Origin of the sequence: Sphingomonas sp. MA1305, from assembly GCF_016107325.1 — a bacterium.
Classification (GTDB): domain Bacteria; phylum Pseudomonadota; class Alphaproteobacteria; order Sphingomonadales; family Sphingomonadaceae; genus Sphingomonas.
This window is the reverse complement of sequence record NZ_RCVT01000001.1, coordinates 1121011-1176782: the sequence shown is the minus strand read 5'-3', so window position 1 is coordinate 1176782 and position 55772 is coordinate 1121011. Positions and strand designations below refer to the sequence as shown.

Sequence of the window (55772 nt, the reverse complement as noted above, 5' to 3'; positions counted from 1 at the left end):
CATGTGCGGGCGCGCCTATGGCCCACGCTTCCTGTTCACCTGGCCCAACAGCCGGATCAGCGTGATGGGCGGCGAACAGGCGGCGAGCGTGCTCGCCACCGTCCATCGTGACGCGGAGCGATGGACCCCGGAAGAGGCCGATGCCTTCAAGGCGCCGATCCGCGCCCGCTACGAGGATGAAGGCAACCCCTGGCATGCCACCGCGCGACTGTGGGACGATGGCATCATCGATCCGGTCCAGACCCGCGACGTGCTCGGCCTCGCGCTCGACGCCTGTCTCGCTGCTCCCATAGCCGAAGCGCCGCGCTTCGGCGTGTTCCGGATGTGACCCCGATGATCCTCGCTCTCCTGCTCGCGCTTCAGGTCCAGGCGTCGGACAAGCTGCCGCCCGCCAATCCGCTGCCCTATGCCGACGCCGATGCGGCGAACGTGATGGCGCCGATCGACGCCATGTTCCGCGGCCTCGCCGCGCGCGACGGCGCGGCGATCCTGGCACAGGTCCGTCCCGACGGCGGTGCCACCGTCGTCGCCGAGCGGCCCGACGGCCGCCGCGAGGTCCGCCGCACCAGCTGGCCGGAATTCGCCGCCGGCGTGAAACCCGGTCCGGAACGCTATCAGGAACGGCTGACCGATCCCGCGGTCGAGGTCGACGGCGACATCGCCATGGTGTGGAGCCCCTACGTCTTCACCATCGACGGCAAGGTGCATCATTGCGGCACCGACCATTTCGACCTGGTCCGCGAGGACGGGCGCTGGCGCGTCCTCAACGTCACCTGGACGCAGCGCACCACCGGATGCCCGGCATGATCGAATCGTTGCTGATCGCCAACCGCGGCGAGATCGCCTGCCGGATCATCCGCACCGCGCGGCGGCTCGGCATCCGCACCGTTGCCGTCTATTCCGATGCCGATGCCGACGCGCTGCACGTCCGTGAGGCGGACGAGGCGGTGCATATCGGCCCCGCCGCGGCGCGCGAGAGCTATCTCGTCGGCGAGCGGATCATCGCCGCGGCCCGCGACAGCGGCGCACAGGCGATCCACCCCGGCTACGGCTTCCTCAGCGAAAATGCCGATTTCGCCGAGGCGGTGATCACCGCCGGCCTCGTCTGGGTCGGGGCGCCCCCCGCCAGCATCCGCGCGATGGGGCTGAAGGACGCAGCCAAGACGCGGATGATCGCCGCCGGCGTGCCCGTCACCCCCGGCTATCAGGGCGAGGACCAGCGTCCCGACCATCTGCAGGCGCAGGCCGATGCGATCGGATATCCCGTACTGATCAAGGCGGTGGCGGGCGGCGGCGGCAAGGGCATGCGCCGCGTCGACGATGCCGCCGACTTCGCCGACGCGCTCGCCAGCTGCCGCCGCGAGGCGGCCTCCTCATTCGGCGACGATCGCGTACTGATCGAGAAATACATCCTGTCGCCCCGGCATATCGAGGTGCAGGTGTTCGGCGACACGCGTGGTGACGTCGTCCATCTGTTCGAGCGCGACTGTTCGCTGCAGCGCCGCCACCAGAAGGTGATCGAAGAGGCGCCTGCGCCGGGTATGGACGCTGCGACCCGCGCCGCGGTCTGCGATGCGGCGGTGCGCGCGGCGCAGGCGGTCGACTATGTCGGCGCCGGCACGATCGAATTCATCGCCGATGCCAGCGATGGCCTGCACGCCGACCGGATCTGGTTCATGGAGATGAACACGCGGCTCCAGGTAGAGCATCCCGTCACCGAGGCGATCACCGGCCAGGATCTGGTCGAGTGGCAGCTGCGCGTCGCGAGCGGCGAGCCGCTGCCGCTGCGCCAGGATCAGCTCGCCATCCACGGCCACGCGATCGAGGCGCGGCTATATGCGGAAGACCCGGCCAAGGGCTTCCTGCCGTCGATCGGCCGGCTCGATGCCTTCGACCTGGGCGATCCGGACGAGACGGGTGTGCGAGTCGACACCGGGGTGGAGCAGGGGGCGACGATCACGCCTTTTTACGACCCGATGATCGCCAAGCTGATCGCGCACGGCGAGACACGCGACGAGGCGCGCGAGACGCTGGCCGATGCGCTGGACGAGGCGGTGATCTGGCCGCTGCGCACCAACGCCGGTTTCCTGGTCGAGGCGCTCGACCATCCTGATTTCGTATCCGGCTGTGTCGACACCGGGTTGATCGCCCGCGAGGGCGACGCCCTGCTGCCGCCGGCGCTGCCGAGCGAGGAAGCGTTGGTCGATGCCGCCGCCGCGCTTGCCGGCGATGCGGCCGGGTCCATTGGCGGCTTCCGGCTCAATGCCCCGTCGCGTCGGATCGCCCGCCTCGATGTCGGCGGCGAGCCGGTCGAGGTCGACTTCGCCGGCGCGACCGTCACCGGTACGCCCGGCCTGTCGCGCCTGCTGATCACCAAAGGCGGCCAGACCTGGCAGGTCATGCCGTGGCGCGCGACGGCGGCCGCGGGCGGCGGTGCGGCGGACGGTGCGATCCTCGCGCCGATGCCGGGCCGCATCATTGCGGTCGATGTCACCGAGGGCGCCCGGGTCACCGCCGGCCAGAAACTGGTGACGCTGGAGGCGATGAAGATGGAACACAGCCTGACTGCGCCCTTCGACGGCACGGTCGCTGCACTGGCCGCAACGGCAGGCGGGCAGGTGACCGAGGGGACCATGCTCGTCCGCATCGAAAGGGGTTCGTGATGGCGGGTCGCTGTTATGACGAATGGACGGTCGGCGACCGGGTCGTGCACGACATTCGTCGGACCGTGACCGAGACGGACAATCTGCTTTTTTCGACGATGACGCATAATCCGCAGCCGCTGCACCTCGATGCGGAAGCGGCGCGTGCCTCGGAATTCGGCCAGATCCTGGTCAACGGCACCTTCACCTTTGCGCTGATGGTCGGCCTGTCGGTGACGGATACGACGCTAGGCACGCTGGTCGCCAATCTCGGCTATGACAAATTGGTGATGCCAAAGCCGGTCTTCCTCGGCGACACGTTGCGCGCCGAGACGGAGGTGGTCGAACTGCGCGACAGCAAGAGCCGCCCGGATGCCGGTCTGGTCACGTTCCGTCACGTCATGCTCAACCAGCGCGACGAGACCGTCTGCCAATGCCTGCGGACCTCCTTGCTGAAACGACGCGGCTGATCAGCGGGGCTTGGCCGCGTCCCAGGCACGCTCCAGCGCCGCGGCGTCGCCCCCGGTCTGGCGCAGGCGGAATCCTTCCAGTGTCAGCGCCCGTCCGAACAACCGGCGGCCGTGGGTCCGCCAGACGATGTCGTACAAGCCGCGCGCGCTGCGCGTCGCATCGCCATCCCAATAGCGGGTCGTGATCAGCACCGGCAGCCTGCCCGTGCGCGCATCGGGGCCGCCGTCGGTGATCTTGAGCAGTGCTCGGTTGAACATCGACGCGTCGACCTCCGGCTCGACCGGCGCCTGCTTGCCGACGCCCAGCGCCTTGGGGAACAGGATCGTCGTGTCGGTGATGTCGTGGCGCGGATCCTTGAGGGTGATGGTGTCGCCATCGACGGTGCCGGTCAGCTCGACGCGCGCCTGGACCGCCGCGTCCTTCTGCGCCGTGGCGGCGCGTTCCGCCTGGTCGGCGCGCCGGTCCGAGACGTTGAGATACAGCGTCAGCGCCGCGATCACGACGCCCGCGACCGCGACGACCTCGGCCAGCGTGATCCAGCGCCGGCGGGTGCGGGCCTGATCCGCCGTCTCCGTCATCGCCCGCCGGCCTCCAGCAACGCGGCCGGCGCGCTCAATTCCCAGCTGCGCGCGATCCGATCCTCGACCAGCGTCCAGTCCGCTTCCGCCGACAGATCGATGGCGACCCAATGTTCGGTGCCGAGATTGGACGGCGTGGCATAGGTGTCCGGCGCCGCCGCAATCAGCTTCGCCTGCTCGTCTGGTCCACTCGTCCGCACGCACACGGCGGTGCGGCCGTCGCCGTGATGGTCGTCACGGAATTGCGAGAAGGGCTTGCCCGCGACGAAGAAGGTGGGTTGGCCATGGCTTTCCCGCTCTTCGCTGTCGGGCAGGACGAGCGCGATCGCGCGGATACGGTCGAGGGGACTGGTCATCGGCTGGCGAACTCCTTCAGCACCTGCGGGTACAGGCGGTGCTCGGCGTCCAGCACCCGCGCAGCGAGCGCGTCGGGCGTGTCACCGGGCAGCACCGGCACCTCCGCCTGTCCAAGCACTTCGCCGGCATCCAGTTCCTCGGTGACGACATGGACCGAACAGCCGGCGACCGCATCGCCCGCCGCAATTGCCCGCGCGTGCGTGTCCAAGCCCTTGTATTTGGGCAGCAACGACGGGTGGATGTTGATGATCCGGCCGCGCCACCTGGCGACGAAATCGTTCGACAGCAGACGCATGTAGCCGGCCAGCGCGATCACCTCGACGCCCGCCTCGCGGAGCGCGGCGTCGATCGCCGCCTCATAGGCCGGTTTGCCGATGCCCTTGGGCGACAGGGCGAAGGTGGCGAGGCCACGTTCCCGCGCCCAGGCCAGGCCGGCCGCGTCCGGTTTGTCGGAGGCGACCAGCGCGACGTCGATCCCCGCCTCGACCAGCGCCATCATGTTCGATCCCCGCCCGGAGATCAGGATGCCGACGCGTTTCATCGCCGCTCAGCCGTGGTTGTGCGTCGCGGTCCAGTCGGCTCGCGCCGACCAGCTCTCCGCCGGACCGCGGACCGTGCACCCGCGCGGCCCCGCCTCGATCCGGCCGATCCTATGGACCGTCTCCCCCGCCGCGCGCAGCGCCGCGGCGACGTCGTCGGCCGCTTCGGCGGCGACGACCACCGCCATGCCGATCCCGCAATTGAAGGTGCGCGCCATCTCCTCCGGCTCGATGCCGCCCTGCGCCTGCAGAAAGGCCATCAGCCGCGGCTGTTCCCAGGCACCGGCGTCGATCACCGCATGCGCACCCTCGGGCAGCACGCGCGGGATGTTCTCGAGCAGACCGCCGCCGGTGATATGCGCCAGACCCTTGATCCGTCCTTCGCGCACCAGCGGCAGCAGGCTGGCGACATAGATACGCGTAGGCGCCATCAGCGTGTCGATCAGCAACCGGTCTGAATCGAACAGCGCCGGTCGGTCGAGCTTCCACCCCTTGTCCGCGGCGAGTCGGCGAACCAGTGAATAGCCGTTGGAATGGACGCCGCTCGATGCGAGGCCGAGTACGACGTCGCCGGCGGCGATGGTCCGGCCGGTCAGCACCCGGTCGCGCTCGACCGCGCCGACGCAGAAACCGGCGAGGTCATAGTCGCCATCGGCATACATGCCCGGCATCTCGGCCGTCTCGCCGCCGATCAGCGCGCAGCCGGCCTGGCGGCAGCCCTCCGCGATCGACGCGACGACCCGCTCGGCGATGCCGTTGTCGAGCTTGCCGGTCGCGTAATAATCCAGGAAGAACAACGGCTCGGCGCCTTGGACGATCAGATCGTTGCCGCACATGGCGACCAGGTCGATGCCGACACCCTCGTGCCGACCCGATTCGATCGCCAGCTTCAGCTTGGTGCCGACCCCGTCGTTGGCGGCAACCAGCAGGGGGTCGGTGAAGCCCGCCGCCTTGAGGTCGAAGAAGCCGCCGAAGCCGCCCAGGTCGGCATCGGCGCCCGGCCGCCGCGTCGATCGGGCGAGGGGGCCGATGGCGCGGACCAGCGCATTGCCCGCGGCGATCGACACTCCGGCATCGGCATAGGTATAGGGCGCGTTCGGTTCGGCTTCGGTGCTCATGGCGGCGACCTAGCCACATCGCGCTTGGATTTCCACGCCTGCTTCGCCAAAAGGCTGCCACGATGCGTCCGCGGTCCCTGTTCTCCCTTCTCGCCGGTGCGGCGCTGCTCGCCGGCGCCGGCGCGCTCGCCCAGATCGAGGGCAGCCGCGGCGTCGCGCCGATCGACACCTCGGGCAGCTATGAGGTCTCCGGCGTCACGGTCGACGTCGCCGCCAAGACCGCCGATCAGGCGCGGCTCGGCGGCTGGCGGCTCGCCCAGCGTAAGGCCTGGGTGCAATTGTCGCGGCGACTCGGCGGTGGCGGCGGCCTAGTCAGCGACGGCACGCTCGACGGCATGGTCTCGGGCATCGTCGTCGAGAACGAACAGATCGGCCCCAACCGCTATATCGGCCGTCTCGGCGTGCTGTTCGACCGGACCCGCGCCGCCGGACTGCTCGGCATCAGCGCCTATGCCGATCGGTCGCGGCCGATGCTGGTGATGCCGCTGCTCGTCTCCGCCGGCACGGAGCTGATGTTCGAACAGCCCAGCCCGTGGCAGGCGGCCTGGGCGCGGCTGCGCACCGGCAACAGTACGATCGATTATATCCGTCCGTCGGGCAGCGGCGCCGACGCCTTGCTGCTCAACGCCGGCCAGATCGGCCGGCCAGGACGCGGCTGGTGGCGCAATGTGCTCGACCAATATGGCGCGTCGGACGTGCTGATCCCGGTGGTGCGCCTCTATCGCAGCTATCCGGGCGGGCCGATCATCGGCGTCTTCCAGGCGCGCCACGGTCCCGACAATCAGCTCGTCGGCAGTTTCACGCTGCGCGTCGGCAATGCCGCGGGCCTTCCGCAATTGCTCGACACCGGCGTCCAGCGGATGGACGCGCTCTATCAGCAGGCGCTGCGTGGCGGCGCACTCAACGTCGATGCCACTTTGTCGCCGCCGCCCGCGCCCGAACCGGTAGCCGAGCCGACGGCCGACGACGAGGCGAGCGGCGAGACGCTGGCGGAGATCGTCGGCGACACCGGCAGCACTGCCAGCGCCGGCATTCCTATCGTCGTCCAGGCGGATACCCCCAGCGCCACATCGGTTGCCAATATCGAGGGGCTGCTGCGCGGCATTCCCGGGGTCCGGGCCGCGACCACCACCAGCCTGGCGTTGGGCGGCGTCTCGCTGCTCCGCGTCAGCTATGACGGCGATCCCGCCTCGCTGCGCGCCGCCCTCGAGGTACGCGGCTATCAGGTCAGTGGATCGGGGCAGACGCTGCGCATCCGCCGCGCACCGCGGCTCGCGCCGCCCGAGGTACCGGCCGACACCCAGCCGGCCGGATGAGCCAGCTCGCGCTGCCGCTTGGCTGGCCGGCGGATCCCCGCGACGATGCCTTCCTTGTCACCCCGTCCAATGCGGGAGCGGCGCGCACGCTGGAGCATTGGGCGTCCTGGCCGGTGATGGCCGCGGTGCTGACCGGCCCGCGCAAGTCGGGGCGCAGCCTGCTCGCCCGCATCTTCGCGGCGAAGAGCGGCGGCACGATCATCGACGATGCGGAAAGCCTGCCGGAGACCCAGCTGTTCCACGCCTGGAACCGGGCGCAGGCGGAACGGCGGCCGCTGGTCATCGTCGCGGACGCGCTGCCGCCGGCCTGGGCGGTGCGGCTGCCCGATCTGCGATCGCGCCTCGCCGCCAGCCCGCATGCCGCGATCGACATGCCCGACGACGCGCTCGTCCGCGAGCTGCTGGCGCACCTGTTCCACCGTCGCGGCCTCGACGCCCGGCCGGAGCTGATCGACTGGCTGGCGACGCGGATCGAACGCAGTCACGTCGCGATCCAGCGCACCGTCGACGCGCTCGATCAGGCGGCGTTGGAGACGCGCCGGCGGCTGTCGATCCCACTCGCCCGCAACGTGCTGTTTGCGGCGGGGATCGTCACGCAACCGCAATCGTTGGTCTCTAGCGACGAACCATGACCAGGCCTGCCCATCTCTCCCATCTGACCGACGCTGACGACGACCCCTTCGTGCCGGAGGTCAATGATCGCTATTTCAACCGCGAGCTGTCGTGGCTGGCGTTCAACCGTCGCGTCCTGGACGAAGCGTGCAATCCGGCGCATCCCCTGCTCGAGCGGCTGCGCTTCCTGTCGATCTCCGGCTCGAACCTCGACGAATTCTTCATGGTCCGCGTCGCCGGGCTGAAGGGCCAGCAGCTCAAGGACGTCGATCGCCGCTCCACCGACGGGCTGACGCCGGGGCAGCAGCTCGCCGCGATCACCGAAGAGGCGGACGCGCTGATGGCCGATCAGCAGCAGGTGTGGGGCGACCTGCGCACCCTGCTCGACGAAGCCAATCTGCACGTCCTGCGTCGCGACGAGGTCGACGCCGAAGCCGCCGCCTGGCTTGAGACGCATTTCCGCGAGCAGATCTTCCCGATCCTCACGCCGCAGGCGCTGGATCCCGCGCACCCGTTCCCCTTCATCCCCAACAAGGGGTTGTCGGTGATGTTCGACCTGGTCCGCCAGTCGGACGGCGAGCCGGTCCGCGAGCTGGTGATGATCCCCGCCTCCGCGCGCCGCTTCGTCCGCCTCCCCGGCGAGCCCGCCCGCTACGTCTCGATCGAGGCGATCCTCAAGCGGTTCGCGCCGCTCGTCTTCCCCGGCTATGCCGTGCACGGTGCCGCCGCCTTCCGGGTGCTGCGCGACAGCGACATCGAGATCGACGAAGAGGCGGAGGATCTGGTCCGCTACTTCGCCAATGCCATCAAGCGCCGCCGTCGCGGCCGCGTCATCCGGCTGGAGCTGGAGACGGGCATGCCCGACACGCTCGCCGCGGTGCTGCGCGCCGAATTGGGCGGCGACGCGATCGTCACCGAAAGTGGCAATCTGCTCGGCATCGGCGATCTCGACGCGGTGGTCGACGAGGATCGTCCCGACCTCAAGTTCCTGCCCTTCGTTCCACGTTTTCCCGAACGCATCCGCGAATTCGGCGGCGACTGTTTTGCCGCGATCCGCGCGAAGGACATCATCGTCCATCATCCCTATGAGACGTTCGACGTCGTGCTCGCCTTCCTCAAGCAGGCGGCGCAGGACCCCGACGTCATCGCGATCAAGCAGACGCTGTATCGCGCCGGCAAGCAATCGGCGGTAATCAACGCGCTGATCGCGGCGGCGGAGGCCGGCAAGTCGGTCACCGCCGTGGTCGAATTGCGCGCGCGCTTCGACGAGGAACAGAATATCCTGTGGGCCAGCGCGCTCGAACGCGCCGGGGTCCAGGTCGTCTACGGCTTCCTGGAATGGAAGACGCACGCCAAGGTGTCGATGATCGTCCGGCGCGAGAACGGCCAGTTCCGCACCTATTGCCACTTCGGCACCGGCAATTATCACCCCGTTACAGCGCGCATCTACACCGACCTCAGCTTCTTCACCGCCGATCCACGGATCGGTCGCGATGCGGCACAAATGTTCAACTACGTCACCGGCTATGTCGAACCGACCGACATCGCCAAGCTCAGCCTCAGCCCGCGTGACCTGCGGAAGGACCTGCTCGCGCTGATCGACGAGGAGATCGCGCATGCCCGTGCCGGCGGCTGCGGCATGGTGTGGGCGAAGATGAACAGCCTGGTCGACCCGGCGATCATCGAAAAGCTGTACGAGGCGAGCAATGCCGGCGTCGAGATCGAGTTGATCCTGCGCGGCATCTGCTGCCTGCGTCCCGGCGTGGCCGGCATGTCGGAAAACATCCGGGTGAAGTCGGTGGTCGGCCGCTTCCTCGAACACAGCCGCATCTTCTGCTTCGGTAATGGCGCGGCTTTGCCCAACGACAATGCGAAGGTGTTCATCTCGTCCGCCGACTGGATGCCGCGCAACCTCGACCGACGCGTCGAATATATGCTGCCGATCGAAAACCCGACCGTCCACGACCAGGTGCTCGACCAGGTCATGGTCGCCAACCTGCTCGACACCGAACAGAGCTGGGAGCTACAGCCCGACGGCCGCTATATCCGCGACGAGCCGGGGGAAAAGCCGTTCAACCTGCACCGCTACTTCATGACCAATCCATCGCTGTCCGGCCGCGGCCAGGCGCTGGCGGAAAGCGACGCGGTGCCGACCCTGTCGCTGCGGCGGCGGCAACCGTCCTGATCGGTGCGGCGCGCGCCCGCAATTGCGGTGGTCGGGTCATGGGTGGCTCCGTGAGCGCCGCGCATCCCTCCGTCATCGATAACCGGATGGCAGCGTGATGGCGGTCTCCTACCCCCGCACCGCGATCATCGACATCGGCTCGAATTCGGTGCGCCTCGTCGTCTATCAAGGTCACCCACGCGTTCCCGCCGCCCTGTTCAACGAAAAGGTCATGGCCGGCCTCGGCCGCAGCCTGTCGGCGACCGGCGCGATCGATGCGGAATCGATGGCATTGGCGATCGGTGCCTTGGCGCGCTTCGCGGCCGTCGCGCGCGAGATGAAGGCGGAAGTACGCACCGTCGCCACCGCCGCGGTTCGCGACGCCAGCAACGGGCGTGACTTCATCGCCGCCGCCGCCCATTTCGGTCTGTCGGTGGAACTGCTCAGCGGCGAGCAGGAGGCGACCGCCGCCGGCATGGGCGTGCTGTCCGCCATTCCCGACGCGGACGGCATCGTCGGCGATCTCGGCGGCGGCAGCCTCGAACTGGTCCGCGTTGTCGCCAATACGGTGACCGACCGAATTTCCTTTCCGCTCGGCGTGCTGCGCATCGCCGCGCTGCGCGCACAGCGCAGCGGCGCGTTCGACCGCCAGGTGTCGCGTATGATCCGCGATGCCCGCTGGACCGGGCGGGGCAGGGGTCTGCCGCTCTACATGGTCGGCGGCTCGTGGCGCGCGCTCGCCCGGCTTGACATGAGCCTGACGCACTATCCGCTGCCGATCATCCACGGCTATGCGCTCGCGCCGCAAACCGTCGCTCGGCTTGGCCGCAGCATCGCCCATCTGCCGCGCCAGCGGTTGCGCGCGGTGCCGGGCATGTCGTCCGCCCGCGCCGCCGCGCTCGGCGATGCCACCGCCCTGCTCGGCATCGTCATGCGCGAACTCGGCAGCAGTGCCGGCGTCGCCTCAACCTTCGGCCTGCGTGAAGGCCTGCTCTATGCCGCGCTTGACCCGGCGACCCGTGCTCTCGATCCGCTGATCGTCGGCGCGCGAGAGGAAGGACGGTTGCTCGGCCGATTTCCGGAACATGGCGACCTGCTCGACGGCTGGATCGCGCCCCTATTCGCCGACGAGCCCGCGGCCTACGCCCGGATCCGCCACGCCGCCTGTCTGCTCGCCGACGTCGGCTGGCATGCCAATCCTGAATTCCGGGACGAGCGCGGCTTCGAGATCGCGCTGCACGGCAATTGGGTCGGGATCGACGCCGCGGAACGCGCGATGCTCGCGCAGGCGCTGCACTCCAGCCTCGGCGGTGTCACGACGCCGCACCCGCTGCTCGCCGCGCTTGCCAGTCCGGGACAGCTCGACGCCGCCATCCGCTGGGGTCTGGCGATCCGTCTCGGCCAGCGTTTCAGCGCGGGTCTCGCCGGACCGCTGCACCGCACCGCCCTGTCGATGACGGCCAAGGATGTGACGCTGGCGCTGAAGGCGGCGGATCGGCAACTATATGCGGAGACGGTCGAGCGCCGGCATGCCGCGCTCGCCTTGCTGCTCAAGCGCCGGCCGGTCGTCAGCTCCATCGGCTGACCCGTCCGGCGGCAGCGGCGGACGATCAGCCGCAGCGCAGTCCGTCGATCCGGCCGTCATCGCCCAGGTGGATGTTCAGCCGCTCGGTCCGGAAATCCATCGTCCCGCCCGCATCGGCGCGCAGGATTCGCGACACCGGCGCGTTGGCGTCCCGCTCCAGCCCGCGCCGCATCCGCTCGCGATACTTCATCCCGGCGTAGCGGATATGCATCTGCTGCGTCACCTTGCAGGGCCCCGTCGGCACCGGTTCCGGTACCGTCGCGCAGCCCTGGATCAGCAGAGCCCCCGCGATCGCCGCCACCGTCAGCTTGGTCATGCCGCCTCCTCGCCGCGCGTCATTTTAAGCTTGCCGCCCTGCACGGCGAAGCCGAGTCGCCCCTCGACCAGATCGAGCGCGTCGCGACCGAATTGATCATAGCGCCAACCCTGCAGCATGGGGAGGCCCGTGCGCACGCCGGCAGCGAGCATCTCCAGCTCGTCCGAACGCGCGAGCAGGCGCGAGGCCACGTCGATGTCGCGGGCGCGGATCTTCAGCAACAGCTTGAGCAGGTCGGCGACCAGTGCGCCGTCCTTACCCAGGCCGGGCTTGCGGTCGTCGCGCGGCGGCATCTCGTCCGCCGGCAGCGGCTCTGCCGCGTCGAGCGCCGCCATCAGCCGGCCGCCGATGTCGTTCGCTGCCCAGGTCGCCGACAGTCCGCGCACCTTGGCGAGGTCGGCCTGCCGCCGCGGCGGGTGGCCGGCAAGGTCGCCGAGCGTCTCGTCCTTGACGATCCGGCCGCGCGGCAAATCCTTGGCCTGCGCCTCCAGCTCGCGCCAGCGGGCCAGCGCCTTGAGGCGGCCGAGCACGTCCGCCTTGCGGCTCGACACGCGGACGCGCTTCCACGCGCCATCCGGGTCGTTGGCGTAATTGGCGGGATCGGCAAGCCGCTCCATTTCCTGATCCAGCCAGGCGCCGCGCCCCGTCTTGCGCAGCCGCTCCAGCATCTTGGGAAAGATGCGGGCGAGATGGGTGACGTCGCCAATCGCATATTCGATCTGCCGCGCATCGAGCGGGCGCCGCGCCCAGTCGGTGAAGCGCGCGCCCTTGTCGACCTGGATGCCCAGCCAGCTGTCGACCAGATTGGAATAGCCGATCTGCTCGCCCTGGCCGAGCGCCATCGCCGCGACCTGCGTGTCGAACAGCGGGTGCGGCGTCTTGCCGGTCAGATTGTAGATGATCTCGATATCCTGGCCGCCGGCATGGAAGACCTTGAGCACGTCCTCATTGTCGGTCAGCAACTGCAGCAGCGGCGTCAGGTCGAGCCCCGGCGCCATCGGATCGATCGCCGCTGCCTCGTTCACATCGGCGATCTGGATCAGGCAGAGTTCCGGATAATAGGTGCTCTCGCGCATGAACTCGGTGTCGACGGTGACGAAGTCGGCATCGGCGAGGCGGGTGCAGAGATTGGCGAGAGTCGCGCTGTCGGTAATCAACGGGTGGATGTGCATCCGACCGTCCATAGCCCGCGCGTGCGGGTTGACAAAGAGGGGATGGAAAGGGGAGGGCGCGGCCATCGATCAACCGTCGGGCCAGCTTGCCGGGCGGCGACGGACATTGTTGGAATTCTTTTATGCACGCCTATCGCACCCACACCTGCGCCGCGCTCAGTGCCTCGGCCGTCGGCGAGACCGTCCGCCTGTCGGGCTGGGTCCATCGCAAGCGGGACCATGGCGGCGTGCTGTTCGTCGATCTGCGCGATCATTACGGCATCACCCAGATCGTCGCCGACAGCGATTCGGCCGCTTTGCCGATCCTTGAGCAGGTGCGCGTCGAATCGGTGGTCACGATCGACGGGGTGGTGAAGGCGCGTTCGGCCGGCACGGTGAACCCCAATCTCGCCACCGGCGAGATCGAGGTCTTCGCGCGCGGCGCCACGGTATTGTCGGCGGCGGACGAGTTGCCGATGCCGGTGGCGGGCGAACAGGATTATCCGGAAGATATCCGCCTCCGCTACCGCTTCCTCGACCTGCGCCGCGAGACGCTGCACGCCAACATCGTCCGCCGGACCAAGGTGATCGCGGCGATGCGCCGCCGCATGGAGGATGCCGGCTTCACCGAATATTCGACGCCGATCCTGACCGCGTCGTCGCCGGAGGGCGCGCGCGACTTCCTGGTGCCGAGCCGCATCCATCCGGGCAAGTTCTACGCGCTGCCGCAGGCGCCGCAGCAGTACAAGCAGCTGCTGATGGTCGCCGGCTTCGACCGCTATTTCCAGATCGCGCCCTGCTTCCGCGACGAGGACCCGCGCGCCGACCGCCTGCCCGGCGAATTCTACCAGCTCGACCTGGAGATGAGCTTCGTCACGCAGGAAGAGGTGTGGGAGACGATGGAGCCGGTGATCGGCGGCATCTTCGAACATTTCGCCGACGGCCGCAGCGTCACGCCGACCGGCGAGTTCCCGCGCATCCCCTATGACGAGGCGATGCTGAAGTACGGCAGCGACAAGCCCGACCTGCGCAACCCGCTGCTCATCACCGACGTGTCGGAGCATTTCACGCAAAGCGGCTTCGGCCTGTTCGAGAAGATCGTCGGTTCGGGCGGTGTCGTCCGCGCGATCCCCGCACCGGCCACCGCCGACAAGAGCCGCAAGTTCTTCGACGAGATGAACGAATGGGCGCGCGGCGAGGGGCATGCCGGCCTCGGCTACGTCACCCGCAAGGGCGGCGAGTTCGGCGGCCCGATCGCCAAGAACCACGGCACCGACGGGATGGAGGCGCTCTACGCCGCGCTCGGCCTGGGGCCCGACGATGGCCTGTTCTTCGCGGCCGGCAAGGCAGAGGCCGCGGCGAAGCTCGCCGGCGCGGCACGCACCCGCGTCGCCGACCAGCTCGGCCTGATCGAGCAGGGCGCGTTCCGCCTGTGCTGGATCGTCGACTTTCCCTTCTACGAATGGGACGAGGACGAGAAGAAGGTCGAGTTCGCGCACAATCCCTTCTCGATGCCGCAGGGCGGGATGGACGCGCTCAACGCGGGCGAGCCGCTGAAGATCAAGGCCTTCCAGTACGACCTCGTCTGCAACGGCTATGAGATCGCCTCGGGCTCGATCCGCAACCAGTCGCCGGACCTGATGGTCAAGGCGTTCGAGCTGGTCGGGCTGAGCAAGGCGGACGTCGAGGAGCGGTTCGGCGGCCTCTACCGCGCCTTCCAGTATGGCGCGCCGCCGCACGGCGGCATGGCCGCCGGCGTCGACCGCATCGTCATGCTGATCTGCGGCGCGCAGAATCTGCGCGAGATCACGCTATTCCCGATGAACCAGCGCGCCGAGGACCTGCTGATGGGCGCGCCGAGCCCGGCGGCGCCGAAGCAGCTGCGCGAGCTGTCGATCCGCTCGGCGGTGCCGGTCGAGCCCACCGCGGGCGTCACCGCGACGGTGGCACCGAGCGCGGGGTAACCCCCTTCGTCATCCCCGCCTGCGCGGGGATGACGAATGATGATGGATGCTCCAGCCTCAGTCGTTCCCGCCGACCCAGTCGCCGAAGCCGCCGAGCACCGATCCTTCGCCGCGATTGCCGCCACGGCCGTTCGCCGCCGCCAGCATCCGCCCGGCCAATCGCGAGAAGGGCAGCGACTGGATCCACACCTTGCCCGGCCCGCGCAGCCGCGCGAAGAACAATCCTTCGCCGCCGAACAGCGCGCTGCGCACCCCGCCGACGGTGACCAGGTCGAAATCGATCGACGGCGTCATCGCCGCCAGGCAGCCGGTGTCGACATGCAATTCCTCGCCCGGCGCCAGTTCGCGCTCGACGACGGTGCCGCCCATCTGCACGAAGACCCAGCCGTCGCCGGTCAGCGACTGCATGATGAAGCCTTCGCCGCCGAACAGGCCGGTGAGCACTCGCCGCTGGAAATAGATGCCGAGCTGCACGCCGCGTGCCGCGGCGAGGAAGGCATCCTTCTGACAGATCAGCTGCCCGCCGACGTCGGACAGGCGGATCGGCAGGATCGAGCCCGGCGTCGGCGAGCCGAAGGCGACTCGCGCCTTGCCGCGCCCCTCATGCGTGAAGACGGTGGTGAACAGGCTCTCGCCGGTGACCAGCCGCCGCCCGGCACCGAGCAACTTGCCCATGAAGCCGCCACCCTGGTCGCCGCTGCCGTCGCCGAACACGGTGGTCATCGCGACGGAGGCGTCCTTCCACACCATTGCGCCCGCCTCCGCCACCGCGCTTTCGCCGGGATCCAGCTCGATCTCGAGGAATTGCAACTCCTCACCCTTGATCTCGAATTCGATGTCGTCGGCACCGCCGCCGCTGCCGGCGCCCTGCTGCCAAGGGGATTGAAAGGGCATGATCGTCTCCCACCACGTGTGGCAGAGCGATAGCACACCGGTTGCGGGCCCGGGAGGGGCGGGAAAGGCCAGCATCGCCATCTTTCTTCGCCACATTAACCATGCCACTAGACCCGCCGGGGTATGAGCCGGGGGACAATGCTGGACGATCAACCACTTGGCCGGCCGGTGCCGCCGCTCACCCGCAGCCTGGGCGTGATGGGCGTCTTGTTCCTGACCTTGTCTGTGGCAACTCCGGCCTCGTCGGTGTTCGTCATCGTGCCGGGGATGCTGCAGGTCGCCGGGACCGGCGCGATCTGGGCGATGGTGCTCGCCGGCATCGTCTGCGTCGCGACCGCCTTCGTCTATGCCGAACTGTCCAGCGCCTGGCCCGCCGCCGGTGGCGAATATGTCGCGGTGGCGCAGACGCTGGGGCCGCTCGCCGGCTTCGTGATGCTCGGCGTCAATGTGTTCAACAATCTGTTCTTCCCGCCGGTCGCCGGACTTGGCATCAGTGCGGTGCTGTCGACCGTCTGGCCGGGGCTGCCGACCGTGCCGGTGGCGGTCGTCGTGGTCACTGGTGCGACGCTGATCGCGCTGCTCCAGATCCGGGTCAACGCCTGGGTCACGGGCCTCTTTTTGCTCGGCGAGATGCTGGCGCTGGCGGCGATCGTCGCGCTCGGTCTCGCCGATCGCGCCCGCCCGGTCGGCGCGATGCTGCTCCACCCCGTCATGCCGTCGGCAGCCGCGCTGGTCCCCGCCAGCCCGGCGGCAATTGGCCTTGCCACCTCGATCGCGATCTTCGCGCTCAACGGCTATGGTGCCGCGGTCTATTTTGCGGAGGAGATGCGCGAGCCGTCGCGACTGATCGCGCGTGCGATCCTCGCCAGCCTCGTCCTTACCCTGGTGTTCGAGATCGCACCGACCGTCGCGTTGCTGGTCGGCGCGCCCGATCTGCACGGCGCGGTCACCGCCGACGATCCGTTCGGCTTGCTCGCCCGGATGCGCGGCGGTGGCTGGACGGCGGACGCGATCGCGATCGGCGTGGTCATCGCCATCGTCAACGCGATCATCGCCTGCATCCTCGCCTGCGCTCGCTTCTTCTACGGCACCGCCCGCGATGGCAGTTGGGGCCGACCGCTCGACCGGTGGATGGCGATGATCCATCCGCGCCTGGGTTCGCCCTGGGTCGGCACGCTGATCGTCGGCGGGGTCGGCGTCGCCTGCTGTTTCCTGCCGTTGACGCTGCTGCTGGTGCTCAGCGGCACCGGCCTCGTCGCCATCTATGCCGGCATCGCCGTCGCCGCGCTGGTCGGCCGGCTCAATGGCGCCACCGCGCATGCCGCCTATCGCATGCCGCTCTTTCCGCTCGCGCCGGTCGCGACGCTGATCGCGCTCGGCTACGTCACTTGGACGAGTTGGCTCGACCCCGCCGAGGGCCGGCCCGGCCTGATCATGACCGCACTGCAGATCGCAGCTTCCGCCGCCTATTACGTGCTGGTGCTGCGTCGCCGCGGCGACTGGCGCGTTCACGTGCCGGAGGTGACGGATGATCGACCTGAACGACTATGAGAGCGACCATCATTACAAGGGCGACTATGCCGACGATCTGAAGGTCCTACAGAAGCGGCTTGAGCATATCCTCATCGCCCATATCCTTCACGACCGCGCCGCGGTCGTCATGCTGGAGGGCTGGGACGCGGCGGGGAAGGGCGGCATCATCGAGCGTCTCACCCAGCGCTGGGACCAGCGGCGCTACGAAGTCTATCCGATCAGCGCGCCGACCGCGGAGGAAAAGGCGCACGACTTCCTCTGGCGGTTCCGTCAACGGCTGCCGCAGCCCGGCAACATCAGCGTCTTCGACCGCAGCTGGTATGGCCGCGTGCTCGTCGAGCGGGTCGAGGGCTATGCCAGCGAGGAGGAATGGCGCCGCGGCTACGAAGAGATCAACGCCTTCGAAGCCGAACTGATCGAAGGCGGCACGGCGCTGGTCAAACTGTTCGTCCACACCAGCCAGAAGGAACAGGACAAACGGCTCAAGGCGCGGCTGGAAGATCCGTGGAAACGGTGGAAGACGGGTCCCGACGATTATCGCAATCGCGCCCGTCGCGCCGACTATCTGGCCGCGATGCACGACATGTTCGCCCGCACCGATACGGGCGGTGCGCCTTGGACGGTGATCGCGGGGAACGACAAGAAATCTGCCCGCATCACTGCGCTTACCGCCGTCGCAGACCAGCTCGAACGCCATGTCGACATGACGCCGCCGCCGCTCGATCCGGAACTGGAACGGATCGCCAGGGAAGCGCTGGCAGGCTGAGGACGCCTGCCGCCTGCCGCCCGTCGCCCCGGGGATCGGCCGGGGCGACGGGCAATCGGCTATGCCGCCGCGAACCGGCCCTCGTCATCCATCACGTGCAGCACGCCGTCGGCGATCGCGAAATAGGCGCCGCGCAGCGCCAATGTGCCGGCCTCTTCCCGCTCCTTGACGAAGGGGAAGGTGCGCAGATTGGCGAGGCTGACGCGCACCGCCTCATGCTCCATTGCCCTCTTTGCCTCAGGGCCGTCGCCGTGCTCGGCACGTACCTTCTCGCGTGCCTCGTCGAGCAGGCCGACCCATTGCGCGATGAAGCCGCCATCGCCCGGCGCATGGCCGTCGAACGCACCCGACAGCGACGCTGCACAGCCGCCGCACGAGGCATGGCCCATCACCACCACCTCCGGTACCTCGAGCTGCGTCACGGCGAACTCCAACGCCGCCGAGACGCCATGACGGCCGCCGCCGACCTCATAGGGCGGCACCAGATTGGCGACGTTGCGCACCACGAAGATCTCGCCCGGCGATACGTCGAAGATCTGCGACGGATCGACCCGGCTGTCCGAGCAGGCGATCACCATCACCTTGGGGCTCTGGCCGTCCTTCAATTCGTCCCAGCGCTCGCGCTGCTGCGCCCAGCCGGTGTCGCGGAAACGGTGGTAGCCCTGGATCATGTCGGCAAAGTCGGTCACGCATCCCTCCTGAAGAAATATCGCGTCCGCTAACGCACTTCAGGGCCTTTGCGGTCCCATAGCAACACTTCGTGGCACATCCGTTGTTTCGCCGGGCCACAGGCGCTATCTCGCGCGTCATGAACGAGATGACCCCGGTGGCCCGCCCGGAGCGGCAGCGCAAGCCCGACTGGATTCGCGTCAAGGCGCCGACCAGCGCCGGCTTTGCCGCGACGCGCGAGCTGATGCGCGCCAAGAGCCTGACGACGGTGTGCGAAGAAGCGGCCTGCCCGAACATCGGCGAATGCTGGTCGAAGAAACATGCCACCGTCATGATCCTCGGTGACACCTGCACGCGCGCCTGCGCCTTCTGCAACGTCAAGACCGGCATGCCGCGTGCGGTCGACCCGATGGAGCCGCAGAACGTGGCGGATGCGGCGGCGCAGATGGGCCTCGAGCATATCGTCGTCACCTCGGTCGACCGGGACGACCTGCCCGACGGCGGCGCCAAGCAGTTCGTCAAGGTGATCGAGGCGATCCGGCGGTCCAACCCGACGACGACGATCGAGATCCTGACCCCGGACTTCCGCAACAAGCACGAGGCCGCGGTCGAGGCGATCGTCGCCGCCCGGCCCGACGTCTACAACCACAATCTCGAAACCGTCCCCAGGCTCTATCCGACGATCCGGCCGGGCGCGCGTTATTACGCCTCGCTGCGCCTGCTGGAGAGCGTCAAGAAGCTCGATCCGTCGATCTTCACCAAGTCGGGCATCATGCTCGGCCTTGACGAGGAGCGGCTCGAGGTCCATCAGGTGATGGACGACATGCGCTCGGCCGACATCGACTTCCTCACCATGGGCCAATATCTGCAGCCGACGCCGCGCCACGCCAAGGTCGCCGAATTCGTCAATCCGAAGGCGTTCGCCGCCTATGCCTCGATCGCGCGGGCGAAGGGCTTCCTGCTCGTCGCCTCGTCGCCGCTGACCCGGTCGAGCTATCACGCCGGCGACGATTTCGCGAAGATGCGGGCGGCACGGGAGGCGAAGCTGGCGGGGGCGAAGCCCGTTCATGCCCAACCATAGCGAGACGCGGCGACTGCCGTACACGCCGGAGCAGATGTTCGATCTGGTCGCCGACGTGCAGCGCTATCCGGAGTTCCTGCCCTGGGTCAGCGCGATGCGCGTCCGCCAGAACAGCGACACCGCGACGCTCGCCGACATGATCGTCGGCTTCAAGGGGCTGCGCGAGACGTTCACCTCGAAGGTCGAGAAGCAGCGGCCCGACCATATCCATGTCGAATATGTCGACGGGCCGCTGAAGTACCTCCACAACGACTGGCGCTTCCGGCCCGACGGGGCAGGGTGCGCGGTCGACTTCACCGTCGATTTCCAGTTCAAGAACCGGATGTTCGAGATGCTCGCCGGCCAAGTGTTCGGCATGGCGCTGCGCAAGATGATCGGCGCCTTCGAGGAACGCGCCGCCAAACTCTACGGCAGCAACAGCTCCAGCGCGACCAGCGCCGCCTGAAGGCGGATGCCGCCGCGGCCGAGGTCACCGAACGCCTTCATGTCGGCATGCACGTCGGCTTGGTCCGCGCCCTTCTCGGCGCGGGCGAAGACGACGGTGCCGACCGGCTTCTTGACCGATCCGCCGCCGGGGCCGGCGACCCCGGTGATCGCCACCGCGACATCGGCGCCGCTCTGCGTCAGCGCGCCCTGCGCCATCGCCCAGGCGGTCGCGATCGACACCGCGCCGAACGTGTCGAGCACATCGGCATTGACCTTGAGCAGCGCCTTCTTGGCGTCATTCGAATAGGTGACGAAACCGGCGCCGAGCACGTCGGACGAGCCGGGGATCTCGGTGATCGCCGCCGCGACCAGGCCGCCGGTGCAGCTCTCCGCGACCGCGACGGTACGCCCGGCGGCGCGGTTCGCCTCGACCACGCGGGCGGCGGCGGCGACCAGTTCGGCGGGCAGGATCGTATCGGTCATCGCGCGCTCCCCGTGCACAGCGGCAGGTCGGGCACGGCGCTGTCCTTGCCCTTCGCCTTCTCCGCCTTGAGGTAGCCCAGCGTCGTCACGATCACGCCGGCGGTATTCTGCGGCGGCAGGGGGGCGAGCTGCGTCACGAACCGGTCGATCGTGCCGCAATCCGCCGGATTGATCCGGCCGACCAGCAGCGGTGCCAACGCCGCGGTGAGCAGCGGCCGCGCGAATTCGGACTGCAGCAGCCCGTCGATCAGCGGATCGCTGAGCTTGACGATGGCGGCGCGCGCGTTCGGCCAGGCGCGCTCGGCGGCATCGCGATACTTGTCGATGAAGCCGCCGTCGGTCTGACGCAGCAGGCTGGACGACGGCAACCGTGTCGCACAGACGACGCCGGTCTGCTGGATGATCGTCGGCAGCGCGACGAGCGTGACCGCCTCCGCCTCGGGCGCAGTCAGGCAGCGGCTCTGCGCCTGCACCGGCGCGGCGAGCAACACGGTCGACAGCAGGAGCGCGCGGATCATCGCGGCTGCTCCGGCAGGCTGATCGTCGCCACCGCCTGCGCGGCAATCCCCTCGCCGCGGCCGGTGAAGCCCAGCCGTTCGGTGGTCGTCGCCTTGACGCTGACCCGGCCTTCGGGAAGCGCCAGCAGTTCGGCGATCCGCGCCCGCATCGCCGGTCGGTGCGGGCCGATCTTGGGCGCCTCGCAGATCAGGGTAAGGTCGATGAAGTCGATGCGACCGCCCTGTTCGGCGACCAGCCCTGCGGCATGGCGCAGGAACTGGCCCGATTCGGCGCCGCGCCACTGCGGGTCGCTCGGCGGAAAGTGCGTGCCGATGTCGCCCGCCGCGATCGTGCCGAGCAGCGCATCGGTGATCGCGTGCAGCGCGACGTCAGCGTCGCTGTGGCCGGACAGGCCCCTGTCGTGCGGGATCAGCACGCCGCCCAGCCACAAGTCCTCACCGGCCTCCAGCCGGTGGACGTCGAAGCCGGACGCGCTGCGCGTCTCAAAGGCGAGCCGCGTCTCGGCGGCGGCGAAATCCTGCGGGTGCGTGACCTTGTCGAGCATCGCATCGCCCTGCACCAGAACGACGCGTCCGCCAAGCCGCCGCACCATCTGGGCGTCGTCGGTCGCCTCTTCGTCGGCGGGCCAGCCGGCATGGGCGGCACGCAGCACCTCGGTGCGGAAGCCCTGCGGCGTCTGCACCCGGGCGAGGCCGTCGCGCGGCACCACCGCCCCGTCACGCACCAGCGTGTCCGCCACCGCCAGCACCGGATAGGCGCCCTCCGCCTCGTCCAGCGCCGCGATCACCCGGTCGATCACCGCCGCCGGCACGAACGGCCGCGCCGCATCGTGGACCAGCACGCGCGCGCCGTCGACCGCCGCCAGTCCGCGCGCCACCGACTCGCGCCGGCTCGCCCCGCCGGTCACCAGCCGCGCGCCGTCGCCCAGTGCTGCCCGTGCCTGCGCCTCCGCCCCGGCGGCGATCACCACCACCACCTCGGCGATGGCGGGATGGCGGGCGAACGCCTCATAGGCCCAGCGCAGCAGCGGCTTGCCCCCGAGCGGCGCATATTGTTTCGGCACCGCGCCGCCCGCACGCGAGCCGGAGCCCGCCGCCACGATCAGCGCCGTCGTTCCCAATCGATCGGTCATGCGCCGCCCCTAGCCTTGCCAGCCGACGCCGGAAAGGGTAGGGAGCTGCCCGTTTTTCAGGCAGATCGATGCGACCCTTCGCCCCCATTCAGATCGGTCCCGTGCGGATCGACCAGCCCGTCGTGCTGGCGCCGATGACCGGCGTCACCGACATGCCGTTCCGCACCTTGGTGCGTCGCTACGGTTCCGGCCTCAACGTCACCGAGATGATCGCCAGCCAGGCGGCCATCCGCGAGACGCGCCAGTCGATCCAGAAGGCGGCGTGGCACCTGTCGGAAGAGCCGGTGTCGATGCAGCTCGTCGGCTGCACCCCCTATGAGATGGCGGAGGCGGCCAAGCTCGCCGAGGATCGCGGCGCCGCGATCATCGACATCAACATGGGCTGCCCGGTGCGCAAGGTCACCAACGGCGACGCCGGGTCGGCGCTGATGCGCGACCTGAAGCTCGCCGCGCAGCTGATCGACAGCGTCGTCAAGGCGGTTCGGGCACCCGTCACGCTCAAGATGCGGATGGGCTGGTGTCACGACAGCCTCAACGCGCCCGAATTGTCGCGTATCGCGCAGGACCTCGGCGTCCAGCTGATCACCGTCCATGGCCGCACCCGCAACCAGATGTACAAGGGTCAGGCCGACTGGGGCTTCATCCGCCGCGTCAAGGATGCGGTCGATCTGCCGGTGATCGCCAACGGCGACATCTGTTCGATCGAGGATGCCGAAGCCGCGCTCGACCAGTCGGGCGCGGACGGCATCATGATCGGTCGCGGCGCCTATGGCCGGCCGTGGTTGCTCGGCCAGGTGATGCACTGGTTCGCCACCGGCGAACGCCGTGCCGATCCGGATATGGACGAGCAATATCGCACCATCGCCGAACATTACGAGGCGATGCTCGATCATTACGGCACCCACACCGGGGTCAACATGGCGCGCAAGCACATCGGCTGGTACACCAAGGGGCTGAACGGATCGGCCGAGTTCCGCAACACGGTCAATCAGGAGCCCGACGCCAAGGTCGTGCAGCGCATGCTCGCCGACTTCTACGCGCCGTTCCGCGGCCAGCCGTCGCTGCGGACGACACCGCTGCCGCAGGCGGCCTGACGCACCTTGGCGGGGCGTCCCGGTTTCGCCGAACTGTTTGCGGCGCTGCCGGTGGCGGCGATCGCCGTCGATCCCGACGATCGCATCGCCCACGCCAACACCAATGCCGAAGGGCTGCTCAACCTGTCCGAGCGGGTGATGCGCGGCCAGCCGCTCGCCGCCATCCTGCCGCCGCCGACCGAGGGCACGCCCAACGACGGCCATGGCGTCGCCGTCTATGACGTCGAGATCGCGACGCCGCGCGGCAAGATCCGCGTCGATTATGCCGCCGCCATGCTCGCCGATCATCCCGGCTGGCGCGTCGTCACGCTCCATGCCGCCGCCAGCACGCGCGGGCTCGGCCATTCCGCCGGCCGCGCTGCCAGCGCGCGCGCGGCGAGCGGCGCCGCCGCGATGCTGGCGCACGAGATCAAGAATCCCCTGTCGGGCATCCGCGGTGCGGCGCAGCTGATCGGCGCGGGCGAGCTGACCAGCCTGATCGTCACCGAGGTCGACCGGATCGCCGCCTTGATCGACCGCATGCAGGATTTCAGCGACACCCGTCCGCTCGATCGTGCCGCTGAGAACATCTATCCGCTGATCGGCCATGCCCGCCGGCTGGCACTCGCCGGCTTTGCCCGCGGCGTCACGATCGAGGAGCGGTTCGACCCCTCGTTGCCGCCGGCGCTGATCAACCGCGACGCGCTGCTCCAGATCCTGATCAACCTGCTCAAGAACGCCTATGAGGCCGCGCGGGCGGAACGCCAGCCGCGCCTGATCCTGACCACCGCCTATCGCCACGGCATGGCGGTCAGCGCCGCGCCGGGCCGGCCGCGCGTGCCGCTGCCGATCGAGATCTGCGTCATCGACAATGGCCCCGGCGCGCCCGCTGACATCGCCGAGCATCTGTTCGACCCCTTCGTCTCCGGTCGGCCGGAGGGGCAGGGGCTCGGCCTTGCCCTGGTCGACAAGCTGATGCGCGACATGGGCGGCATCGTCCAATATGCCCGCGAAGGAACCCCCGAGATGACGACGCTGCGCCTCCTGCTGCCCCGGGCGGCGTCATGAGCCGGATCCTCGTCGTCGACGACGATGCCGCGATCCGCACCGTCGTCGGCCAGGCGCTGCGCCGCGCCGGACACGACGTGCAGGTCGCCGAGACGCTGGCGCAGCTCGACCGCATTCTTGCCACGCGCGTGCCCGATGTGTTGGTCACCGACGTCGTCCTGCCCGACGGCGACGGCATCGACCGGGTCAAGGAGATCGGCGCGCGACTGCCGCAGCTGCCGATCATCATCCTGTCGGCGCAGAACACGCTGACCACCGCGGTGCGCGCCAATGAGGTCGGCGCTTACGAATATCTGCCCAAGCCGTTCGACCTCGACGATCTGACCCGCGCCGTCGCCGCCGCCCTCGCGCGCAGCGCCGCGCAGCCGCAGGCAGCGGCGGGCGAGGGGGCGGGGGAAGATCCGGCACTGCCGCTGATCGGCCGCTCGCCGGCGATGCAGGACGTCTACCGCGTCATCGCCCGCGTCCTCTCCAACGATCTCACCGTCTTGATCTCCGGCGAATCGGGGACCGGCAAGGAACTGGTCGCGCGGGCGATCCACGATCTCGGCCACCGCCGGGCCGCGCCCTTCGTCGCGATCAACATGGCCGCGATCCCGCGCGAGCTGATCGAGGCGGAGCTGTTCGGCCACGAGCGCGGCGCCTTCACCGGCGCGGGCCAGCGCAACGCCGGCCGTTTCGAGCAGGCGGCAGGCGGCACCCTGTTTCTCGACGAGATCGGCGACATGCCGATGGAGGCGCAGACCCGGCTGCTGCGCGTGCTGCAATCGGGCGAGTTCACCACCGTCGGCGGTGCGCGACCGCTGCGTGCCGACGTCCGCGTCGTCGCCGCGACCAACCGCGATCTTGCCGCGCAGGTCGCCACCGGCCAGTTCCGCGAAGACCTGTTCTACCGCCTCAACGTCGTGCCTATCGTCCTGCCCGCGCTACGCGACCGGCGTCAGGATGTGGCGCTGCTCGCCCGCCATTTCCTCGACATGGCCGCCGCCCAGGGTCTGCCGCGCCGGCGGCTGAGCGACGAGGCGCTGGAGGCGCTGAGCGCCTATGACTGGCCGGGCAACGTCCGCGAGCTGGAGAATGTCATGCGCCGCATGGCCGTGCTGGCGCGCGACGAATTGATCGACGCGACGACGATCCGGGCGCTGCTCGGCGGGCCGGGCAGCGTGCCGGACACGGGCGGCGACGACATCGCCGCCGCCGTCCGCCATCTGGTCGAACGGATCGCGCGCGAGCGCCCCGGCGCGCTCGACGACGGCACCCTCTACGACCGCGTGATCGGCGAGGTCGAGCGGCCGCTGATCGAGACGATGCTCGCCCGCCACGGCGGCAATCAGCTGCGCGCGGCCCGGGCGCTCGGCCTCAACCGCAACACGCTGCGCAAGCGCCTCGACACGCTGGGCATCGCCACGCGCGGAGAGGAATAGCGACCCGCCCGTGCTGCCCGCTGACTTGGGGGCGATCGACGCGACCGGATCCGCCGGCGGTGGCGTCTTTTTGAGCGATCAGGATGCTGCAATTGGCGGGTGATCGAGGCCTGTTCCGGCGCCGGACGATCATCGAATGCGGCAGCAAAGATTGTGGTTTCCGTGCAACAATCCACGTTGTAATGATGCACCGATGACTGCGTCGCCGACGCCTGCACTGCCCCACGCTTCCGATCACCGCTGGCTTCGGATCACGCCGGCTGTCGAGGTGCTGGTTCTCGGGATCGCCATTGCCGTTGCAGTGGCGACCTATTTCGTCATCACGGGTACCAACACCCCACAGGTGCCTCTGTCGCCCCCGGTCATGGCACTGCTGCTGGTCGCCAATCTGGTGCCCGGCATTCTGCTGTTGATGCTGGCGGGGCGACGCATCGCCAGACGCCGTGCCGCCCAATCGCTCATCGGTGGCGAGGGACGACTGCACGTACGGCTCGTCGCCATCTTCTCTGCCGTGGCGGCGGTGCCCGCGTTGCTGGTGACGATCTTCGCCTCCCTGCTGTTTCAATATGGCGTCGAGTTCTGGTCCTCGGACCGCGCGCGCGGCATGCTGGAAAACGCGACCTCGCTGCTGCGGATCAACTACAATCAAGAACTCGATCGCGTCAGCGACCAGACGCAGGCGATGACAAAGGATCTTCGCTACTATCTCACGAAGAACGACGTTGACAGTGAATATTTCGCGCAGGGCATCGCGTTTCAGGCCTTCAACAGAAACATGTCGGAAGCAGCCTTTTACCTGAAGGGCGATCCGATCCCGCAAGCCTATATCAACCCGTACAAGCGGCATTTGGAACGGATCATCACGCCCGAAATCGCGGCGAAACTGAACGCGGGCGCCACGAAGGTCGTGATCGAACGCAAGGATCGCGTCGGCGTCATCGTTCCGATGGATTACGAGCAGGGTGCCTATCTCTACGCGGCGCGTGTCTTCGACCCGCAGACCGCGGCGCAGTGGCGGCGGGGCGAGCAGATTACCGCCGATTTCCGTGCCATGCAGTCGCGCTCCCGTACTTTGCAGCTGCGCTTCAATGCGGCGTTACTGGTGGTTTCGCTTCTCATCGTTGCCTTCGCGGTGTGGTTTGCCCTCAATGTGGCCGATCGGCTGGTGCGTCCGGTCAGCGAACTGGTCGGCGCGGCGCGGCGCGTCACCGAGGGTGATTTGAAGACCCGCGTCACCGCCCCGCGGACCCGCGACGAGATCGGCACGCTCGCCAATGCCTTTAATCAGATGACGGGGCGGCTCGAAGAGCAGAACACCGAATTGGTCACCGCCAACGAGCAGCTGCAGGCACGCCGGGCGCTGATCGAAGCGGTGATGGCTGGAGTTTCTGCCGGTGTGATCGCGACCGGTGTTGGCGGCGATATCCGCATCGCCAATCGCTCGGCGACGGGACTGCTCGGCGCGGACGAGGGCGAGGGGCTGGTCGGTCGGCGCCTGGCGGACGTCTCCGCCGAACTCGCCGATTTCGTCGCCTCGGGCGAGCGCGAGGCGATCGTCCAGGTCGCCCGTCCCGGCGAGCCGCGGACGCTCGCGGTGCGGATCGCGCGGACCGAATCCGGCCCGATCCTCACCTTCGACGACATCACCCAGCAATTGCTCGACCAGCGCCGCGCCGCCTGGTCCGATGTCGCGCGGCGCATCGCGCACGAGATCAAGAATCCGCTGACCCCGATCCAGCTCGCCGCCGAACGGCTGCAACGCCGTTACGGCAGCAAGATCGATCCCGAGGACACGACCTTCGCGCGGCTGACCGACACGATTGTCCGCCAGGTCGGCGATCTGCGCCGCATGGTCGACGAATTCTCCTCCTTCGCGCGCATGCCCAAGCCGGTGTTCCGCGAGGAATCGATCGTCGACGTCGGTCGCCAGGCCCTGTTCCTGCACGAGGTCGCGCATCCGTCGATCCGCTTCACCTTCGATCATCCCGCCACCATGCCGACCCTGGTCTGCGATCGCCGCCAGTTGGGCCAGGCATTCACGAACATCGTGAAGAACGCCGTCGAAGCCATTGAAAGTAAAGGCGAAGGTGGTGGTTCGGTGATGATGCATATGCGCGAAGATCGAGAAGTTCTGATCGTCGAGGTCGCCGACACCGGCATCGGCCTGCCACCCGAACGCGACCGCATCGTCGAGCCCTATATGACGACCCGCGCCCGCGGCACCGGCCTCGGCCTCGCCATCGTCAAGAAGATCGTCGAGGAGCATCACGGCACCATGACCTTCGCCGACCGGGAGGGCGGCGGCACGGTGGTGCGGATGGCCTTCGACAGTGCCGCGCTCGCCCGCCTCGACCAGGGCGCCACCGCGCCCGAGCCGGCGGGGGAGGGCCGGCTCGCTGCCCTTACCTCCAATCGGACCTGAAGCATGGCCCTCGACATCCTCGTCGTCGACGACGAACACGACATCCGCGAACTGGTCGCCGGCGTCCTCGAAGACGAAGGCTATGAGACGCGCGCCGCCGCCGACAGCGATGCGGCGCTGGAGGCGATCGCGACGCGGCGGCCGTCGCTTGTGCTGCTCGACGTCTGGCTGCAGGGCTCGCGGCTCGACGGTCTCGACCTGCTCGACGAGATCAAGCGCCGCGATCCGTCGATCCCGGTCCTCGTCATCTCCGGCCACGGCAATCTCGACACGGCCGTCGCCGCGATCCGTCGCGGCGCCTCCGACTTCATCGAAAAGCCGTTCGAGGCGGAGCGGCTGCTGCTGCTCGTCGCCCGTGCTACCGAGACCGAACGGCTGCGTCGCGAGGTCGCCTCGCTCCGCGCCAGCGCCGGGCGCGAGAACGACCTGACCGGCAGCTCCGGCGCGATCAACACGGTGCGCGCCACCTTGAAGCGCGTCGCCGCGACCGGCAGCCGCGTGCTCATCATGGGCCCCGCCGGCGTCGGCAAGGAGGTCGCCGCCCGGCTGCTCCACGGCTGGAGCAACCGCGCCCAGGCGCCGTTCGTCATCGTCAGCGCCGCCCGCATGACCCCGGAACGCGTCGAGGAGGAGCTGTTCGGCGTGGAGGAGGGGGGTGATCTCGTCCGCACCGGGCTGCTCGAACAGGCGCATGGCGGCACGCTGTTCCTCGACGAGATCGCCGACATGCCGGTCGCGACGCAGGCGCGCATCCTGCGGGTGCTGACCGACCAGAGCTTCAGCCGCATCGGCGGCACCCGCACCGTCAAGGTCGATGTCCGCGTCGTCACCGCCACCTCGCGGGACCTGACCGATGAGATCGCCGCTGGTCGCTTCCGCGAGGACCTTTACTACCGTCTCAACGTCGTCCCCGTCAGTATCCCGGCGCTCTCCGAACGGCGCGAAGACATACCGGCGCTGGTCGAGCATTTCATCGCCCACTATGCCAACGAACGCCGCGTGCCGACGCCGGAGATCGCGGCCGACGCCATGGTCGCGTTACAGTCCTACGATTGGCCCGGTAACGTTCGCCAGCTCCGCAACGTGGTCGAGCGGACGATCATTCTCGCCCCCGGCGATCGCATCGGCCGCATCGATCTCGACCTGCTGCCCGCTGAGGTGCTCGGCGAGCAGGGCGATATCGGCGGAGGCGGCGCGATCATGGGCGCCCCCTTGCGAGAAGCGCGGGAAACCTTCGAGCGCGAGTATCTGCGCGTCCAGATCCGCCGCTTCTCCGGAAACATCAGCCGCACGGCGAGCTTCATCGGCATGGAACGCTCCGCGCTCCACCGCAAGTTGAAGCTGCTCGGCATTACCGACATGCGCGACGATTGATCCGGGTGGACGTACGCGATCTGCGTCCATACATAACTGACTGGCGTCGTCGCTCGACGCCGATCCGACGCCGGGAAACGGCGCGATAGCGGGCAAACGGCTCGCCAAGAACGAAAGGCTTTTTCATGGCCGACAAGCAAGGTTCGCTGCAGGACCTATTTCTCAACGCCCTCCGCCGCTCGAAGACCCCGGTGACCATGTTCTTGGTCAAGGGCGTCAAATTGCAGGGCATTGTCACCTGGTTCGACAATTTTTCGGTGCTACTGCGCCGCGACGGCCAATCGCAGCTGATCTACAAGCATGCCATCTCGACCATCATGCCCTCTGGTCCGCTTGATATCGCCGCAATCGTCGACTCGGTCGGCGAGTCACAACGCAAGCAGCCGTTGCTGCAGGAGATCTTCCTGAACGCCGTCCGCAAGGCGGAGGATTCGGTGACGATGTTCCTGATCAACGGCGTCATGCTGCAGGGCCAGATCGCGGGCTTCGACCTGTTCTGCATGCTGCTGCAGCGCGAGGGCATGGCGCAGCTCGTCTACAAGCACGCCGTCTCGACGATCCAACCGTCGCGGCCGCTCAACCTTGCCGACGAAGGCGACGACGCAGAGTGACCGCGTGAGCACCGGCTTCAATCGTGACCGCGACGAGTTCGCCCGTGGGGGCAGGGCCATCGTTGTCCTGCCCGACCAGGGTGACGCGAGCCGCGACGCCGAGGCACGGCTGGACGAAACTGCCGGTCTGGCCGCCGCGATCGGGCTGGTCGTCACCGACCGGCTCGCCGTGCGCGTCCGTGCGCCGAAGCCGGCGACGCTGATCGGCAGCGGCCAGGTGGAGCAGATCGCCACGCACGTCCAGCAGGACGAGGCGGATCTCGTCATCTTCGACGCCAGCCTGACGCCCGTGCAGCAGCGCAATTTGGAGACCGGTCTCGGTGCCAAGGTCATCGACCGCACCGGCCTGATCCTGGAAATCTTCGGCGAACGTGCTGCAACTGCGGAAGGACGGTTGCAGGTCGAGCTCGCCCATCTCGACTATCAGGCGGGTCGGCTGGTCCGCAGCTGGACTCACCTGGAGCGGCAACGCGGCGGCTTCGGCTTTCTCGGCGGCCCGGGCGAGACGCAGATCGAGGCGGATCGACGACTCATCCGCGATCGCATGGCACGGCTCCGGCGGGAACTCGAGCAGGTGAGCCGGACGCGCGGCCTTCACCGCGATCGACGCCAGCGTGCGCCATGGCCGGTGATCGCGTTGGTCGGCTACACGAATGCGGGCAAGTCGACGCTGTTCAATCGCCTTACCGGCGCGCATGTCATGGCCGAGGACCTGCTGTTCGCGACGCTGGACCCGACGCTACGGCAAATCTCGCTTCCCGGCATCGACAAGGCGATCCTGTCGGACACGGTTGGCTTCGTGTCCGACCTGCCGACGCAGCTAGTCGCGGCCTTCAAGGCGACGTTGGAAGAAGTGGTATCCGCCGATCTGCTGATCCACGTTCGCGACATCGCGCATCCCGACAGCGAGGCCCAGCGCGCCGACGTCGAGGCGGTGCTGGCGGAGATCGGTGTCGGCGACGCGACGCCGCGGTTCGAAGCCTGGAACAAGCTCGACCTGCTCGACGGCGAGGCGCGGGAGGACATGCTTACCGAAGCGGCGCGACGAGAGGACGTCGTTGCGATTTCGGCCCTGACCGGAGCAGGGGTAGATACGCTGATCACGGCCGTCGCCGCCAAGCTTACCGCCGGACATCGCCGTTATTGGATCACCCTCGACGCGGCCGATGGCGCGGGCGCGGCTTGGCTGCACGCGCATGGCGAAGTCATCGGCCAGCAGAGCGAGGGGCTGCAGACGCAATATGAGGTGCGGCTGGCGGAACGCGATTACGAACGCTTCCTACAGCGGCACTGAGCCTTTCACCCGCTGCCACAGCGCCTCCTTGGCATCCAGGTCGAGCTGGGGGAAGGCCTCACCGGCTAAAGCCTCCATGGCCCGGAAACGGGCCTCGAACTTGGCATTGCCTCGCCGCAGCGCCGCCTCGGGGTCGACGCCCAGGTGCCGGGCCCAATTGACGACGGCGAAGAGAAGGTCGCCAATCTCTTCCTCGACGTGGTCAGGCGTAGACGCGTCGGCGACCTCGGCCAATTCCTCGCTGATCTTGGCGCGCGAGCCGTCGGCGTTCGGCCAGTCGAAGCCGACGCACGCGGCGCGCTTCTGCAGCTTCTCGGCGCGAAGCAGGGCGGGAAGGCCGATCGCGACGCCGTCCAACGCGCTGGAGGCACCCTTGGCGGCCCGTTCCGCAGCCTTGACCTCTTCCCAGCGATGATGGCCGCCCTTGGTCTCGTCGCCGAAGATATGGGGGTGGCGCCGTTCCATCTTGGCGCTGATCGCATCGGCGACGTCGCCGAGATTGAAGGCGCCGCATTCTTCGGCGATGCGGCTGTGGAAGACGACCTGGAGCAGCAGGTCGCCGAGCTCGTCCTTCAGATCGGCGACGTCGTCGCGGGCGATGGCGTCGGCGACCTCATAGGCTTCCTCGATCGTGTACGGCGCGATGGTCGCCCAGGTCTGGGCGACATCCCATTCACAGCCGTGCTGCGGATCGCGAAGACGGGCCATGATGGCGACGAGACGGTCGATCTTCTCATTCTTCACGCACAGATACGCCGCAGCGCCCCCCTCTCGCACCATCGGCGAGTTCGATAATATGTATTATGTTAAATCCTGCGGGTGATGCGGTTCGAGGATCAGTGTCCGACCCTCGACTCGCCAGGATTTCAGCTTGGACAGGAAATTCATGCCGAGCACGTCGGTATCGCCGAATGCGGGTGATACGACGACGCCCAGATCGCGTGCCGCGATGTCGCCCAGCCGCAGCTCGCCGACCGTCGCGGTCTTGGCGGTGATGCGGCCGTTGGCGGTGCTGAGCACCATCGGGAACATGCCGTCCTTCACCGACAGACCGGCGGCGTCGGCGGTCGCGATCGACAACGCGGTCACCGTCGCGCCGCTGTCGACCAGCATGCGCCGTTCGACCCCGTCGACGCTCACTCGCGCCCAGAAATGGCCGTCCGGGCTCATCCGGATGCGCGTTTCTTTGCCGACAACATTCTGGTCGTCGAGCTTCAAGAGCGCGGCGATGCGCTGGAGATACGGATCGAATTGCTCACGCTGGTTGACGACGACGAGCAGCAGCGCCGCGATGATCCCCCAGGACGCGAGCGAGAACAGCACGCGCAGGATCGGCACGCGGCGCGCGATCAGCGCAGAGATCGGCAGGATCAGGAGAAGCAGATACAGAGCGGCCTGACCGCCCAGATCCGGTGTCATAGGTGAAATTCCAGCCCGTCGTAGCCCGGCTCCACGCCGGCGGGCAGCGTCGCGCGGAGCGTCGCATAGTCCATACTGTGATCCATATGTACGAAGGCTGACCGGCCGGGAGCGAGCGTCTCGATCCAGCCGAGCACCGTCGGGACGTCGGGATGGGTCGGATGCGGCGCATAGCGCAGGGCATCGACGATCCACACGTCGAGACCGGTGTAGAGCGACCGCATCGCCGGCGTCAGCTCATGGAAATCCGTGGCATAGCCGACGCTCTTGCCGCCCGCCGTGAAGCGGAGCCCCGCCGACAAGATATTGCCGTGCGGCTGGTCGACCACGTCGATCGTGATCCCGCCGACCACCAGCCGATCGGGCAGCGGCTGACCGGCGACGGTCGACGGATAGCCGCGCCGACCGGCGAAGACATAGGTGAAGCGCGCCTGCAACGCCTCCAGCGTTCCCGACCGGGCATAGCCGGCGACCGGATGGCCGAGCGCATGGAAGATCTGGCGGACATCGTCGATGCCGTGGCAATGGTCGGCGTGATCGTGCGTCCACAGGATCGCGTCGACCGTCGCGACGTCGGCGGCGAGCAGCTGTTCGCGCAGATCGGGGCTGGTATCGACCAGCACCCTCACCCCGTCATGCTCGACCAGCAACGACGCACGGGTACGGCGGTTGCGCGGTTCGGCCGGATCGCAGCTGCCCCAATCGTTGCCGATCCGCGGCACGCCCGACGACGTGCCGGAGCCCAGGATGCGAACCTTCATGCCCGCCCGGCTTGCCCGGCCTTGCCGAACAAGGTGAAGAAGTTGGCCGCCGTTCGTGACGCCAGATCCTCAACCGTCTCGCCGCGCAGCTGCGCCAGGAAGGCCGCGGTGTCGGCGACGAAGGCCGGTTCGCCGGTCTTGCCACGATGCGGCACCGGAGCGAGGAACGGCGCGTCGGTCTCGATCAGCAGCCGGTCCGCAGGCAGGCGTGCCGCCGTCTCCTGCAGGTCGCGCGCATTCTTGAAGGTGACGATTCCCGAGATCGAAATGTAAAGTCCGAGCGCGAGCGCCGCGTCGGCGAAGGCGCCGCTGGCGGTGAAACAGTGGATGACACCGGGATAGACCCCCTGCTCCATCTCCTCGCCGAGGATCGCGAGCGTGTCCTCCTCGGCATCGCGGGTATGGACGATCAACGGCAGCCCGGTCTCGCGCGATGCGGCGATATGGGCGCGGAAGCTCGCCTGCTGACGGGCGCGGTCGGAATGGTCGTAGAAATAGTCGAGACCGCTTTCGCCGATGCCGATGACGCGGGGATGCTGCGCGCGGGCGACGAGCTTGGCGGTGTCGACATGCGGATGCTGGTCCGCCTCATGCGGGTGGATGCCAACCGAGGCCCAGACGTCCGGCTCGCGCTCCGCGGTGGCGACGATCTCGTCCCACTCGCGCTCGCGCGTCGCGATGTTGAGCATCGCTGAGACGCCGCGGGCGCGGGCGCGCGCCAGCACCGCCTGCTGCTCCTCGACCAGCCCCTTGTAGTTGAGGTGGCAATGGCTGTCGGCGAACATCAGGCGTCCTCCGCCACCGGCAATTCGAGCCGGGGGAAGACGGGCGATGGTGGCGCAATGACGAAGCCCGCCGCCTCCGCCCTCGCATACCAGCCATCGTCGTCGATCGCGGCATGATCGCGCTCGGCCGCGCCGATCTGATCGAGCACCTTGGCCGCCGAGGCCGGCACCACCGGCAGAATGGCGATGGCGAGCATGCGGATCGCACGGACCAAGGTGCGGAGCACGGCGTGCATCCGTTCGGGATCGGTCTTGCGGAGCGCCCAGGGCGCCTGCGCATCGATATATTGGTTGCAGGCGAAGACGCCGCGCATCCACGCCTCGATCCCCTGGCTCAGCATCAGATCGTCGAAGGCGGTGCGCAGGCCGGCGCAGGCGACGACCATTTCCTCGATCAGCATCTCATCCGCCGGATCGGCACGGCCTTCGCTGGGCAACGTACCGCCCAGGTTCTTGGCGATGAACGACAGCGTGCGCTGGGCGAGGTTGCCGAAGCTGTTGGCCAGTTCGGCATTGACGCGGGTGACGATCGCCTCCGCCGAATAGCTGCCGTCCTGGCCGAAGCTGACCTCGCGGAGCAGGAAATAGCGGACCGCATCGATGCCGAAGGCGTCGGTGAGTTCGTCGGGGCTGACGACGTTGCCGACCGACTTGGACATCTTCTCGCCGCGGTGGAGCACGAAGCCATGGGCGAAGACCTGACGCGGCAACGGCAATTGCGCCGCCATCAGGAAGGCCGGCCAATAGACGGTGTGAAAGCGGGTGATATCCTTACCGATCAGATGCAAATCGGCCGGCCAATAGCGCGCCATCATCGCCGCATCGTCGGGATAGCCGGCTCCGGTGAGGTAGTTAGTCAGCGCGTCGACCCAGACGTACATGACGTGGCCGGGGCTGTCGGGCACCGGCACGCCCCAGTCGAAGCTGGTCCGCGACACCGACAGGTCGGACAGCCCCCCTTCGACGAAGCGCAGCACTTCGTTGCGGCGCGCTTCCGGCCGGATGAAATCGGGGTTGGCAGCGTAGAAATCGAGCAGCGGCTGCTGGTATTTCGACAGGCGGAAGAACCAGGTCTCTTCCGCGGTCCATTCGACCGGCGTGCCCTGCGGCGACAGGCGCTGCCCCCCCTCCCCGTCGACCAGCTCCTTCTCGTCGTAAAAGGCTTCGTCGCGGACCGAATACCAGCCTTCGTAACGATCGAGATACAGATCGCCATTGGCCTGCATCGCGCGCCAGATCGCCTGGCTGGCGGCATAATGATCCGGCTCGACGGTGCGGATGAAGCGATCGTAGCTGATGTTGAGAGTGGCGGCCATGTCGCTGAAATAGGACGACATCTGATCGGCGAACGCGCGCGTTTCCATGTTCCGGGCACGGGCGGTCTGGGCCATTTTGAGGCCATGTTCGTCGGTGCCGGTCTGGAAGCGCACGTCGCGCCCCGCCTGACGTTGGAAGCGCGCAATCGCATCGGCGGCGATCATCTCATAGGCATGGCCGATGTGCGGGCGGCCGTTGGGATAATGGATCGCGGTGGTGATGTAATAGGGATCGGCCATGGCGCCGGGCTCTACGCGATCGACGGGACGAGGTGAAGCCTGCTCGCCAAGGGTGTGGGGTCGGCAGAGGCGGCCCATCCTCGGGGTCCCGGCAGCCAACCCTGACGCATGCCGTCATCCCGGCGCAGGCGGGGATCCAGATACGCTGACCTTTCGTCCATTGACCGAAACGGCGGCGCGTCTGGATTCCCGCCTTCGCGGGAATGACGAAGAGGGCGTGCGGCCTGCGCATACGGCGCGCCGCGCCTCCGCCGGCATCATGGATCAGCGCAGCGTCGCGAGGATGCCGGCCATCTCATATACCGTTGCCTGGGGATCGAGCGACAGGCCGACCGCCGCGCCGGCGAGGTCGCGGGCGGCGGCCTGCGCGTCGAGCGCCGCCTTGAGACTCGGACCGGTGCGGCTGCGCGCCTCCCGCGCGATGAGCGCAGGCACGCGTTCGAGAAACAGTTCGTAGCGCGGCGCGCTCGCCTTACCGGCCAGCGTCTTGGCCAAGGCGGCGCGGCGGGCATTGCCGGGGTCGCCGTCGGTCGCGATCGCGGCGATCGCGGCGTCGAGGCCGGCGACATCGAGCCCGGCATAGCGGACCGCACGGCCGGGCGCCCCCTCCCCGCTGCGCACCAGCGTGGCGATCTCGTCCGCGTCGGCCTCGGGCAGCAGGGCGCCGAGCGCCTGCGTCATCTCCGCCTCGTCGAGCGGTGCGAAGCGCAGCAGGCGGCAGCGCGAGCGGATCGTCGGCAGCAGCCGGCCGGGGGCGTGGCTGACCAGCAGGAAGATCGTGCCGGCGGGCGGCTCCTCGAGGTTCTTGAGCAACGCATTGGCGCCGCCCCGCTCGAGGTCGTCGACCGCGTCGATGATCACGACGCGGCGCGGCCCCATCGCCGGCGTCGTCGCGAACATCGGCTGCAGGCTGCGCACCTGCGCGATGGTGATGCTGCGCGCGAGATCCTGGTCGGGCTTGTCCGCATCCTTGGGCAGACGGCGCAGGATACGCAGGTCCGGGTGCGAACCGGCCTCGACCAGCGCCCGCGTCGGATGGTCGGCGGGGACGGCGAGACCGGACGGCAGCGGACGTGTGGCACCCGCCTCCGCCAGCATGCGCAGGGCGGCGGCCTCGGCGAAGCGCGCCTTGCCGACGCCCTCCGGCCCGGTGATCAGCCAGGCATGATGCAGCGACCCGCCGTGGAGAGCGGCGAGGAAGGCGGCCTGCGCCGCGGCATTGCCGAACGGCGGCCCGCCCCCCGTCATCGCGTTCAGCCGAACAGCGAGGTCAGCCCCGCCCAGGCGCGGCCGAAGAAGCCGGCCTCGCCGACATCCTGTGCCGCGACCAGCGGCAGCCGCTGTTCGGGCATATCGGGCGAGGTGATGACGAGGTCGGCGATATGCTGACCCTGTTTGATCGGCGCCCGGATCGGACCTTCGTAGACGACCTTGGCGCTGAGTTGCGGCGCGGCGCCGGACGGCAGCGTCACGGTCAGCTGCTTGGGGGCGACCAGGCCGACCTTGCTGCTGCTGCCCATCTGCACCTCGGCGGTGCTGACTTCGCGGCCAGCGGCAACGACCGGCTTGGCCTGCCAGGCGCGGAAGCCCCAGTCCATGAAGCGCACCGATTCCTCGGCGCGGCCGCTGTAGGTCGGCAGGCCGGCGACGACCATGACGAGGCGGCGGCCATTCTGTTCGGCCGAGCCAGTGAAGCCATAGCCTGCCTCTTCGGTATGGCCGGTCTTCAGGCCGTCGGCACCGGCGACGCGGCCGAGCAACGGGTCGCGGTTCGCCTGGGTAATGTCCGCGCCCGCGCCCAGCGTCTTGCCCCAGGTGAAGTTCGGCAGCGAATAGAAGCGCTTGTAGAGGTCCGGAAAGTCCTTGATCGTCGCCGCGGCGAGATGGGCGAGATCGCGCGCGGTGACATAGGTCGCCCCGCCGTCGGGCCAGCCGTTGGACGTGCCGAAGTGGCTGTTGGTCAGGCCGATGCGCTTGGCGGCATCGTTCATCCGGTCGGTGAAGCTCTGCTCGGTGCCGCTGATGCCCTCGGCCAGCACGACGCAGGCGTCGTTGCCGGACAGGGTGACGATACCCTTCAGCAGATTCTCGACACTGACATTCTCGCCCGAGGAGAGGAACATGGTCGATCCGGCCTGCGGGCCGTGCCACTTCTGCCACGTCTCCGGCCGGACCTGGAAGGTCTGGTCGAGCTTCAGTTCGCCCTTCTTGATCAGGTCGAAGGCGACGTAGACGGTCATCATCTTCGCCATCGATGCCGGCGGCATGCGGCGATCGGCGTCGCGCTGGTAGAGGACCGCGCCCGACGACAGATCCTCCATATAGGCGATCGGCGCGGTGCCCTGGAACTGCGGCGCCGCGGCGATGGTCGGCGTGGCGAGCAGGGCGGCGAGCAACGGGGCGGCGATCAGCTTGTTCATGTCGGCGTCTAAGGCTTTCGAGGCAGGGAGAAAGGCGGCAGCATAGGGAGGTGACGGCGCGGCGTCATCCCTCCACGGCGTCGGCGAGCAGGCCGACCGACAGGGCGTAGAAGTTGGAGCAATTATAGTCGAGGATGACGCGGTAATTGCCGGTCAGCAGATAGGCAGTGGCGTTCGGGCCGTCCGGCTCGATCAGCGTCGCCAGCACCGAATCGGCGGGCCAGCCCCTGCCCTGCGGCTGCACGCCCAGCGCACGCCATTCGGCCATCGTCTTCCAGCCGCTGTGCCGTTCGAACACCCGCGGGCAGCGCGGCGAGACGAGGCGATTGGTCAGCTGACTGCGATCCAGCCCCGCAGGCACGCGCACCGCGATGCCCCAGGGCTGGCCCGGGCGCCAGCCGGCATTGGCGAAGTAATTGCCGATCGAGGCCAGCGTGTCCGCCGGGCTGTTCCAGATGTCGACGCGGCCGTCGCCGTCGCCATCGCGGCCGAGGCGCAGATAGACGGAGGGCAGGAATTGCGGATTGCCCGTCGCACCGGCCCAGCTGCCGACCAATTGCGCGCGCGGCACGCCGCGGTCGAGCATCTTAAGGCCGGCGATGAACTCGCCGGCGAACAGGTCGCGACGGCGCCCCTCGTAGGCGAGGCTGGCGAGGCTGCGCAGCAGGTCGAAATTGCCGGTATAGGCACCGTAATTGGTCTCGTGCCCCCAGATCGCCACCATGATCGATTCGGGCACGCCGGTCTGCCGCTCAACCGCGGCGAGGCGGCCGCGCTGCGCCTGATAGGTCGCCCGGCCACGCGCGATCCGTGCGGCGTCGACATGGCTGCGCTGATAGGGCGCAAAGGGCGGCGTCGCGGTGCTGCCGGGATTGCCCGGCTGGGCGCGATCGAGCTCGATCGTGCGGGTGCTGAGCGTCAGCGTCGGAAACACCGCCTCGACCGTCCTCGGCGTCACTCCGGCGGCCAGCGCCTGCGCGCGCAGCTGCGGCAGATAGGCCTGGAAGCCCGCCTCGTCCTGCGCCGCGACGGGCGTCGCCCCGCCGAGCGTCAGCGCCACCGCGGCGACGGTCGCGCCGCGCCGCCATCGTCCTGAGATCAGCCCCCACATGGCCAAGCAGGTGCCACAGGGGGCCGCCGCGGTGAACCCCGGATCGTCGCGCCCCTTGCACGCCATGCCGCGCTCGGACTATCGAGGCGCCACGCCCTGCGCATGCGGAGAGGTGGCCGAGTGGTTTAAGGCAGCGGTCTTGAAAACCGTCGTGGGTTTGCGCCCACCGTGGGTTCGAATCCCACCCTCTCCGCCAGCGGCCTCAATCCAGTCTGGCGATCTTGACCGTGACGGTCGGCGCCGCGCTTCCGACGATCTGCAGAAGATAACGGCCGGGGGTCAGGTCGAAGTCGACCATCTTGCGAATCGTCGAACAGGCCGGACCATGTGCATGGGCCGTCGAGGCCAGCGGGCGGCCGTCGCGGATCAGATCGATCCAGGCGGCGGCGCCCAGTGCCACGCGATACCGCGCGGCAGTTGGCACGGAGATCGCCAGCAGGCCGCCGCTGGTCGCCGGCGCCGCCGGCTTATGGGCCGGAGCAGCGAGTGCGACATCGGTAGACCGGGCAAGCCCGACTGCGGCCGCCACACCGATCGGCAGCGGGGTTGCGACGGCGGCGCGGGTGCCGGCTTTGACGGGGGTAGGAGTAGTCCAGCCCGAGAGCGATGGCGGGACGGGTTCGCAGGCACCGGTTTGCACTACCAGCAGGGCGAATGGCAGCAGGGTGATCACGACGAGGACCTCGGCATCGGCAATGGAACCGAGACGCTAATCAAACCCATAGTGCTTGGCGAGAGGCCGCGCTGCCGTCGACCAACCATCCGGCGCCACGGACCGCGACGTCGCCGGCGCTCGTATTTGCCAGCCGGTGATTTACCATGCCGGACGCAGCCCACTCCCCCGCCCTAGCGGTTGAGCGCCACCAGCTTGTCGAAGACGTCCATGTCGAGCGGATGGTGGAACTGGCAGCCGGCGGTGAAGTCGTCTGCCCACATGACGTCGGCGGCGATCGAGCCCGCCTCGGGCAGGGTCAACCAGATCGTCGTGCCCTTGGTCAGGGCCGAATAGGTATGGAGCCGGGCACCGTGGATCGAGATGTCGACCACCTTGCACAGGGTGCGCGCGGCCTTGCCGATCTGCGCATCCAACGAAACCGGCGCGCGCGGAGCGCGGCGCCGGCCGTTGGATTCGGCAGATTCATATTCAGCCGCGAACATGGCCCGTCCGATACGGCAGGACTGGTTGCGGCTGCGTTAACGAAACGTCGATCAGCCCTTGCGGAGCGTCAGACCACCACCGAAACGCTTGTTGAAGCGCGCGACCTGGCCACCCGCGTCGAGCATCTGGCCGCGGCCGCCGGTCCAGGCCGGGTGCGCCAGCGGGTCGATGTCGAGCTGCATCGTGTCGCCTTCCTTGCCCCAGGTGGAGCGGGTCTCGAACACGGTGCCGTCGGTCATCTGGACCTTGATCATGTGATAGTCGGGGTGGGTATCGGCCTTCATCGTCACATTCCTTGTGGCGGCTGGTTCCGACCAGCCTGAAAGAGGAAGGCGGCGCCCGTAACCGGGACGCCGCCATTTGTCAAAAGTCGCAAAGGTCGCACGATCACGCCTTGGCAGGCGGGTCGGCGATCATCGCGGTAAAGTTCGCCTCTGCAACGACTTGTCCGTCGATCTTCGCAACGCCTGCGAACTTGCAGACGCTGGCGCGCTTCTGCACGAAACTCGCCTCCAACCGGAGCAGCACGCCCGGTTCGACCGGCTTGCGGAATTTCGCACCGTCGATCGCCATGAAATAGACGAGCTTGCCCGAGCCGGCGAGGCCGAGGCTTTCCACCGCCAGGATGCCGGCCGCCTGGGCCAGCGCCTCGACGATCAGCACGCCCGGCATGATCGGACGACCGGGGAAATGCCCCTCGAAGAAGCCCTCGTTGATCGTCACCGCCTTGATCGCGGCGATCGATTCGTCGGGAACGAGTTCCACGACGCGGTCGACGAGCAGCATCGGATAGCGGTGCGGCAGGGCCGCCATGACCTTGGTCACGTCGTAACCGGTCATGGCGCCCTTCGCCGCATTGGTCGTGTCGTCGCTCACCGGGTCAGCGCTCAGCGGCCCTGCGGCGCTTTGCCGGTGGTGGCAGGCGCAGCGGCGGCGCCGGCACCCGGCGCGGCCTGCGCCTGGCGCTGCGCATTGGCGGCGACGATCTGGCGATATTGCTGGAGCAGCTGCACCGTGTCCTGCTGCGGCTGCCAGTTGGCCGGCGGCGTGATCGTCACGGTCGGCGTCGACCGGTCGATCTCCGCGATCACGTCGCGGGTCACGTCGGTCGCCGGCGGCGCATATTGGATCGCATTCGGGGTCAGGACGATGCTGATCTTCTTGGCATTGACCACCGCGCGCAGCGCCGCGTCATACTTTTGCGAGATCTGCTCGATCGCATAGGCCTGGGCCAGCGTCGCCGGACGCTGCAGCGATTCGATCTGCGGCTCCGCCTTCTGCTGGGCGGCGCGGATCTGGTTGCCGATCGCGCTGTTCGGCGCCTGCGCGGCCTGCAGTTCGGCCTGGCTGACCTGGCCGTCCTTGTTGGTGTCGAGCAACGTGCGCAGCTGGGTGTTGAGCGCGGTCTGCTGCGACGCCGCCTGATCGAGCTGCGTCTTGTAGGTGGTCCCGATCTGCTGGTTGGCCGCGTCGAACGCCTTGGCGCTGAGGATCGCGGCGTCCGGCTGAACGGTGGCGATGCCCGCGGTCTGCGCGACCGCGCCACCCGCAACGAGAGCAGCGGCCATGCCGGCCGCCGCGACGAGCGACGTCTTGGTGATAGTCTTCATTAGAACTGAGTCCCTACGTTGAAGGTGATGAGCTTGGGATCGTCGCCCTTCTGGGTCACGATCGCCTTGGCAAGATCGATGCGCAGCGGACCGAACGGCGAATTCCAGTTGACGCCGATACCGACCGAGACGCGCGGCAGCGCGGTGCTGCCGTAATAGACTTCCTTAAACGGTGCGGTGGAAGTCTGGTACAGGCTGTTCGTCGAGGATCCCGAGCAGGCCCCGCCGCCGGTCGACGAATAGCCGATCGCACAGGTCGTGATCGCACCGGCATTGGTCGTGTCGGTCGACGAGACGATGTAGAGCTGGCGACCGGAGCTGTCCTTCACCGGCGTGCTGATCGGCAGCACCGTAACGTTGCCGTTGGAATCGGTGATCGTCGGGAAGGTCGCGGTCGGCAGCGGCCGCGTCAGATTCCACAGGCTACCCGCCTGGACGTAGATCGACGGCCGCAGGCCAAGCTCGCGCGCGCCGGCGCCGAGCGGCAGCTCCAGCTCCGCCCGGGCGAGGTAATAGGCGGTGCCGCCCAGCGCGTCGTCGACGATCTGGTCGCGGTCGGTGACCAGCACCTGCTTGCCGTTCGCATCCGTCGTATACGGGATGCGCTGCACGCGCGGGCCGACGCCGCGGATGTCGAAGCCGCGGAACTGCGGTTCGCCGAGATACCAGCGGTCGGTGATGCGGACCTTGTCGATGCCGGCACCACGGCTGCCCTCGAGCGACTTGATATAGCCGCCCTCGCCCAGCACCGAGAAGACGAAGCCGCCGCCCAGGCCCCAGAATTTCGATCCTTCGGCGCGGGTGCGGATATATTTCACGTCGCCGCCGAGACCGGCGAAATCCTGGCTGAACGAGAAGCGCTGACCCGCGGTCGGTCGCAGGCGGCTGTTGAGGCTGTCGAAGATCAACGAATAGCCGATCGACGACGTCCAGCGGTTGCCGATCGCCTCGCACAGATAGCGGCCGGCCTTCAGCGGGTCGCAGACGCCGTCGGTGAAATAGGTCGCCTGATCGAGCCCGACTTCGTCGTAGGACAGGCCGTAGCGGCCCGCGAGCTGCCAATATTCGGTCAGCGGCACGCCGGCACGGACCTGGAAGCCGGTCGACACCTGCGAATAGGTCGTCTGCCGCTGCGTGCCGATATAATTGAAGGAGTTATAGTCGCGGCGGAACACGTCGAATGCGACCGCGACGTTCTTGTCGAACAGATAGGGTTCGGTGAAGCCGAGTTCGACCGACTTCGAATAGGTCGAATAGTTGACGCCGGCGCGCAATTCCTGGCCCTTGCCGCGGAAGTTGCGCTGCGTGATGTTCGCCTGGATGATGAACCGTTCGAGGCTCGAATAGCCGACGGACAGCTGCAGCTCGCCGGTCGACTTTTCCTCAAGGTTGGTTTCCAGGACGACGCGATCGGGGGCGGAACCGGGGTTCTGCTTGATCTCCATCTTGTCCTGGAAGAAGCCCAGCGAGTTGATGCGATCCTGCGACCGCTTGACCTGGAAGCTGTTGAACGCATCGCCTTCGGCAAGCCGGATCTCGCGGCGGACGACCTTGTCCTGGGTCTGGGTGTTGCCGTTGATCTCGACCCGCTCGACATAGGTGCGCTGCGCCTGGCCGATGTGGAAGTTCAACCCCATCGTCAGCGTTTCGGGGTCGCGGTTATAGTCCGGCTCGACGTTGGTGAAGGCGTAGCCGAACAGGCCGGCGGCCTCGCTCAGCTGGTCGATCGAATCCTCGACCAGCTTGGCGTTGTACCAGTCGCCCTTCTTGACCGGCAGCGACGCCGCGAGCTTCTTGTTGTCGAAGTCGCGGATCTCGCTGTCGACGGTGACGTCGCCGAACTTGTAGCGCTTCCCCTCTTCGACGACGTAGGTGATGATGAAGTCGCGCTTGTCCGGGGTCAGCTCGGCGACCGCACTGGTGACGCGGAAATCGGCATAGCCCTGGGTCAGGTAGAACAGGCGCAGCTTCTGCTGGTCGGCGTTGAGCCGGTCCTGATCGTAGCTGGTGTTGGACGACAGCAGACGGAACCAGCGCGACTGCTTGGTGTACATCTCACCGCGCAGCTTGTCGTCGCTGAACACCTCGTTGCCGATGATGTTGATCTGGCGGACCTTCGACTTCGGCCCCTCGGTGATTTCGAACACCACGTCGACGCGATTCTGGTCGAGGCTGACCATCTTCGGGCTGACCACGGCGGCGAAGCGGCCCTGGCGGCGGTAGAGTTCGATGATCCGCGCCACGTCCTGGCGCACCGCGGTACGGGTGAAGATCTGGCGCGGCGCGAGCTTGATCTCCTTGGTGATCTTGTCGCTCTTGAGCGCCTTGTTGCCTTCGAGGATGACGCGGTTGATGATCGGATTCTCGCGCACCCGCAGCACGATGTCGCCGCTCTCGACGCCCGAGATCGAATAGTCGACGAACAGTTCCGACGCCTGCAGGTCCTTCAGCGCCTGGTCGAGCGACTCTGGCGTGTAGGGCGCGCCGACGCGCAGCTTGGTGTAGGACAGCACCGTCTCGGGCTCGATGCGCTGCGATCCCTCGACGCGCAGCGTCTTGATCACGCGCTGCGGCGCCGGCGTGGCCGCGACCTGGCCAGCGGGCGCTGCCGCAGACGTGCCCGGCGCCGATGCGGCGGGATTGGCCGGTTTGGTCTGGGCCATCGCGGGCACGCCCGACAGCACGGTGCCGGCCAGCAGCAACGCGCCCGTCTGCGCGAATTTCGAACTCTTCATCGCGGTCACTCAACCCACCCCAAATACGTCAGGCGAAAAGGCCCGGGCGCCAGCCCTGCCCCAAGCGGTTCAGCCGATCAACCCGGCCAGCCGTTGCCAAAGGCCCACGGCGATCAAATCGTTGAAGGTCACGACCAGCATCAGCGCCAATACCATCGCCAGCCCGCCGCGGAACGCCCATTCCTGGACGCGCGGTTCGAGCGGGCGGCGGCGCACGGCCTCGATCGCATAAAAGAACAAATGGCCGCCATCGAGCATCGGAACTGGCAGCAGGTTGATGAACCCCAGATTGATCGACAGCATCGCGACCAGCCAGACGAAGGCCGACCAGCCGAGCGCCATCTGCTCGCCGGAGATCTTGGCGATGCGGATCGGGCCGCCGAGTTCGTCCATCGAGCGGCGACCGCTGATGATCTGGCCGAGCGTCTCGAGCGTGCCGCCGATGATGTCGACCGTCATCCGCACGCCAGCGACCGGTGCCGCCAACAGCCCGACCCGCGCCAGCACGGGATCGCCGCTGGCGATGCCGATCCGGCCGATGCGATATTCGTTGCCGAAGCGATCGCGCTGATGGACCGTGCCGATGTCGAGCGGCCGCGTCACGACGCTGCCGGCGTGGTCCACCGACAGGTCGACATGCTGGCCCGGCCGGATCAACGCGAAGCGCGCGACGTCGGAGAAGGTCGCCATCGCGCGGCCGTCGATCGCGACGATACGGTCGCCGGGGACGAGGCCGGCCTTGGCGCCGGGGCCCGCCGCAACGACGCTGCCGACCACCGCCGGCGTGCGATCGACGCCATAGGCATAAGCGAAGCCGGCGAGGATGAGGACGGCGAGGACGAGATTCACCGCCGGTCCGGCGGCGACGATGATCGCGCGCTGCCACAAGGGCTTCGCCTGGAAGGTGCGGCGGCGTTCCTCGGCGGGCAGCGACAGCCAGGCGGCGTCGGGCTGGCTCGCCGGGTTCATGTCGCCGGCGAAGCGGACATAGCCGCCGAGCGGCAGCCAGCCGAACTTCCAGCGGGTGCCGCGCCGATCGGTGAAGCCCGCGACCTCGCGCCCGAAGCCGATCGAAAAGGCCTCCGCCTTCACGCCGAACAGCCGCCCGGCGAGATAATGGCCCATTTCGTGGATAAAGACGAGCGGACCGATCGCACACAGGAAGGCGACGGCGGTCAACAGGATACCCGGAGACTGGATCAAGCTACGCAACCCTCAACGCGCGAACCGTGCCCCTGTACCAGTTCTTCCGCCAATCGTCTCGCTTCGGCATCGACGGCAAGGACATCCTCGAGCGTACCGGGCGGCGGCGGATCGAACCGGTCGAGGGTATCGGCGACGATTGCGGCAATTTCGAGGAAGCCGATGCGGTTCGCCAGAAAGGCGGCGACCGCGATCTCATTGGCGGCGTTGAGGATCGCCGGCCGCGCGCCACCCGCGTCGAGCGCCTCGCGCGCCAGCCGCAAGGCCGGGAAACGCACCGCATCCGCCGCCTCGAAATCGAGCCGGCCGATCTTGACGAGGTCGAGCGGCTCCATCGGCGTCGCCATCCGCTCCGGCCAGGCAAGCGTGTGGGCGATCGGCACGCGCATGTCGCTGGGGCCGAGCTGGGCGAGCATCGACCCGTCGACATAATCGACCATCGAATGGATCACCGACTGGCGGTGCAGCACGATCTCGATGCGGTCGGCGGGGATCGGGAACAGGCGCGCCGCCTCGATCAGCTCCAGCCCCTTGTTCATCATCGTCGCGCTGTCGACGCTGATCTTCGCGCCCATCGACCAATTGGGGTGGGCGACCGCCTGCGCCGGCGTGACGGCGCGCATCCGCTCGGTCGACCAATCGCGGAACGGGCCGCCGCTCGCGGTCAGGATGATGCGGCGGACGCTCGCCGGGCGGGCGGCGTCGAGGCATTGGAAGATCGCATTATGCTCGCTGTCGGCGGGCAGCAGCGTCGCGCCGGTGCGGGCCGCGGCGGCGAGGATCACCTCCCCTGCCGAGACCAGGGGCTCCTTGTTGGCGAGGACGACGGTGCCGCCGCCCTCGATCGCCGCCATCACCGGGCCGAGCCCGGCGCAGCCGACGATCGCCCCCATCGTCCAGTCGGCACCGCGCGCCGCGTCGCACACCGCCTGCGCGCCGCCCGCCGCTGCGATGCCGGTGCCGGCGAGCGTATCGCGCAGGGCGGGCAGGCAGCGTTCGTCGGCGACCACCGCCAGCTCCGCCCGGGTCCGCTGCGCCGCGGCGGCGAGCCCGTCGACGTCGCAATTGGCGGTGAGCGCGCGGACGCGGAAGCGATCGGGCTCGCGCTCGACCAGATCGAGGGTCGAGGTGCCGACCGAGCCGGTGGCGCCGAGGATGGAGACGGTCTTCATGCGGTGAGCAGCTGCGGCAGGATGACGAGCAGCGCGGCGACCGGGGCGACCGGCACGACGCCGTCGAGCCGGTCGAGGAAGCCGCCGTGACCGGGGATCAGGTCTCCCGAATCCTTGACGCCGGCCCGGCGCTTGAGATGGCTTTCGTAGAGATCGCCGAGCTGCGCGAGCACGGCGAGCAATGGCGTCGCGAGCATCAGCCGCAGCGGCAGGCCATAGGCAAGGTGCATCGCCAGCGCGAGCAGGCTGGCCGCGACGATCCCGCCGATCAGCCCCGCCCAGGTCTTGTTTGGGCTGACGCGCGGCGCAAGCTTGGGACCGCCGATGCCGCGCCCGGCGAAATAGGCGCCGATGTCGGTCGCCCAGACCAAGGCCAGCGCCCAAAGCGCATAGACGAGGCCATCGGGCTTCTGGTGGCGGATCAGCAGCAAGGCGAAGATCGGCAGGCCGACATAGAGCGTGCCGATGCCGAGCTGCGGCCGGCGGGTGACGATGGTGACGAAGAAGAACACGCCGGCGAGCAGGCCGAGCGCGAAGAAGTTCGGACCGGCGGCGAGCGGACTCATGATCGCCAGCGCGGTGAATAGCGCGAATTGCGCCAGGCGCTTGTCGCGCGGGCCGGCGCCGTGCAGATCGCTCCACTCGGCCATCATGAACACGCCGGCGACGGCGGTGAGCAGCCACAGCGGAAAGCCGCCGAGCACAAGCGCGACCAGCGCCAGCGCGATCAGGCCGAGCCCGGTGACGGTCCGGACGACGAGTTCGGAGGGCCGTCGCGGCGACGGCTGGTCGGGCGAGGTCACAGGCCGCCGTAACGCCGCTGCCGCCGCCCGAAGGCGGCGACCGCCTCGGCCAGCGCATCGCCGTCGAAATCGGGCCACAGGGTGTCGACGAACAGCAATTCGGCATAGGCCGCCTGCCACAGCAGGAAATTCGACAGGCGCTGTTCGCCCGACGAGCGGATCACCAGGTCGAGCGGCGGCAGGTCGGCGGTGTCGAGTTCCGCTTCGATATCCGCCGCGGTGATCGCGGCCGCATCGATGTCGCCCGCCGCCGCGCGCGCGGCGAGCCGCTGCGTCGCGGCGACCAGTTCCGCCTGCGATCCGTAATTGAGCGCGATCGCCAGGATTGGCCCGGCGTTGCCGGCGGTCCGCGCCACCGCATCGTCGACCAGCTCGACCAGATCGGGCGCGAAGCGGCGATAGTCGCCGATGATGCGCAGCCGCACGTTCTCGGCGACGAGTTCGGCGAGATCGGAGCGGATGAACAGCCGCAACAGGCCCATCAGCGCGCCGATCTCGTCCTCCGGCCGCCGCCAATTCTCCGACGAGAAGGCGTAGAGCGTCAGCGCCTCGATCCCCATCGCCCGCGCGGCACGGGTGACGCGGCGCACCGCCTCGACCCCCGCCTTGTGGCCGGCGACACGGGGCAGCAGCCGCTGTTTCGCCCAGCGGCCGTTGCCGTCCATGATGATCGCGACGTGGCGCGGAACAAGGCCGCTGTCGGGCACGGCCGACAGAAGGGGGGCGCTGCTCATGCCATCGCTCCGCAAGGAGCGACGGGCCGCTCATGCCCCCGGCATGAGCTAAACAGCTGACGCTGTTTGCCCGTCACTTGCCCAGGATTTCCTTTTCCTTCGCCGCCGCCGCCGCGTCGAGATCGGCGATGGTGGCGTCGGTCAGCTTCTGCACCTCGGTCTCGTGGCGCTTGCGCTCGTCCTCGCTGAACACGCCCTTCTTCTCGTCGGTCTTCAGGCTGTCCATGCCGTCGCGGCGGACGTTGCGCACCGCGATGCGCGCCTGCTCGGCATATTTGCCGGCCAGCTTGGCCAGTTCCTTGCGCCGCTCCTCGGTCAGGTCGGGAATCGGCAGGCGCAGCGTCTGGCCGTCGTTGATCGGATTGAGGCCGAGCCCGGCCGAGCGGATCGCCTTCTCGACCGGCCCGACGTTGCTCTTGTCCCAGACCTGCACCGACAGCATGCGCGGCTCCGGCGCCGATACGGTCGCGACCTGGTTGAGCGGCATGTGCGACCCATAGACCTCGACGGTCACCGGATCGAGCAGCGAGGTCGAGGCGCGGCCCGTACGCAGGCCACCGAGGTCGTGCTTGAGCGCTTCGACCGCACCGGCCATGCGGCGCTCGAGATCGGACTTGTCATAGGCTGGCATGGCTTACTCCGTTTCCTTCTGCACGACCGTCGACACACCCTCGCCGCGCAGCACGGCGGAGAAATTGCCATGCTCGCGGATGTTGAAGACGACGATCGGAATATTCGAATCGCGGCACAGGGCAACGGCGCTGGCGTCCATCACCTTGAGATTGTCGGCCAGCACGGTGTCGTAGCTGACCGTCGCATAACGCTTGGCGCTGGCATCCTTCTTGGGATCGGCATTGTAGACGCCATCGACGCTGGTGCCCTTGAACAAGGCATCGCAGTTCATCTCTGCGGCGCGCAGGGCGGCACCCGAGTCGGTGGTGAAGAAGGGCGAGCCGACGCCGGCGGCGAAGATCACCACCCGTCCCTTTTCCAGGTGGCGCATGGCGCGACGACGGATGAACGGTTCGCACACCGATGCCATCGGGATCGCCGACTGGACGCGGGTCTCGACGCCGATCTGCTCCAGCGCATTCTGCACCGCCAGCGCGTTCATCACCGTCGCGAGCATGCCCATATAGTCGCCGGTCGCGCGCTCCATGCCGCGCGCCGCCCCCGATATGCCGCGGAAGATGTTGCCGCCGCCGACCACGATGCACAGCTCGTACCCCTGCGCCTTCACGTCGGCGATCTCTTCGGCGACGCGGGCGGTGACGGTGGGATCGATCGACAGGCCGGAGCCGTCGCCCATCAGGACTTCGCCGGACAATTTCAACAAGATGCGTTTAAAGCGCGGCGCGGGGCTCATGAGGTCCTATTCGTCTATGGGGAGGCGGCGCGGACCTTAGGCGGAGAGGCGCGCGGGAGCAACCTCGGCTCGCCGTGCCGTGGTGAGGTTTCCGTGCAGATGCCGGGCTTTCGCCGCGAGCCCCGACCGGCGGCAAACGCCCTTCCCCCCTCCGGCGGCGGGAGGGGGATCGGGACCCGGTGGCGGGCGCCGCGGTCAGAAGCCGCGGCGGATCGTCACGAAGAACTGGCGCGGCGCGCCGGCCAGCAGGGTCTGGTTGTCACCGCTCGCGGTGTAACCGTTCGAACCGATCGTCGAAATGTACTTCTTGTCGGTCAGGTTGGTGACGCTGCCCTCGATGGCGAAACCGTGAAACACGCCGCTGTCGTCGCCGAAGCGATAGCCGAGGCTGGCATCGACCAGCACCCGTCCGGCGACCGACTGATCGTTGAGATAGGTGAAGTAGCGCTTCGCCATATAGTCGACGCCGGCGCGGGCGAAAAAGCGGCTGTCGTCGTAGACCAGCTCGCCCTTCGCCATATGTTCCGGCGTGTCGACCACGGTCTTGCCCGCAGTCGCGGTCAGCACCTGTCCGGCGGCGTTCCGGACGTCGTCCTGATAGGTCGCCTTGTTGTAGCTGTAGCTGGCGAACACGGTCAGCGGCCGGACGATGCGGTAAAAGGCCGATACTTCGGCGCCGTAGCTTTCGACGCTGCCGGCATTGTTGAGCGTCGGCGGATTGCCCTGGATCCCCGAACCGTTGGCGAAGCTGAGCAGGCGATCGGCGAAGTGGATGTAATAGCCCGCCGCCGACAGTTGCAAGCCGCCGGTGCGCAGGCGGACACCGCCCTCGCCCGTCTTCGACGTCTCGGGCTTGAGCGTGTTGCGGATCGCGTTGAACCCGTCCTGCGTGGTCGCGAACGGCCCTGAGGTCGCCGACGAGACAAAGGCGCGCATATTCTCGGTATAGCTGGCGAACACTTCCGCGCCGTGGCCAAGGTCGAACACCGCGCCGACCTGCGGCAGGAACCAGTCTTCGGCCTTGATCTTGCCGTTGACCAGCGAGCCGGTGAGCAGATTGGCCTGGTTGCGGACGCGCATGCCCTTCCAGCCGCCGTTCAGCGTCAGGGCGCCGAGCCGCAGCGTGTCGGCGACGAAATATTGCAGCGTCTCGGTATCGTATTTGCCGTTCCACTGCGTGAAATAGGGATTGGACTGGAAGTCGCGGGCGTTACGATCCGCGCTCGTGTTGCTCATCCCATAGAACCGGCGTGCCTGGGTAAAGCTGTTGCTTTCGTACCAGCCACCGACCTCTAGGCGGTTGGCGCCGGTGTCGAGCGCGAGGCGCGTGACATTGCCGCCGCGGTCGATACCATATTCCGTGGTGCGAAAGCCGAGCGGCGAGGCATAGCCGTAGGCCGCGGCCGAGGCGAGCGGCAGCGGTTGGCCGTCACCGCCGAGCGCACCGGCCGGCGTCGGCGAATAGGGCGTAATCCACGATCCCTGGCCCTTGTTGTGATGGTAATAGGTGGTGGAGACGATCGACAGCCGGTCGGTCAGTCGGCCGTCGAAGGTGACGCCACCCAGCCAATCCCGGCGCAGACCTGCGGCGTCATAATAGGCATCGTCGACGCTACCGAAGCCGGTCGGGAAGGTATAGCCGGCGTCCGCCCACGGTGCGACGAAGCCGACGGTGACGCCGCCGTTCGCCTGACGATAGGCGGCGAGCGCCGCCTGGTTCTGGTAAACCCGCGCCAGTTGCAGCGCGAGCGGGTAATTGTCGCTGATATTGTCGTCGTTGAGGCCGCGCCGGCTGATGATGGCGTAGCTCAGATCCTGATAATCGTTCTCGCGACGATCCGAATAATCGACGAAGGCGGTGATGCTGCCGCGTGTCCCCAGATCCTCGACCAGCTTGGCGTTGACCTGATGCTGGCGCTGCGTGCCATATCCCTTCCACTTGTCGGTGGTGAGATAGCCATAGCTGACATAGCCCTTCAGCCCGCCGCCGAGATCGCCGGTGTCGAGCCGGGCGAAACCGCGCCAGGTATTGTCGCTGCCATAGGTGCCGGAGCCGACCAGATCGAACGTCTCCGACGGCTTGCGGGAGGTAAATTGGATCGTGCCGCCGAGATTGCTGGTCGAGGCGGTGCCGAGCGCCCCTGCCCCCTGCGCCACCGTGGTGCTGGCGAGGTTTTCCGAGATGACGGCGCGGCTGATGTGCAGGCCGTTGACGTTGCCGTAGCTCATGTCGCCGAGCGGCACGCCGTCAAGGGTGAAGCCGAGCTGGTTCTGGTTGAAGCCGCGCAGCGAGATGCGCGTCGACCATTCATAGGCGCCGAATGCATCCGCCGACTGGAAATTGACCCCGGGGAGCTTGGCGATCGCCTTCAGCGGCGAAGTGCCCGGCGTCAGCCGTTCGAGATCGATCGCGGTGACCGTCTGCACCTGACGGCTCTCGCCGAAGCCGAGCACGACGATGTCGCCGCTCTCTTGCGTCGCCGATTGATCCTGCGGTGCCGGGTCCGCCGCGGCGGGCAATTCCTGCGCCATGGCCGGCGCGACGAGGCCAATGGCGGCAACGGTGGTGAGCAACGCGATCCTGGTCAGCACTTCGATCGTCCCCCTTGAAGTCCGGCGTGGGCCTAGGGAGAACGCGGGTCAGTGCGGTGACATGTTGGTTACCAAAAGGTTGCAGCGGGCGATCGCGTTGGTTTCGAAACGCAAAGGGCGCCATCCTCGCGGACGACGCCCCTTGCGCTATCGGTCGTGACGACCGGCTTACTGCTTCTGCGGCACGCCCGAGGCGGCGGCGACTTCGGCGGCGAAGTCGGACACTTCCTTCTCGATGCCCTCGCCGAGCTGGAAGCGGACATAGTCGACCAGCTTGATCTCGGCGCCGGCGTCCTTGCCCGCCTTGGCGACGACGTCGCTGATCTTGGTCTTGCCGTCCATCACGAACAGCTGGCTGACCAGAGCATGCTCCTTGCGGTACTTGGCGATCGAGCCTTCGACCATCTTGGCGATGATGTCCGCCGGCTTGCCGCTCTCGCCCGCCTTCTCGGCCGCGATCGCGCGCTCGCGCTCGATCTCGGCCTCGTCGAGGTCCTCCTCGTTCAGCGCCTTCGGGAAGGCGGCGGCGACATGCATCGCCAGCTGCTTGCCGAGCGACTGCAGAACCTCATCGCTTGCTTCCGATTCCAGAGCGACGAGTACGCCGATCTTGCCGAGGCCCGGTCCCTGCTGGGTATGCACGTAGGGAACCACCGCACCCTTCGACACTTCGAGGCGCTTGGCGCGGCGCAGCGACTGGTTCTCGCCGATCGTCGCGATGTTGTTGGTCAGCACCTCGGCGACGGTCTTGCCCGACGGGGTCTTCTCGTCCTTCAGCGCCTCGACGTCGTCACCGGTCGCCAGCGCGATCTGGGTGACCTCGCGGACGAACTGCTGGAACTGGTCGTTCTTGGCGACGAAGTCGGTTTCCGAATTAACCTCGACCACCGCACCCTTGGTGCCCGAGACGGCGACGCCGACCAGGCCCTCGGCGGCGGTACGGCTCGACTTCTTCTGCGCGGCCGCCAGACCCTTGGTGCGCAGCCAGTCCAGCGCGGCGTCCATGTCGCCGCCGGCCTCGTTGAGCGCCTTCTTGCAGTCCATCATGCCCGCGCCGCTCTTCTCGCGCAGGTCCTTGACCATCGCGGCGGTGATATCGGCCATTGTGCTATCCTCTAGTTTCGAATGTGGTTGCGGGCGGGGCGGAGCGCTCCGCGCCGTGCCCCGCCCGCATGAAAGTTCGATGACGTCGGTGGCTTATGCGTCGATCTGACGCTCGGCCTCCGCGCCAGCACCCTCGACGTTGGCGGCCGCCGGCTGCTCCGGCTCGACCGAGACGGCCTCCTCGACGGGAGCCTCCTCCATCGCGCCGAGATCAACGCCGCGGCGCTGCTGCTGCTCGACGTTGCCGCGAGTCGCGGCGATCGCGATCGCCTCGCAATACAGGCGGATCGCGCGGCTCGCATCGTCGTTCGCCGGCACCGGGAAGGCGATGCCGTCGGGCGAGACGTTCGAATCGAGGATCGCGACGACCGGGATGCCGAGCGTGTTGGCTTCCTTGATCGCCAGCTCTTCCTTGTTGGCGTCGATCACGAACATCACGTCGGGGATGCCGCCCATGTCACGGATGCCGCCGAGCGACAGCTCGAGCTTGTCGCGCTCACGGGTGAGCTGCAGCACTTCCTTCTTGGTCAGGCCGTGCGTGTCGCCCGACAGCTGCTCCTCAAGGCTCTTGAGGCGCTTGATCGAATTGCTGATCGTCTTCCAGTTGGTGAGCATGCCGCCCAGCCAGCGGTGGTTGACGAAATGCTGGCCCGAACGACGCGCGGCCTCGGCGACCGGCTCCTGCGCCTGACGCTTGGTGCCGACGAACAGCACCTTGCCGCCGGCGGCGACGGTTGACGACACGAATTCGAGCGCGCGCGCGAACAGCGGCACGGTCTGCGACAGGTCGATGATGTGGACGCCATTGCGATCGCCGAACAGATACGGCTTCATCTTCGGGTTCCAGCGATGGGTCTGGTGGCCGAAATGCGCGCCGGTTTCGATGAGCTGCTGCATGGTGACGACGGGAGCCGCCATAGGGATAGATCCTTCCGGTTAAGCCTCTGGGAAGCGGATGACGTGCGACCGATCAGGCCGACGCACCGGGCTATGTTGCTTCCCATGCGGGGTTGAGAGGGGCGCCCCTAGCGCAACGCGACACGAAACGCAACCACTTGACCGTGGAACGTAAATGGAACATAGAGGGTCCATCAGGGGCACGGACGCTGGAACAGATCAAGACCGTTACGAAAGTCGCTGAAAAAGCGCGAAAAATTCCGAAGCGGGCGGAACCTGATGGTTAATCACCGGTTTAGCGGACTTATCCACAAGAAAGTTCGCGCCAGGGAGGCGAACATGGTTGCAATGGTCAGCATTATGATTTTCGTCGGTGCGTTTGCGGTTGCCGCCGGCGTGATCGTCGCGACGGTCTCCCCGCAATGGCGGCGGATCGTCCGGTTGATGGACGGCCATGTCGAGCCGGCGTTCATGCCGCTCGCCCAGCTCGCCACGGCCGAACGCCGTATCGCCGTCAGGCGCTGGGCGGCGACGCCGGTCCCCGCGGCCGTTCGCCGGCTGCGCGAAGTCGCTTGAACCGGGCATAGCCCATCACGCTGAACGGAATGCTGATCAGATAGCCGAGGCACAGCACGCACAGTGTATGCCACGGCATCGACACCAGCGCGGCACCGAGCAGCACGACCCCCGCCAGCGCCTCGAATCGCACCGTCCGGCGCAAGCGGAACGACGCCCAGGAGTAGGTCGCGACGCTGGATGCCAT

At 68.0% G+C, this 55772-nt stretch carries 56 protein-coding genes and 1 tRNA gene (2 of these 57 only partly in view); 22 read left to right on the top strand and 35 right to left on the bottom strand.

The window, feature by feature from the left end:
• The 4 genes in view from D9601_RS05945 to D9601_RS05930 are tightly spaced (at most 5 nt apart) and all read left to right on the top strand, a layout consistent with a single transcriptional unit that may run on beyond the window.
• A protein-coding gene (locus D9601_RS05945) for a carboxyl transferase domain-containing protein (protein WP_198352938.1) crosses the window boundary here: on the top strand, positions 1 to 328 show its end. 1262 nt of this gene lie to the left of the window's left edge; the window shows 328 of its 1590 coding nt (coding positions 1263–1590); its start codon lies beyond the left edge, outside the window; the stop codon is at positions 326 to 328.
• Between the two features lie 5 nt (positions 329 to 333).
• A complete protein-coding gene (locus D9601_RS05940) occupies positions 334 to 807 on the top strand; it encodes a nuclear transport factor 2 family protein (protein ID WP_198352937.1) in 474 nt (157 codons plus the stop codon).
• Positions 804 to 2663 carry an acetyl/propionyl/methylcrotonyl-CoA carboxylase subunit alpha gene (locus D9601_RS05935; RefSeq protein ID WP_198352936.1) on the top strand — a complete coding sequence of 620 codons (1860 nt, stop codon included), beginning with the start codon at positions 804 to 806 and terminating at the stop codon, positions 2661 to 2663. The genes D9601_RS05940 and D9601_RS05935 overlap by 4 nt, the downstream gene beginning before the upstream one ends.
• Positions 2663 to 3112 carry a MaoC family dehydratase gene (locus D9601_RS05930; RefSeq protein WP_198352935.1) on the top strand — a complete coding sequence of 150 codons (450 nt, stop codon included), beginning with the start codon at positions 2663 to 2665 and terminating at the stop codon, positions 3110 to 3112. Before D9601_RS05935 ends, D9601_RS05930 begins: the two co-directional genes overlap by 1 nt.
• On the opposite strand, the gene D9601_RS05925 is transcribed toward D9601_RS05930, so the two are convergent.
• The 4 genes from D9601_RS05925 to purM are packed head-to-tail and all read right to left on the bottom strand — an operon-like array spanning position 3113 to position 5705.
• Positions 3113 to 3691 (bottom strand): hypothetical protein, encoded by a 579-nt coding sequence (locus D9601_RS05925; protein WP_198352934.1) that lies wholly within the window; start codon positions 3689 to 3691, stop codon positions 3113 to 3115. It lies immediately after the preceding gene.
• Entirely contained in the window at positions 3688 to 4047 is a 360-nt protein-coding gene (locus D9601_RS05920; protein ID WP_198352933.1) for an MmcQ/YjbR family DNA-binding protein, read from the bottom strand. The genes D9601_RS05925 and D9601_RS05920 overlap by 4 nt, the downstream gene beginning before the upstream one ends.
• On the bottom strand, positions 4044 to 4589 hold the full coding sequence (gene purN / locus D9601_RS05915) for a phosphoribosylglycinamide formyltransferase (protein ID WP_198352932.1): 546 nt from the start codon (positions 4587 to 4589) through the stop codon (positions 4044 to 4046). The genes D9601_RS05920 and purN overlap by 4 nt, the downstream gene beginning before the upstream one ends.
• A gap of 6 nt (positions 4590 to 4595) precedes the next feature.
• Positions 4596 to 5705 (bottom strand): phosphoribosylformylglycinamidine cyclo-ligase, encoded by a 1110-nt coding sequence (gene purM, locus D9601_RS05910; RefSeq protein WP_198352931.1) that lies wholly within the window; start codon positions 5703 to 5705, stop codon positions 4596 to 4598.
• 62 nt (positions 5706 to 5767) lie between these two features.
• On the opposite strand from purM, the gene D9601_RS05905 reads away from it, so the two are divergent.
• From D9601_RS05905 to D9601_RS05890, 4 genes are all read left to right on the top strand, one after another.
• Positions 5768 to 7021, top strand: coding sequence for a heavy-metal-associated domain-containing protein (locus D9601_RS05905; protein ID WP_198352930.1), 1254 nt, complete (start codon positions 5768 to 5770; stop codon positions 7019 to 7021).
• Positions 7018 to 7653, top strand: a complete 636-nt coding sequence (locus D9601_RS05900) for an HdaA/DnaA family protein (RefSeq protein WP_198352929.1) — start codon at positions 7018 to 7020, stop codon at positions 7651 to 7653. The genes D9601_RS05905 and D9601_RS05900 overlap by 4 nt, the downstream gene beginning before the upstream one ends.
• Positions 7650 to 9818, top strand: a complete 2169-nt coding sequence (locus D9601_RS05895) for an RNA degradosome polyphosphate kinase (protein WP_198352928.1) — start codon at positions 7650 to 7652, stop codon at positions 9816 to 9818. The genes D9601_RS05900 and D9601_RS05895 overlap by 4 nt, the downstream gene beginning before the upstream one ends.
• 97 nt (positions 9819 to 9915) lie before the next feature.
• Positions 9916 to 11382: a Ppx/GppA family phosphatase gene (locus D9601_RS05890; protein WP_198352927.1), complete on the top strand. Its 1467-nt coding sequence runs from the start codon at positions 9916 to 9918 to the stop codon at positions 11380 to 11382.
• A gap of 25 nt (positions 11383 to 11407) precedes the next feature.
• Here the strand turns inward: D9601_RS05890 and D9601_RS05885 are convergent, their stop codons facing one another.
• Both D9601_RS05885 and rnd read right to left on the bottom strand, forming a co-directional pair.
• On the bottom strand, positions 11408 to 11698 hold the full coding sequence (locus D9601_RS05885; protein WP_198352926.1) for an I78 family peptidase inhibitor: 291 nt from the start codon (positions 11696 to 11698) through the stop codon (positions 11408 to 11410).
• The gene (gene rnd, locus D9601_RS05880; RefSeq protein ID WP_198352925.1) at positions 11695 to 12870 is read right to left on the bottom strand and encodes a ribonuclease D; all 1176 of its coding nucleotides are present in this window, start codon (positions 12868 to 12870) and stop codon (positions 11695 to 11697) included. Before rnd ends, D9601_RS05885 begins: the two co-directional genes overlap by 4 nt.
• Before the next feature lie 122 nt (positions 12871 to 12992).
• Between rnd and aspS the strand changes: the two genes are divergently transcribed.
• Positions 12993 to 14813 carry an aspartate--tRNA ligase gene (gene aspS / locus D9601_RS05875; RefSeq protein WP_198352924.1) on the top strand — a complete coding sequence of 607 codons (1821 nt, stop codon included), beginning with the start codon at positions 12993 to 12995 and terminating at the stop codon, positions 14811 to 14813.
• Positions 14814 to 14870: 57 nt separating this feature from the next.
• Here the strand turns inward: aspS and D9601_RS05870 are convergent, their stop codons facing one another.
• Positions 14871 to 15707, bottom strand: coding sequence for a TIGR00266 family protein (locus D9601_RS05870; protein ID WP_198352923.1), 837 nt, complete (start codon positions 15705 to 15707; stop codon positions 14871 to 14873).
• Positions 15708 to 15845: 138 nt separating this feature from the next.
• Here D9601_RS05870 and D9601_RS05865 point away from each other — a divergent pair, with 138 nt between their 5' ends.
• Both D9601_RS05865 and D9601_RS05860 read left to right on the top strand, forming a co-directional pair.
• Positions 15846 to 17258 carry an APC family permease gene (locus tag D9601_RS05865; protein ID WP_232473830.1) on the top strand — a complete coding sequence of 471 codons (1413 nt, stop codon included), beginning with the start codon at positions 15846 to 15848 and terminating at the stop codon, positions 17256 to 17258.
• A complete protein-coding gene (locus D9601_RS05860) occupies positions 17236 to 18006 on the top strand; it encodes a polyphosphate kinase 2 family protein (RefSeq protein WP_198352922.1) in 771 nt (256 codons plus the stop codon). The genes D9601_RS05865 and D9601_RS05860 overlap by 23 nt, the downstream gene beginning before the upstream one ends.
• 59 nt (positions 18007 to 18065) lie before the next feature.
• Here the strand turns inward: D9601_RS05860 and D9601_RS05855 are convergent, their stop codons facing one another.
• Positions 18066 to 18695, bottom strand: a complete 630-nt coding sequence (locus tag D9601_RS05855; RefSeq protein WP_198352921.1) for a carbonic anhydrase — start codon at positions 18693 to 18695, stop codon at positions 18066 to 18068.
• A gap of 119 nt (positions 18696 to 18814) precedes the next feature.
• Here D9601_RS05855 and lipA point away from each other — a divergent pair, with 119 nt between their 5' ends.
• The gene (lipA, locus tag D9601_RS05850) at positions 18815 to 19756 is read left to right on the top strand and encodes a lipoyl synthase (RefSeq protein WP_198352920.1); all 942 of its coding nucleotides are present in this window, start codon (positions 18815 to 18817) and stop codon (positions 19754 to 19756) included.
• Positions 19743 to 20201, top strand: a complete 459-nt coding sequence (locus D9601_RS05845; protein ID WP_198352919.1) for a type II toxin-antitoxin system RatA family toxin — start codon at positions 19743 to 19745, stop codon at positions 20199 to 20201. The genes lipA and D9601_RS05845 overlap by 14 nt, the downstream gene beginning before the upstream one ends.
• Here the strand turns inward: D9601_RS05845 and D9601_RS05840 are convergent.
• The 3 genes from D9601_RS05840 to D9601_RS05830 are packed head-to-tail and all read right to left on the bottom strand — an operon-like array spanning position 20162 to position 22316.
• Complete coding sequence (locus D9601_RS05840; RefSeq protein WP_198352918.1) at positions 20162 to 20665, bottom strand: CinA family protein; 504 nt, start codon at positions 20663 to 20665, stop codon at positions 20162 to 20164. The genes D9601_RS05845 and D9601_RS05840 overlap by 40 nt on opposite strands.
• On the bottom strand, positions 20662 to 21183 hold the full coding sequence (locus D9601_RS05835; RefSeq protein ID WP_198352917.1) for a hypothetical protein: 522 nt from the start codon (positions 21181 to 21183) through the stop codon (positions 20662 to 20664). Before D9601_RS05835 ends, D9601_RS05840 begins: the two co-directional genes overlap by 4 nt.
• Entirely contained in the window at positions 21180 to 22316 is a 1137-nt protein-coding gene (locus D9601_RS05830) for a bifunctional 2-C-methyl-D-erythritol 4-phosphate cytidylyltransferase/2-C-methyl-D-erythritol 2,4-cyclodiphosphate synthase (RefSeq protein WP_198352916.1), read from the bottom strand. The genes D9601_RS05835 and D9601_RS05830 overlap by 4 nt, the downstream gene beginning before the upstream one ends.
• A gap of 68 nt (positions 22317 to 22384) precedes the next feature.
• Here D9601_RS05830 and dusB point away from each other — a divergent pair, with 68 nt between their 5' ends.
• The 7 genes from dusB to hflX all read left to right on the top strand — a co-directional run bounded on the left by dusB (position 22385) and on the right by hflX (position 31582).
• A complete protein-coding gene (gene dusB / locus D9601_RS05825) occupies positions 22385 to 23410 on the top strand; it encodes a tRNA dihydrouridine synthase DusB (RefSeq protein ID WP_198352915.1) in 1026 nt (341 codons plus the stop codon).
• A gap of 6 nt (positions 23411 to 23416) precedes the next feature.
• Positions 23417 to 24457: a two-component system sensor histidine kinase NtrB gene (locus D9601_RS05820; RefSeq protein ID WP_198352914.1), complete on the top strand. Its 1041-nt coding sequence runs from the start codon at positions 23417 to 23419 to the stop codon at positions 24455 to 24457.
• Positions 24454 to 25881 carry a nitrogen regulation protein NR(I) gene (ntrC, locus tag D9601_RS05815; RefSeq protein ID WP_198352913.1) on the top strand — a complete coding sequence of 476 codons (1428 nt, stop codon included), beginning with the start codon at positions 24454 to 24456 and terminating at the stop codon, positions 25879 to 25881. Before D9601_RS05820 ends, ntrC begins: the two co-directional genes overlap by 4 nt.
• 193 nt (positions 25882 to 26074) lie before the next feature.
• Positions 26075 to 28303, top strand: coding sequence for a sensor histidine kinase (locus tag D9601_RS05810; protein ID WP_198352912.1), 2229 nt, complete (start codon positions 26075 to 26077; stop codon positions 28301 to 28303).
• Positions 28304 to 28306: 3 nt separating this feature from the next.
• Positions 28307 to 29677, top strand: coding sequence for a nitrogen assimilation response regulator NtrX (gene ntrX, locus D9601_RS05805; protein WP_198352911.1), 1371 nt, complete (start codon positions 28307 to 28309; stop codon positions 29675 to 29677).
• 125 nt (positions 29678 to 29802) lie between these two features.
• Positions 29803 to 30288, top strand: a complete 486-nt coding sequence (gene hfq / locus D9601_RS05800) for an RNA chaperone Hfq (protein ID WP_198352910.1) — start codon at positions 29803 to 29805, stop codon at positions 30286 to 30288.
• A gap of 4 nt (positions 30289 to 30292) precedes the next feature.
• Entirely contained in the window at positions 30293 to 31582 is a 1290-nt protein-coding gene (gene hflX, locus D9601_RS05795; protein WP_198352909.1) for a GTPase HflX, read from the top strand.
• On the opposite strand, the gene mazG is transcribed toward hflX, so the two are convergent.
• The 8 genes from mazG to D9601_RS05755 all read right to left on the bottom strand — a co-directional run bounded on the left by mazG (position 31568) and on the right by D9601_RS05755 (position 39634).
• Positions 31568 to 32362: a nucleoside triphosphate pyrophosphohydrolase gene (gene mazG, locus D9601_RS05790; RefSeq protein WP_198352908.1), complete on the bottom strand. Its 795-nt coding sequence runs from the start codon at positions 32360 to 32362 to the stop codon at positions 31568 to 31570. The genes hflX and mazG overlap by 15 nt on opposite strands.
• Positions 32363 to 32383: 21 nt before the next feature.
• Entirely contained in the window at positions 32384 to 33001 is a 618-nt protein-coding gene (locus tag D9601_RS05785) for a retropepsin-like aspartic protease family protein (RefSeq protein WP_198352907.1), read from the bottom strand.
• The gene (locus D9601_RS05780) at positions 32998 to 33762 is read right to left on the bottom strand and encodes an MBL fold metallo-hydrolase (RefSeq protein ID WP_198352906.1); all 765 of its coding nucleotides are present in this window, start codon (positions 33760 to 33762) and stop codon (positions 32998 to 33000) included. The genes D9601_RS05785 and D9601_RS05780 overlap by 4 nt, the downstream gene beginning before the upstream one ends.
• Positions 33759 to 34547, bottom strand: a complete 789-nt coding sequence (locus tag D9601_RS05775; protein WP_198352905.1) for a TatD family hydrolase — start codon at positions 34545 to 34547, stop codon at positions 33759 to 33761. Before D9601_RS05775 ends, D9601_RS05780 begins: the two co-directional genes overlap by 4 nt.
• Positions 34547 to 36103, bottom strand: a complete 1557-nt coding sequence (gene metG / locus D9601_RS05770; protein ID WP_198352904.1) for a methionine--tRNA ligase — start codon at positions 36101 to 36103, stop codon at positions 34547 to 34549. The genes D9601_RS05775 and metG overlap by 1 nt, the downstream gene beginning before the upstream one ends.
• Before the next feature lie 264 nt (positions 36104 to 36367).
• A complete protein-coding gene (locus tag D9601_RS05765; protein WP_198352903.1) occupies positions 36368 to 37351 on the bottom strand; it encodes a DNA polymerase III subunit delta' in 984 nt (327 codons plus the stop codon).
• Positions 37352 to 37356: 5 nt separating this feature from the next.
• Positions 37357 to 38523 carry a D-alanyl-D-alanine carboxypeptidase family protein gene (locus D9601_RS05760; protein WP_198352902.1) on the bottom strand — a complete coding sequence of 389 codons (1167 nt, stop codon included), beginning with the start codon at positions 38521 to 38523 and terminating at the stop codon, positions 37357 to 37359.
• 64 nt (positions 38524 to 38587) lie between these two features.
• Positions 38588 to 39634: a lytic murein transglycosylase gene (locus tag D9601_RS05755; RefSeq protein ID WP_198352901.1), complete on the bottom strand. Its 1047-nt coding sequence runs from the start codon at positions 39632 to 39634 to the stop codon at positions 38588 to 38590.
• Between the two features lie 106 nt (positions 39635 to 39740).
• Here D9601_RS05755 and D9601_RS05750 point away from each other — a divergent pair.
• A tRNA-Ser gene (locus D9601_RS05750) sits at positions 39741 to 39830 on the top strand.
• 6 nt (positions 39831 to 39836) lie between these two features.
• Here D9601_RS05750 and D9601_RS05745 read toward each other — a convergent pair.
• The 15 genes from D9601_RS05745 to rpsB form a co-directional block, all read right to left on the bottom strand.
• Entirely contained in the window at positions 39837 to 40307 is a 471-nt protein-coding gene (locus D9601_RS05745) for a homogentisate 1,2-dioxygenase (protein ID WP_198352900.1), read from the bottom strand.
• Positions 40308 to 40480: 173 nt separating this feature from the next.
• Positions 40481 to 40792 carry a PilZ domain-containing protein gene (locus D9601_RS05740; protein WP_198352899.1) on the bottom strand — a complete coding sequence of 104 codons (312 nt, stop codon included), beginning with the start codon at positions 40790 to 40792 and terminating at the stop codon, positions 40481 to 40483.
• Positions 40793 to 40843: 51 nt separating this feature from the next.
• Entirely contained in the window at positions 40844 to 41077 is a 234-nt protein-coding gene (rpmE, locus tag D9601_RS05735; RefSeq protein ID WP_198352898.1) for a 50S ribosomal protein L31, read from the bottom strand.
• Positions 41078 to 41180: 103 nt separating this feature from the next.
• The gene (gene fabZ, locus D9601_RS05730; RefSeq protein ID WP_198353409.1) at positions 41181 to 41633 is read right to left on the bottom strand and encodes a 3-hydroxyacyl-ACP dehydratase FabZ; all 453 of its coding nucleotides are present in this window, start codon (positions 41631 to 41633) and stop codon (positions 41181 to 41183) included.
• A gap of 47 nt (positions 41634 to 41680) precedes the next feature.
• A complete protein-coding gene (locus D9601_RS05725; RefSeq protein ID WP_198352897.1) occupies positions 41681 to 42403 on the bottom strand; it encodes an OmpH family outer membrane protein in 723 nt (240 codons plus the stop codon).
• Positions 42403 to 45138 carry an outer membrane protein assembly factor BamA gene (gene bamA / locus D9601_RS05720; RefSeq protein ID WP_198352896.1) on the bottom strand — a complete coding sequence of 912 codons (2736 nt, stop codon included), beginning with the start codon at positions 45136 to 45138 and terminating at the stop codon, positions 42403 to 42405. The genes D9601_RS05725 and bamA overlap by 1 nt, the downstream gene beginning before the upstream one ends.
• 69 nt (positions 45139 to 45207) lie before the next feature.
• Entirely contained in the window at positions 45208 to 46341 is a 1134-nt protein-coding gene (gene rseP, locus D9601_RS05715) for an RIP metalloprotease RseP (RefSeq protein ID WP_198352895.1), read from the bottom strand.
• A complete protein-coding gene (locus D9601_RS05710) occupies positions 46338 to 47513 on the bottom strand; it encodes a 1-deoxy-D-xylulose-5-phosphate reductoisomerase (protein WP_198352894.1) in 1176 nt (391 codons plus the stop codon). The genes rseP and D9601_RS05710 overlap by 4 nt, the downstream gene beginning before the upstream one ends.
• A complete protein-coding gene (locus D9601_RS05705) occupies positions 47510 to 48316 on the bottom strand; it encodes a phosphatidate cytidylyltransferase (protein WP_198352893.1) in 807 nt (268 codons plus the stop codon). Before D9601_RS05705 ends, D9601_RS05710 begins: the two co-directional genes overlap by 4 nt.
• Positions 48313 to 49050, bottom strand: a complete 738-nt coding sequence (locus D9601_RS05700) for an isoprenyl transferase (RefSeq protein ID WP_198352892.1) — start codon at positions 49048 to 49050, stop codon at positions 48313 to 48315. The genes D9601_RS05705 and D9601_RS05700 overlap by 4 nt, the downstream gene beginning before the upstream one ends.
• Before the next feature lie 73 nt (positions 49051 to 49123).
• Complete coding sequence (gene frr / locus D9601_RS05695; protein WP_198352891.1) at positions 49124 to 49681, bottom strand: ribosome recycling factor; 558 nt, start codon at positions 49679 to 49681, stop codon at positions 49124 to 49126.
• 3 nt (positions 49682 to 49684) lie between these two features.
• Positions 49685 to 50416: a UMP kinase gene (gene pyrH / locus D9601_RS05690; protein WP_198352890.1), complete on the bottom strand. Its 732-nt coding sequence runs from the start codon at positions 50414 to 50416 to the stop codon at positions 49685 to 49687.
• 195 nt (positions 50417 to 50611) lie between these two features.
• Positions 50612 to 52948, bottom strand: a complete 2337-nt coding sequence (locus D9601_RS05685) for a TonB-dependent receptor (RefSeq protein ID WP_198353408.1) — start codon at positions 52946 to 52948, stop codon at positions 50612 to 50614.
• Positions 52949 to 53176: 228 nt separating this feature from the next.
• Positions 53177 to 54112 carry a translation elongation factor Ts gene (tsf, locus tag D9601_RS05680; protein WP_198352889.1) on the bottom strand — a complete coding sequence of 312 codons (936 nt, stop codon included), beginning with the start codon at positions 54110 to 54112 and terminating at the stop codon, positions 53177 to 53179.
• A gap of 93 nt (positions 54113 to 54205) precedes the next feature.
• A complete protein-coding gene (rpsB, locus tag D9601_RS05675) occupies positions 54206 to 55030 on the bottom strand; it encodes a 30S ribosomal protein S2 (protein ID WP_198352888.1) in 825 nt (274 codons plus the stop codon).
• A gap of 327 nt (positions 55031 to 55357) precedes the next feature.
• Between rpsB and D9601_RS05670 the strand changes: the two genes are divergently transcribed.
• Entirely contained in the window at positions 55358 to 55585 is a 228-nt protein-coding gene (locus tag D9601_RS05670; RefSeq protein ID WP_232473828.1) for a hypothetical protein, read from the top strand.
• Here the strand turns inward: D9601_RS05670 and D9601_RS05665 are convergent.
• Positions 55524 to 55772: the 3' end of a CDP-alcohol phosphatidyltransferase family protein gene (locus D9601_RS05665; protein WP_443024700.1), read on the bottom strand. It continues 582 nt past the right edge of the window; the window shows 249 of its 831 coding nt (coding positions 583–831); the start codon falls outside the window, past its right edge; it ends in the stop codon at positions 55524 to 55526. The genes D9601_RS05670 and D9601_RS05665 overlap by 62 nt on opposite strands.

Coding starts and splice junctions, on each gene's coding strand:
- lipA (WP_198352920.1), top strand. CDS start 18,815: ATGAACGAGATGACCCCGGTGGCCCGCCCGGAGCGGCAGCGCAAGCCC.
- hfq (WP_198352910.1), top strand. CDS start 29,803: ATGGCCGACAAGCAAGGTTCGCTGCAGGACCTATTTCTCAACGCCCTC.
- bamA (WP_198352896.1), bottom strand. CDS start 45,138: ATGAAGAGTTCGAAATTCGCGCAGACGGGCGCGTTGCTGCTGGCCGGC.
- D9601_RS05840 (WP_198352918.1), bottom strand. CDS start 20,665: ATGACCGATACGATCCTGCCCGCCGAACTGGTCGCCGCCGCCGCCCGC.
- D9601_RS05775 (WP_198352905.1), bottom strand. CDS start 34,547: ATGTTCGCCGACAGCCATTGCCACCTCAACTACAAGGGGCTGGTCGAG.
- D9601_RS05940 (WP_198352937.1), top strand. CDS start 334: ATGATCCTCGCTCTCCTGCTCGCGCTTCAGGTCCAGGCGTCGGACAAG.
- D9601_RS05870 (WP_198352923.1), bottom strand. CDS start 15,707: ATGCCCTTTCAATCCCCTTGGCAGCAGGGCGCCGGCAGCGGCGGCGGT.
- D9601_RS05765 (WP_198352903.1), bottom strand. CDS start 37,351: ATGACGGGGGGCGGGCCGCCGTTCGGCAATGCCGCGGCGCAGGCCGCC.
- purN (WP_198352932.1), bottom strand. CDS start 4,589: ATGAAACGCGTCGGCATCCTGATCTCCGGGCGGGGATCGAACATGATG.
- tsf (WP_198352889.1), bottom strand. CDS start 54,112: ATGGCCGATATCACCGCCGCGATGGTCAAGGACCTGCGCGAGAAGAGC.
- D9601_RS05860 (WP_198352922.1), top strand. CDS start 17,236: ATGATCGACCTGAACGACTATGAGAGCGACCATCATTACAAGGGCGAC.
- D9601_RS05685 (WP_198353408.1), bottom strand. CDS start 52,948: ATGGCGCAGGAATTGCCCGCCGCGGCGGACCCGGCACCGCAGGATCAA.
- D9601_RS05920 (WP_198352933.1), bottom strand. CDS start 4,047: ATGACCAGTCCCCTCGACCGTATCCGCGCGATCGCGCTCGTCCTGCCC.
- D9601_RS05785 (WP_198352907.1), bottom strand. CDS start 33,001: ATGACACCGGATCTGGGCGGTCAGGCCGCTCTGTATCTGCTTCTCCTG.
- D9601_RS05700 (WP_198352892.1), bottom strand. CDS start 49,050: ATGAGCAGCGCCCCCCTTCTGTCGGCCGTGCCCGACAGCGGCCTTGTT.
- D9601_RS05890 (WP_198352927.1), top strand. CDS start 9,916: ATGGCGGTCTCCTACCCCCGCACCGCGATCATCGACATCGGCTCGAAT.
- D9601_RS05885 (WP_198352926.1), bottom strand. CDS start 11,698: ATGACCAAGCTGACGGTGGCGGCGATCGCGGGGGCTCTGCTGATCCAG.
- D9601_RS05925 (WP_198352934.1), bottom strand. CDS start 3,691: ATGACGGAGACGGCGGATCAGGCCCGCACCCGCCGGCGCTGGATCACG.
- D9601_RS05835 (WP_198352917.1), bottom strand. CDS start 21,183: ATGATCCGCGCGCTCCTGCTGTCGACCGTGTTGCTCGCCGCGCCGGTG.
- D9601_RS05930 (WP_198352935.1), top strand. CDS start 2,663: ATGGCGGGTCGCTGTTATGACGAATGGACGGTCGGCGACCGGGTCGTG.
- D9601_RS05810 (WP_198352912.1), top strand. CDS start 26,075: ATGACTGCGTCGCCGACGCCTGCACTGCCCCACGCTTCCGATCACCGC.
- D9601_RS05755 (WP_198352901.1), bottom strand. CDS start 39,634: ATGTGGGGGCTGATCTCAGGACGATGGCGGCGCGGCGCGACCGTCGCC.
- D9601_RS05905 (WP_198352930.1), top strand. CDS start 5,768: ATGCGTCCGCGGTCCCTGTTCTCCCTTCTCGCCGGTGCGGCGCTGCTC.
- D9601_RS05710 (WP_198352894.1), bottom strand. CDS start 47,513: ATGAAGACCGTCTCCATCCTCGGCGCCACCGGCTCGGTCGGCACCTCG.
- ntrC (WP_198352913.1), top strand. CDS start 24,454: ATGAGCCGGATCCTCGTCGTCGACGACGATGCCGCGATCCGCACCGTC.
- D9601_RS05830 (WP_198352916.1), bottom strand. CDS start 22,316: ATGACCGATCGATTGGGAACGACGGCGCTGATCGTGGCGGCGGGCTCC.
- aspS (WP_198352924.1), top strand. CDS start 12,993: ATGCACGCCTATCGCACCCACACCTGCGCCGCGCTCAGTGCCTCGGCC.
- dusB (WP_198352915.1), top strand. CDS start 22,385: ATGCGACCCTTCGCCCCCATTCAGATCGGTCCCGTGCGGATCGACCAG.
- D9601_RS05895 (WP_198352928.1), top strand. CDS start 7,650: ATGACCAGGCCTGCCCATCTCTCCCATCTGACCGACGCTGACGACGAC.
- D9601_RS05725 (WP_198352897.1), bottom strand. CDS start 42,403: ATGAAGACTATCACCAAGACGTCGCTCGTCGCGGCGGCCGGCATGGCC.
- ntrX (WP_198352911.1), top strand. CDS start 28,307: ATGGCCCTCGACATCCTCGTCGTCGACGACGAACACGACATCCGCGAA.
- D9601_RS05900 (WP_198352929.1), top strand. CDS start 7,018: ATGAGCCAGCTCGCGCTGCCGCTTGGCTGGCCGGCGGATCCCCGCGAC.
- rpsB (WP_198352888.1), bottom strand. CDS start 55,030: ATGGCGGCTCCCGTCGTCACCATGCAGCAGCTCATCGAAACCGGCGCG.
- metG (WP_198352904.1), bottom strand. CDS start 36,103: ATGGCCGATCCCTATTACATCACCACCGCGATCCATTATCCCAACGGC.
- mazG (WP_198352908.1), bottom strand. CDS start 32,362: ATGGTGCGAGAGGGGGGCGCTGCGGCGTATCTGTGCGTGAAGAATGAG.
- D9601_RS05740 (WP_198352899.1), bottom strand. CDS start 40,792: ATGTTCGCGGCTGAATATGAATCTGCCGAATCCAACGGCCGGCGCCGC.
- rnd (WP_198352925.1), bottom strand. CDS start 12,870: ATGCACATCCACCCGTTGATTACCGACAGCGCGACTCTCGCCAATCTC.
- D9601_RS05845 (WP_198352919.1), top strand. CDS start 19,743: ATGCCCAACCATAGCGAGACGCGGCGACTGCCGTACACGCCGGAGCAG.
- D9601_RS05670 (WP_232473828.1), top strand. CDS start 55,358: ATGGTCAGCATTATGATTTTCGTCGGTGCGTTTGCGGTTGCCGCCGGC.
- D9601_RS05760 (WP_198352902.1), bottom strand. CDS start 38,523: ATGAACAAGCTGATCGCCGCCCCGTTGCTCGCCGCCCTGCTCGCCACG.
- D9601_RS05865 (WP_232473830.1), top strand. CDS start 15,846: ATGCTGGACGATCAACCACTTGGCCGGCCGGTGCCGCCGCTCACCCGC.
- pyrH (WP_198352890.1), bottom strand. CDS start 50,416: ATGAGCCCCGCGCCGCGCTTTAAACGCATCTTGTTGAAATTGTCCGGC.
- rpmE (WP_198352898.1), bottom strand. CDS start 41,077: ATGAAGGCCGATACCCACCCCGACTATCACATGATCAAGGTCCAGATG.
- fabZ (WP_198353409.1), bottom strand. CDS start 41,633: ATGACCGGTTACGACGTGACCAAGGTCATGGCGGCCCTGCCGCACCGC.
- purM (WP_198352931.1), bottom strand. CDS start 5,705: ATGAGCACCGAAGCCGAACCGAACGCGCCCTATACCTATGCCGATGCC.
- frr (WP_198352891.1), bottom strand. CDS start 49,681: ATGCCAGCCTATGACAAGTCCGATCTCGAGCGCCGCATGGCCGGTGCG.
- D9601_RS05780 (WP_198352906.1), bottom strand. CDS start 33,762: ATGAAGGTTCGCATCCTGGGCTCCGGCACGTCGTCGGGCGTGCCGCGG.
- D9601_RS05935 (WP_198352936.1), top strand. CDS start 804: ATGATCGAATCGTTGCTGATCGCCAACCGCGGCGAGATCGCCTGCCGG.